This is a genomic window from Prosthecobacter vanneervenii, assembly GCF_014203095.1.
Lineage (GTDB): Bacteria > Verrucomicrobiota > Verrucomicrobiia > Verrucomicrobiales > Verrucomicrobiaceae > Prosthecobacter > Prosthecobacter vanneervenii.
Genome location: NZ_JACHIG010000001.1, coordinates 1,316,919 through 1,373,039, shown reverse-complemented (window position 1 = coordinate 1,373,039; position 56,121 = coordinate 1,316,919). Strand labels below are relative to the sequence as shown.

At 62.8% G+C, this 56,121-nt stretch carries 48 protein-coding genes (1 of these 48 cut by a window edge); 22 read left to right on the top strand and 26 right to left on the bottom strand.

Features of this window, described 5'->3' with window-relative positions:
- Positions 1-75: 75 nt before the first annotated feature.
- Genes HNQ65_RS05235 through HNQ65_RS05225 form a run of 3 tightly spaced genes read right to left on the bottom strand, consistent with a single transcriptional unit; the run spans position 76 to position 6,084 of the window.
- Positions 76-2,373, bottom strand: a complete 2,298-nt coding sequence (locus HNQ65_RS05235; RefSeq protein ID WP_184338414.1) for an Eco57I restriction-modification methylase domain-containing protein — start codon at positions 2,371-2,373, stop codon at positions 76-78.
- A 4-nt stretch (positions 2,374-2,377) separates the two neighbouring features.
- Entirely contained in the window at positions 2,378-2,920 is a 543-nt protein-coding gene (locus tag HNQ65_RS05230; protein WP_221306037.1) for a DUF6998 domain-containing protein, read from the bottom strand.
- 2 nt (positions 2,921-2,922) lie between these two features.
- Positions 2,923-6,084, bottom strand: a complete 3,162-nt coding sequence (locus tag HNQ65_RS05225) for a helicase-related protein (RefSeq protein ID WP_184338412.1) — start codon at positions 6,082-6,084, stop codon at positions 2,923-2,925.
- A gap of 339 nt (positions 6,085-6,423) precedes the next feature.
- On the opposite strand from HNQ65_RS05225, the gene HNQ65_RS05220 reads away from it, so the two are divergent.
- Together HNQ65_RS05220 and HNQ65_RS05215 are read left to right on the top strand one after the other, a co-directional pair.
- Positions 6,424-7,665 carry a hypothetical protein gene (locus HNQ65_RS05220; protein WP_184338411.1) on the top strand — a complete coding sequence of 414 codons (1,242 nt, stop codon included), beginning with the start codon at positions 6,424-6,426 and terminating at the stop codon, positions 7,663-7,665.
- Positions 7,666-7,865: 200 nt separating this feature from the next.
- Positions 7,866-8,861, top strand: coding sequence for a S1C family serine protease (locus HNQ65_RS05215; protein ID WP_184338410.1), 996 nt, complete (start codon positions 7,866-7,868; stop codon positions 8,859-8,861).
- A 376-nt stretch (positions 8,862-9,237) separates the two neighbouring features.
- On the opposite strand, the gene HNQ65_RS05210 is transcribed toward HNQ65_RS05215, so the two are convergent.
- Both HNQ65_RS05210 and HNQ65_RS05205 read right to left on the bottom strand, forming a co-directional pair.
- The gene (locus HNQ65_RS05210) at positions 9,238-9,924 is read right to left on the bottom strand and encodes a hypothetical protein (RefSeq protein ID WP_221306036.1); all 687 of its coding nucleotides are present in this window, start codon (positions 9,922-9,924) and stop codon (positions 9,238-9,240) included.
- A 678-nt stretch (positions 9,925-10,602) separates the two neighbouring features.
- Positions 10,603-11,226, bottom strand: a complete 624-nt coding sequence (locus HNQ65_RS05205) for a hypothetical protein (protein ID WP_184338408.1) — start codon at positions 11,224-11,226, stop codon at positions 10,603-10,605.
- A 135-nt stretch (positions 11,227-11,361) separates the two neighbouring features.
- Here HNQ65_RS05205 and HNQ65_RS05200 point away from each other — a divergent pair, with 135 nt between their 5' ends.
- The 3 genes from HNQ65_RS05200 to HNQ65_RS05190 all read left to right on the top strand — a co-directional run bounded on the left by HNQ65_RS05200 (position 11,362) and on the right by HNQ65_RS05190 (position 13,665).
- On the top strand, positions 11,362-11,937 hold the full coding sequence (locus HNQ65_RS05200) for a hypothetical protein (RefSeq protein WP_184338407.1): 576 nt from the start codon (positions 11,362-11,364) through the stop codon (positions 11,935-11,937).
- A 68-nt stretch (positions 11,938-12,005) separates the two neighbouring features.
- Complete coding sequence (locus tag HNQ65_RS05195; protein ID WP_184338406.1) at positions 12,006-12,203, top strand: hypothetical protein; 198 nt, start codon at positions 12,006-12,008, stop codon at positions 12,201-12,203.
- 493 nt (positions 12,204-12,696) lie between these two features.
- Positions 12,697-13,665, top strand: a complete 969-nt coding sequence (locus HNQ65_RS05190) for a leucine-rich repeat domain-containing protein (protein WP_184338405.1) — start codon at positions 12,697-12,699, stop codon at positions 13,663-13,665.
- Between the two features lie 721 nt (positions 13,666-14,386).
- On the opposite strand, the gene HNQ65_RS05185 is transcribed toward HNQ65_RS05190, so the two are convergent.
- The 3 genes from HNQ65_RS05185 to HNQ65_RS05175 all read right to left on the bottom strand — a co-directional run bounded on the left by HNQ65_RS05185 (position 14,387) and on the right by HNQ65_RS05175 (position 16,887).
- Entirely contained in the window at positions 14,387-15,031 is a 645-nt protein-coding gene (locus tag HNQ65_RS05185; protein ID WP_184338404.1) for a hypothetical protein, read from the bottom strand.
- A 437-nt stretch (positions 15,032-15,468) separates the two neighbouring features.
- A complete protein-coding gene (locus HNQ65_RS05180) occupies positions 15,469-16,119 on the bottom strand; it encodes a DUF4919 domain-containing protein (protein WP_184338403.1) in 651 nt (216 codons plus the stop codon).
- Positions 16,120-16,470: 351 nt separating this feature from the next.
- Positions 16,471-16,887, bottom strand: coding sequence for a hypothetical protein (locus tag HNQ65_RS05175; protein ID WP_184338402.1), 417 nt, complete (start codon positions 16,885-16,887; stop codon positions 16,471-16,473).
- 378 nt (positions 16,888-17,265) lie between these two features.
- On the opposite strand from HNQ65_RS05175, the gene HNQ65_RS05170 reads away from it, so the two are divergent.
- Together HNQ65_RS05170 and HNQ65_RS05165 are read left to right on the top strand one after the other, a co-directional pair.
- Positions 17,266-18,030 carry a hypothetical protein gene (locus tag HNQ65_RS05170; protein WP_184338401.1) on the top strand — a complete coding sequence of 255 codons (765 nt, stop codon included), beginning with the start codon at positions 17,266-17,268 and terminating at the stop codon, positions 18,028-18,030.
- A gap of 311 nt (positions 18,031-18,341) precedes the next feature.
- Positions 18,342-19,685, top strand: coding sequence for a hypothetical protein (locus HNQ65_RS05165; RefSeq protein WP_184338400.1), 1,344 nt, complete (start codon positions 18,342-18,344; stop codon positions 19,683-19,685).
- Between the two features lie 72 nt (positions 19,686-19,757).
- Here HNQ65_RS05165 and HNQ65_RS05160 read toward each other — a convergent pair whose 3' ends face one another.
- Positions 19,758-22,262: a toll/interleukin-1 receptor domain-containing protein gene (locus HNQ65_RS05160; RefSeq protein ID WP_184338399.1), complete on the bottom strand. Its 2,505-nt coding sequence runs from the start codon at positions 22,260-22,262 to the stop codon at positions 19,758-19,760.
- A gap of 307 nt (positions 22,263-22,569) precedes the next feature.
- On the opposite strand from HNQ65_RS05160, the gene HNQ65_RS05155 reads away from it, so the two are divergent.
- Positions 22,570-23,457 (top strand): hypothetical protein, encoded by an 888-nt coding sequence (locus HNQ65_RS05155; RefSeq protein ID WP_184338398.1) that lies wholly within the window; start codon positions 22,570-22,572, stop codon positions 23,455-23,457.
- Between the two features lie 18 nt (positions 23,458-23,475).
- Here HNQ65_RS05155 and HNQ65_RS05150 read toward each other — a convergent pair whose 3' ends face one another.
- The 8 genes from HNQ65_RS05150 to HNQ65_RS05115 form a co-directional block, all read right to left on the bottom strand.
- Positions 23,476-24,108 carry a hypothetical protein gene (locus HNQ65_RS05150; protein ID WP_184338397.1) on the bottom strand — a complete coding sequence of 211 codons (633 nt, stop codon included), beginning with the start codon at positions 24,106-24,108 and terminating at the stop codon, positions 23,476-23,478.
- 84 nt (positions 24,109-24,192) lie between these two features.
- Entirely contained in the window at positions 24,193-25,251 is a 1,059-nt protein-coding gene (locus HNQ65_RS05145) for a hypothetical protein (protein ID WP_184338396.1), read from the bottom strand.
- A gap of 83 nt (positions 25,252-25,334) precedes the next feature.
- Positions 25,335-25,787, bottom strand: coding sequence for a hypothetical protein (locus HNQ65_RS05140; protein ID WP_184338395.1), 453 nt, complete (start codon positions 25,785-25,787; stop codon positions 25,335-25,337).
- Between the two features lie 179 nt (positions 25,788-25,966).
- Positions 25,967-26,161 carry a hypothetical protein gene (locus HNQ65_RS05135; RefSeq protein ID WP_184338394.1) on the bottom strand — a complete coding sequence of 65 codons (195 nt, stop codon included), beginning with the start codon at positions 26,159-26,161 and terminating at the stop codon, positions 25,967-25,969.
- A 407-nt stretch (positions 26,162-26,568) separates the two neighbouring features.
- Entirely contained in the window at positions 26,569-26,976 is a 408-nt protein-coding gene (locus HNQ65_RS05130; RefSeq protein WP_184338393.1) for a hypothetical protein, read from the bottom strand.
- A 242-nt stretch (positions 26,977-27,218) separates the two neighbouring features.
- On the bottom strand, positions 27,219-27,476 hold the full coding sequence (locus HNQ65_RS05125) for a hypothetical protein (protein ID WP_184338392.1): 258 nt from the start codon (positions 27,474-27,476) through the stop codon (positions 27,219-27,221).
- A gap of 139 nt (positions 27,477-27,615) precedes the next feature.
- Positions 27,616-27,855, bottom strand: a complete 240-nt coding sequence (locus tag HNQ65_RS05120; protein ID WP_184338391.1) for a hypothetical protein — start codon at positions 27,853-27,855, stop codon at positions 27,616-27,618.
- A gap of 77 nt (positions 27,856-27,932) precedes the next feature.
- Complete coding sequence (locus tag HNQ65_RS05115) at positions 27,933-28,448, bottom strand: hypothetical protein (RefSeq protein WP_184338390.1); 516 nt, start codon at positions 28,446-28,448, stop codon at positions 27,933-27,935.
- A 144-nt stretch (positions 28,449-28,592) separates the two neighbouring features.
- Between HNQ65_RS05115 and HNQ65_RS05110 the strand changes: the two genes are divergently transcribed.
- The 5 genes from HNQ65_RS05110 (at position 28,593) to HNQ65_RS05090 (ending at position 31,842) form a co-directional block, all read left to right on the top strand.
- The gene (locus HNQ65_RS05110; protein ID WP_184338389.1) at positions 28,593-28,793 is read left to right on the top strand and encodes a hypothetical protein; all 201 of its coding nucleotides are present in this window, start codon (positions 28,593-28,595) and stop codon (positions 28,791-28,793) included.
- Positions 28,794-29,115: 322 nt separating this feature from the next.
- Entirely contained in the window at positions 29,116-29,397 is a 282-nt protein-coding gene (locus HNQ65_RS05105; RefSeq protein ID WP_184338388.1) for a hypothetical protein, read from the top strand.
- 214 nt (positions 29,398-29,611) lie between these two features.
- Positions 29,612-30,253 carry a type II RES/Xre toxin-antitoxin system antitoxin gene (gene parS / locus HNQ65_RS05100; RefSeq protein WP_184338387.1) on the top strand — a complete coding sequence of 214 codons (642 nt, stop codon included), beginning with the start codon at positions 29,612-29,614 and terminating at the stop codon, positions 30,251-30,253.
- Positions 30,250-30,702, top strand: coding sequence for an RES family NAD+ phosphorylase (locus HNQ65_RS05095; protein ID WP_184338386.1), 453 nt, complete (start codon positions 30,250-30,252; stop codon positions 30,700-30,702). Before parS ends, HNQ65_RS05095 begins: the two co-directional genes overlap by 4 nt.
- A gap of 237 nt (positions 30,703-30,939) precedes the next feature.
- Complete coding sequence (locus HNQ65_RS05090; protein WP_184338385.1) at positions 30,940-31,842, top strand: hypothetical protein; 903 nt, start codon at positions 30,940-30,942, stop codon at positions 31,840-31,842.
- 36 nt (positions 31,843-31,878) lie between these two features.
- Here HNQ65_RS05090 and HNQ65_RS05085 read toward each other — a convergent pair whose 3' ends face one another.
- From HNQ65_RS05085 to HNQ65_RS05075, 3 genes are read right to left on the bottom strand one after another with little or no spacing between them, the layout of a single operon-like run.
- Positions 31,879-32,238 carry a hypothetical protein gene (locus tag HNQ65_RS05085; protein ID WP_184338384.1) on the bottom strand — a complete coding sequence of 120 codons (360 nt, stop codon included), beginning with the start codon at positions 32,236-32,238 and terminating at the stop codon, positions 31,879-31,881.
- Between the two features lie 4 nt (positions 32,239-32,242).
- On the bottom strand, positions 32,243-33,301 hold the full coding sequence (locus tag HNQ65_RS05080; RefSeq protein WP_184338383.1) for a restriction endonuclease: 1,059 nt from the start codon (positions 33,299-33,301) through the stop codon (positions 32,243-32,245).
- A gap of 41 nt (positions 33,302-33,342) precedes the next feature.
- The gene (locus tag HNQ65_RS05075; protein WP_184338382.1) at positions 33,343-33,939 is read right to left on the bottom strand and encodes a hypothetical protein; all 597 of its coding nucleotides are present in this window, start codon (positions 33,937-33,939) and stop codon (positions 33,343-33,345) included.
- Between the two features lie 288 nt (positions 33,940-34,227).
- Between HNQ65_RS05075 and HNQ65_RS26505 the strand changes: the two genes are divergently transcribed.
- The 4 genes from HNQ65_RS26505 to HNQ65_RS05060 all read left to right on the top strand — a co-directional run bounded on the left by HNQ65_RS26505 (position 34,228) and on the right by HNQ65_RS05060 (position 37,616).
- Entirely contained in the window at positions 34,228-34,617 is a 390-nt protein-coding gene (locus HNQ65_RS26505; RefSeq protein WP_221306035.1) for a winged helix-turn-helix domain-containing protein, read from the top strand.
- Positions 34,618-34,731: 114 nt separating this feature from the next.
- Positions 34,732-35,166: a restriction endonuclease gene (locus HNQ65_RS26500; protein WP_221306034.1), complete on the top strand. Its 435-nt coding sequence runs from the start codon at positions 34,732-34,734 to the stop codon at positions 35,164-35,166.
- Between the two features lie 264 nt (positions 35,167-35,430).
- Positions 35,431-35,625 carry a hypothetical protein gene (locus HNQ65_RS05065; RefSeq protein ID WP_184338381.1) on the top strand — a complete coding sequence of 65 codons (195 nt, stop codon included), beginning with the start codon at positions 35,431-35,433 and terminating at the stop codon, positions 35,623-35,625.
- Positions 35,626-36,899: 1,274 nt separating this feature from the next.
- Positions 36,900-37,616 carry a hypothetical protein gene (locus HNQ65_RS05060; RefSeq protein WP_184338380.1) on the top strand — a complete coding sequence of 239 codons (717 nt, stop codon included), beginning with the start codon at positions 36,900-36,902 and terminating at the stop codon, positions 37,614-37,616.
- 70 nt (positions 37,617-37,686) lie between these two features.
- Here HNQ65_RS05060 and HNQ65_RS05055 read toward each other — a convergent pair whose 3' ends face one another.
- Complete coding sequence (locus HNQ65_RS05055) at positions 37,687-39,369, bottom strand: hypothetical protein (protein ID WP_184338379.1); 1,683 nt, start codon at positions 39,367-39,369, stop codon at positions 37,687-37,689.
- Between the two features lie 146 nt (positions 39,370-39,515).
- Positions 39,516-42,557, bottom strand: coding sequence for a hypothetical protein (locus HNQ65_RS05050; protein ID WP_184338378.1), 3,042 nt, complete (start codon positions 42,555-42,557; stop codon positions 39,516-39,518).
- Between the two features lie 337 nt (positions 42,558-42,894).
- On the opposite strand from HNQ65_RS05050, the gene HNQ65_RS05045 reads away from it, so the two are divergent.
- Both HNQ65_RS05045 and HNQ65_RS05040 read left to right on the top strand, forming a co-directional pair.
- Entirely contained in the window at positions 42,895-43,623 is a 729-nt protein-coding gene (locus HNQ65_RS05045; RefSeq protein WP_184338377.1) for a hypothetical protein, read from the top strand.
- Positions 43,624-43,719: 96 nt separating this feature from the next.
- Positions 43,720-43,857: a hypothetical protein gene (locus tag HNQ65_RS05040; RefSeq protein WP_184338376.1), complete on the top strand. Its 138-nt coding sequence runs from the start codon at positions 43,720-43,722 to the stop codon at positions 43,855-43,857.
- A 78-nt stretch (positions 43,858-43,935) separates the two neighbouring features.
- Here the strand turns inward: HNQ65_RS05040 and HNQ65_RS05035 are convergent, their stop codons facing one another.
- The 4 genes from HNQ65_RS05035 to HNQ65_RS05020 form a co-directional block, all read right to left on the bottom strand.
- Positions 43,936-45,765, bottom strand: a complete 1,830-nt coding sequence (locus tag HNQ65_RS05035; protein ID WP_184338375.1) for a hypothetical protein — start codon at positions 45,763-45,765, stop codon at positions 43,936-43,938.
- A gap of 113 nt (positions 45,766-45,878) precedes the next feature.
- Positions 45,879-46,829, bottom strand: a complete 951-nt coding sequence (locus HNQ65_RS05030) for a hypothetical protein (RefSeq protein ID WP_184338374.1) — start codon at positions 46,827-46,829, stop codon at positions 45,879-45,881.
- A 113-nt stretch (positions 46,830-46,942) separates the two neighbouring features.
- A complete protein-coding gene (locus tag HNQ65_RS05025) occupies positions 46,943-47,317 on the bottom strand; it encodes a nuclear transport factor 2 family protein (RefSeq protein WP_184338373.1) in 375 nt (124 codons plus the stop codon).
- Between the two features lie 355 nt (positions 47,318-47,672).
- The gene (locus HNQ65_RS05020; RefSeq protein ID WP_184338372.1) at positions 47,673-48,809 is read right to left on the bottom strand and encodes a PGAP-CTERM sorting domain-containing protein; all 1,137 of its coding nucleotides are present in this window, start codon (positions 48,807-48,809) and stop codon (positions 47,673-47,675) included.
- 384 nt (positions 48,810-49,193) lie between these two features.
- Between HNQ65_RS05020 and HNQ65_RS05015 the strand changes: the two genes are divergently transcribed.
- The 3 genes from HNQ65_RS05015 to HNQ65_RS05005 all read left to right on the top strand — a co-directional run.
- Positions 49,194-49,745, top strand: coding sequence for a heme NO-binding domain-containing protein (locus HNQ65_RS05015; RefSeq protein ID WP_221306033.1), 552 nt, complete (start codon positions 49,194-49,196; stop codon positions 49,743-49,745).
- Positions 49,742-54,673, top strand: a complete 4,932-nt coding sequence (locus HNQ65_RS05010) for a PAS domain-containing protein (protein WP_184338370.1) — start codon at positions 49,742-49,744, stop codon at positions 54,671-54,673. Before HNQ65_RS05015 ends, HNQ65_RS05010 begins: the two co-directional genes overlap by 4 nt.
- Before the next feature lie 203 nt (positions 54,674-54,876).
- On the top strand, positions 54,877-56,121 hold the 5' portion of the coding sequence (locus HNQ65_RS05005) for a hypothetical protein (protein WP_221306032.1). The gene runs 147 nt beyond the window's last position; only the first 1,245 of its 1,392 coding nucleotides appear in the window; the start codon lies at positions 54,877-54,879; its stop codon lies beyond the right edge, outside the window.

The following is a 56,121-nucleotide window of genomic DNA, read 5'->3' as shown; positions in this document are numbered from 1 at the left end:
AAAGATCCCAAGCCTTTTGTATGGACCGCCACTGCGGAACGCATTTTCGAAAAGATTGAAAAGTTTTGCGGTAAACTAACCTAACACAATACTAGGAAGGCTGGCGTATTCATCCAGGCCATCAAACGACTTTGGGACAAAGAAAAAGTGTGGTGATAGACAGGAAATAGCAGTCCATGTCTGTTTACACGCAGTTGTGCATTTGAGGGCGTTATGCTTTGTTTGCCTGTCGCCCCAAAGTTCGTCATGCAAGATAGGTTGATCACACCTAGTTGGTGAATTTGTTAGCAGTGAGATTCCGACACCCTGTTGAATGTCAAATACGTTTTCTTCTTTCGACCCGTCGGACGAGCATTCCAACTTTTTGCTGCTTCCATGCAAGTCGAGAATCCGAATATCGTTGAAGCTGGCTTTTAGAGATTCTCGCATACGACGATGGGTTATGCCGTCGATGAAAACGTTGTTTGTAATCATTCCCAAAATACCTGTGCCAGTCGCATCGAGTAGGTGTTGTGAGAATCGAAGAAACTTTATAAAATCGTCATCAAGATTGAGTTTTCTTTCATCAAGACCGCGCTTGTAGTCTTCAAGTAGGCCTAAGATGAACGGAATTTTATTGAGTTGGCCGAAATTAGAATAAGGCGGGTTGCCAATAACGATGGTGAAACGCTTATTTCTTTTGATTTTGTTCACCGCCGCGGATTCGTGCGCGAGGGCGTCGAATTCTGGAAGGTGGAGTTGTCTCATCCAAGGTTCCAGTGCGTTGGTGAGGTAGATGCGGGCACGTTCCTCGGTTCCAAAGCGGTAACCAGTCTCGGCAAGCTTGAGCCCAATTTTCATATGGGCGATCGCATATGGGGCCATCATCAATTCGAAGGCGTGAACACGTGGAAGCAGGTGCTTTGGCACATATTCGTTCCAGGCATCACGAACCTGCGCCTCGCTGTAGCGCAGCTTCTTCCACTTCGCTACAAGGGTACGATGGATGACGTCGATGACCTCGACTGGAAAGGTCGCGGTCCCGGTAGCAGGATCAAGAATTTGCACAAAGTATTCGCCCTCGTCAATTTCATGTTCATTATTTTTGTCGTCGAAGGTGGTGGGCAATCTTAGCTGAGGATGCTTTTGCTTCATCTCGCCCCAGGTAGTGGTGTCTGCAAGACCATCGGCAAGACCGAATTCAGTTTGCAGCAGCTCGTGTACACTGCGCACGATATATGAAACGACAGGCTGGGGAGTGTAGAAGACGCCGCGCTGGATACGGAGCTTCTTGTTGTAAGCATTGAGAAAATGCTCGTAGAAGTGGATCACTGGGTCCTCGCCTTGAGTGCGATTGCCGAAGTCATCGCGGATGGCCGGAAGGTCTGTTTTGTCGCCGCGCAGCAGTTCGACAACGTCCTGGATGCCGAGTTCGTCAAAATCGATGCCGCCCTTGCGCCCGCCAACGTTGAGGAAGGTGGCCAGCATCTCTTTGAGGAAGGGATTGGTGACGGGCACCATGTCGATGATATTGCTGGCGATGAGGGCGGTCCCGTGGCGTCCCCCGTACATGTCGGTCTTGGACAGTGCGGCAGTGAAAAGGCCGTAGGTGATGGTTTGCGCGTAGGTATCTGCAAAGCCCTCTGCAGTGAGGTCGTGAATGAGGTTGGTCTGGAAGGCGCGGTGAAGTTTTCTGAGCGGGCCGCTCTCCGTCTCGTGCTGCATGATGGTGCTGGCCGCATCGCGGATGCGTTTAGCGAGGGCTGCCATGGTCTCTGCCAGCATGTCAGAGGTCCTGATGATGTGGTCGATGCGATGCTTGAAAGCGCCCGCCCAGCGCTGCTGCCAAGCGTCGATTTTCTCTCCTTTTTCCGGCCAGCGGAGCCGTTCACGCAGGGTGGTGGCGACAGCATTGAGCTTCATGGCTGTGTCCGCCCCATCCCACCCAAGCACGCGCAGGCTCGGCAGGTCTCCAGACTCCTGGTGAAAGTGCGCGAATCCGATCTCGCGACCGTCGTCGTCCTCGGGACCAAAAGCCGAGACAAACAGGAGGTCATCGGCGTTCCAAGCCTTGCTGGCCGCCTTGTTTGCCGAGGCCCTTTTCTTGACGACGAGGTGGGACAGAATTCGGCGCAGAACGACGACGGGTAGTTTCTTCTTGTCGAACTCAATGAAGAAGATGCCCCAGGGCTGGTCCGAGGTCAGGGGGCGAAGCTGTCGGATGCTCTTGACCTTGGCTGCATCATCGTCTTTGAGGCCGAGATCGGCAGGTTCGTAATCGAAGGTCAATTCCTCCATCTCATAGCCTTCGAGAGGCCAGTGAAGCTCATCCTCCAGATAACGGATAAGGTCTTTGAAGGTGCGGACTTGGCGGAGGTTGGGGACTGAGGACATTGATTCAGTGCACTTGGTGTAATATGAGTGTCGTCGGCTGATCCTGTAAAAGCATCGCTTCGCTAGCGGCTAGCATCTTGGGTATGGAGGTTTCATAGCGACCATGCCGCTCGTTGTATTTGGCAAACTGGGTGTCCTGAATCACAGTGCCAGGACCGTTGTAAACCACTCCCCATCTAAGACTTGTGGGACACAAATAGATGACAAGCAGGATGTCAGGCACTCCTTTGACCCAGATAATCGAGTTTGCTTGCGTCCGAAGTTTGACCTCGACGCTTTTTCCAGTGACTGAGCAAACGCCATCCTGACCGCCTTTAAGGCTTTTGTGAATCGTGACCCCAAATTTGAGGGCGGCAATGAGCTCGCCCATATCGCCTACAAAGCGGCCGTCTGGTGTGAAATCCAAGTTCATCCCGAGAAGGCCCACATGATCTCGCATTTGACGGCAGATTTTGTGGACCTGCTCCAGGTGGCTGTGGAAAGGCTCGGGCAAGGAGTGCTGAGCCAATGCATTTAGTCTGTCTTGGTTCGTGGACTGTTTTGCCATAGTTAAGTCACTTCCATCCAGCACTTCAACACCGGTGAAACACCTGCCGGGGCCTGGAGCGAGCGGAGGTGTGATTTGATGAGTTCTTTCTCCACCTTCTGACGCAGTTTGGAGAGAGCAGCGTGGTCCAGTGAATGATGAACAGGGGTGTCGGGCTGAGAGCGGATGAGATCGGCGATGGTGCGCGGAGTGTCGGCAATGTTCTTCCCCTCAGGATCAGTGCAAAGCCAGACGGTCTCACCAGCGGATTCAGACCAGCGTGCGGCGCCGTCCGCAGCCTCGACGAGAGCGGGGTCGGGATGCGGAATGCGGAAGCAGAAGAACACGGCGCGAACACCTGCCGTGGGTGTTTTGCGACCACTGAACAGCTTGAGAGGCAAGTCAGGAAGCTGAGCCGCGAGGTCCGGATGAAGGCGGGTGAGTTCTTCGTACTCCAGGCGCAGGGCTTCGCTCTCGCTCTCCTGGCCTTCATACTGCTCGTTGATCTCTTTGATGGGGTCAAACTCGTCATCCGGAGTGAGTAGTTTGCGCCCCTCGATGCCAAAGGTGCGGGAGATGACGAGGGTCTTGCGATTCACCCGGTTGTAAAGGCGCAGCAGGCTGTCGAGCTCATCCGGAGGCAGGAAGTTCCAATAGATGATCCGGCCACGTGTGGAGGCGAGGTGCGGATGTGCCTCCAGCAGCGCCTGCTCCGTCTCAGGATTCACCCGGCGGTCCACACGACCGATGCGCTGCATGAGGCGCACGGGGTTCCAGTGCAGGTCATAATTGATGAGGCGGTCGGCGTCCTGGAGGTTGAGGCCTTCGGCAAGCACATCTGTGGCGATGAGCACCTGAATCTCCTGCTGCCCCTCAGCGGCCAGCTGAGCCGGACTCCGCCCATTGTAGAAAGGCGAGAAGCGGTGAATGACACTGCTGCGCACCCGCTGGCTGCAGCTGCCATCGATGCGCTCCACGCCCTCGATACCCGCCTCTTTGAGGTGCCTGTCCAGATACCAGGCGGTATCCGCAAACTCGGAGAAGATGATCACCTTCCGGCCTTTCAAGTCCTTGTCAGACTTGAGCATTTTGATCAGCGCTTTGAGCTTGTCGTCCTTGGCGGGGTCCACCTTGGCGCCCAGATTGAGGAAATCGACGATCTGGTCGAGATCCATGAAGGTGTCGTCCAGGATTTCATCCACCTTGTAAAGTTCCGGATCCAGCTTCTCGGTGGCGTCCAGATCTGCCTGGGTGATGAAATCGTTGTCGTCATCGTCCGCGCTGCCTTCCTCGGAAGGCCAGAGTTCCTGCTGATGGGCGGTGGCGTAACCGATGAGCTTGTCATTCTTCAGTTTCCAGCGCTCAAGCCGCCGTTTGTCATGATCACTGCTGGTATGCACCTCCACCCAGGCGAGCAGTTTCTTCAGCAGCCGCCAGCAGGACTGCTCAAAGGCATGGGCCGAGCTTTCGAAGCGCTTTAAAAACTGAGTGCGGACCAGCGAAACTACCTGGGCCTGGCGGCCCGTGTTGAAAGTTTGCAGCTCAGGAGCATCCGAAGGGCCTTTCCAGTAGGCGAGCGGATAGTAGATGCTGAGCGCAAAGAGAGGCTTGGTGCGGCTGAAGGCCTGCTCCACAGACTCCAGCAGGCGGCCATAGGTGACTTTGAGCTTGTACGGAGCGACCCGCGGGATTTCCCGTGCGGGGAAGACGACCGAGCCGCCTGCGGAGCCGCTCTCGCTCTTCTTGACATAGACACGCGAGCGCTGGACCACGAGCTCGTCGAAAATGGCATCTTTTTGAAGGGCCTCTTCGACGCGGAAGAATTCGCTGGCTTCGTTTTCGGTGGCGGCGGCAGGCGTCTGCAAAAGCGAGCGCTCCAACTGCACGAAGTGCGCACGCAGATTGTGGATGCCCAGATTTCGCGTGCCGGTGGCGAAATAAGCATCCTCTCCATTGGTGGCCAGCTCCAGGATGTGGCGGAAGTCGTGGACACTGTTGTTGATGGGTGTGGCGGTGAGGAAGAACATCTGCTTCTCCCGCCCGCCCTGCTGATGCAGGTACTGCTGGAGCTTGCGATAGCGTGACTGCTCAAGCGCACCCTCGCCTGCGCCGCCGGGATTGCGGAAGTGATGAGCCTCGTCAATCAGGATGACATCGGCATCGCGAAGCGTACGCGCCAGGTCTGCGGGATACTTGCCTTTGCGCTGCAGGTCGGTGTGATTGTAAGGAATGAAGGTGACAAAGCCGCTGTTCAGATCCGGCAGCAGGCGCTCCACCGCAGGTGCCCAGACGTCCTCGCGGGCGGCTTTTGGGGCAAACAACACGACCCTCTTGCCTTCATGCATGACCATTCGCTCAATGATCATGAGGCCAACGTAGGTCTTGCCTAGGCCTACGCCGTCACAGAGGAACGCGCCGCCGTAGAGACGGGCGATTTCGACGAGATTTTTGTACGCGTCCTGCTGGTAACGGGCGAGCCGGGGGAAAATGATGGAGCGCTCGCGGTCCCATTCATCGGGGGTGAGTTCGTGCCCACGCAGCAGCTCATGCAATGCTTTGAACCAGACCTCGAAAGGCGTGCGCGGATTGGTATGGCGCTCAAAGGTGCGGAGCACGTCTGCCGTGATATCTTCGGACTCCTCCCAGTGCCGTTCGTACCATTCCTGGAGCAGCTTTACGTCATTGCCACGAATCTGGACATTGAGCTCCACATTGTCCTCCAGGCCTGGTCTGGTGAAATTGGACGAGCCAACAAGGCCAAAGGAACCGATGACGGCCTGCCTGGCGTGGGTGAGGTAGCATTTGGCATGAAACTTGTCCTTGCGATAGACCCGGCACTGAATCTTGCCGGCGCGCAGCGCCTCGACCACTGCGGGCACGCCGGAGAGGAAGTCATTCGCCCTTTTCTCGCCTTCCAGACTGGCATCCAAGATGGAGGTGATCTTCTTCAAGCCCTCTTCAAAAGCCCGCTTGGTGCGCTTTGAAACTTCATCGCCCATGAGCAGGCGGATGGAGTCGACCTGCTGCCATTTGTCTTTAAGGGCGAGGAGTGCGCCGATCTCAAAATAGCCGGTCGCGATGTCGATGGTCTTCGAAAGCTCACACCAGTCGGCGAGATAATTGCGGACTTTCCATTCGCTGTCGCTGTTGTCGACGATGAAGAGCTCTGAGGCGGAGGCGGGCATTCGTGAAATTCCTATGGGTGTTCAGCAACAAAGCTGGGGATACGTACGAAGGCAAGCCCCAAGCCAAACCCCAGCAGAGCAGGGGACTTCGTTCCCCCATCCACCACCCTTTTTTGCGCCCCTCTTGCGCCTCTTTGTGGCCATCCCTCGCCCCCGCCCCCCCTTTCCCCTCTTTGCGGCCCCCCTCAGCTCTTCCCACCACCGCAAACCACCGCAAACCACCGCAAACCACCGCAAACCACCGCAAACCACCGCAAACCACCGCAAACCACCGCAAACTTCCTCCCCGCCCCCGAGTCTCCCCTTTACAAAAAACCCTCCCCTCGTTACACCTCCCGCATGCCCGTGCGCACCCTACACCTCCTCGCACTCCTCCTGCTTCTCCACCTCGGCGCATCCCCGGCCCGCGCCGCCTCCCGCTTCGCCCGCGGCTTCGTCATTTACAAGACTGCCCTCAGCGACCAGCCCGCCCACTACCAGGGCACCCTCTACCTCAGCGAAGACACCAGCGGCCCCATCTGGCTCCAGTACGACATCGGCCAGACCAAGCCCTTCTACCTCGCCCGCCAGATGTACGTCACCGACATCAAATTCGGCCTCCTCTTCGAGGCCGACTTCACCACCCCCCAGCACGTCCAGCGCTGCCGCGAGATCCAGGCCCAGCTCGCCGCCGCCGCCCGTCAGTCCCCCCTCCTCACCAGCGCCGTCACCGCCGCCACCAAAGCCATCCAGACCGAGATCGACCACTACGAAAAAGACAAACTCGTCCGCCTCAACGGCGTCTGGACCGACCGCCGCCAGTACGACGCCCTCACCGAAGCCCAGCAAAAAGCCCGTCAGCAGGAAGAAGCCCGCCGCATCCAGGAAGAGGCCGACCGCCGCGCCCAGGAAGAAAAAGACCGCGCCGCCTTCGCCGCCATGGCTCAGGACGACACCATCCGCCAGGCCCACTACACCCGCGCCTACACCTCCATCCCCGTCCAGAACCTCCTCGCCACCCTCGCCCCCCTCCTCAAGACCTCCGCCGCCATCCTTGCAGACCAGGCCAGCCTCCCCGTACCCAGCCCCAGCGCCGCCGACCTCGCAGACAGCATCACCCTCCCCACCCTCCCCGAGGCCCCCACCATCGACTCCCGCCTCCGCATCATCGCCCCGCCCCCCGCCACCGGCACCCCCCCCAGCTCCGAAACCCTTGCCGACACCAGCACAGACACCGCCCCCGCCCTCCTCACCCTCCACGACCAGTCCCACACCCACACCCTCATCGCCCAGGCCTGCCTCTACCTCGAATCCACCGGCCCCGACCAGCCCCTCCTCCCCAGCAGCCAGGCCGAATACACCGCCCTCCGCCACATCCTCGACACCTACCATCCCGACATCTGCGCCGCCCTCCCAGACGTCATCGCCGCCACCACCATCCTCCACACCCTCAAAGACGCCGTCGCCAACGACAAATCCACCCCCTACACCCGGCGCGACATCCCCGGCTACACCGTCCTCTACGACGTCTTCAGCCCCGACCCCCACCCCACCCGTCACCTCCGCCTCATCATCATCACCCTCACCCCTGTCAAACAGTAACCCCCACTCCTCCTCCTCCTCGTCCTCGTCCTCGTCCTCGACCCACCCGCGCCGCCACCTCCCGCACCCCCGCATCACACGCACGCGGCATCGGACTCTTCCTCTTCCTCACCCGCCCCCAAATCATAAATCACAAATCATAAATCATAAATCCTCCGCCTCCCCCTCGCTCCCCCAACTTTAAACTTCAAACCTCAAACTTGAAACACCTCCTCCTCGCCCTGCTGCTCACCCTCACCCACCCCGTGCTCGCAGCCGATCCCGTCCCCCATCCCCACGGCGAGTGGTACCTCCTCGGCCACACCATGGCCCGGCAGGCCGCCCCCACCTACCGGCAGTTTCATTATAAAAACAACGCCATCAGCCGCCGCCTCAGCGCCGTCCTCGCCCCCCTCGGCATCCAGGCAGACACCCTCAAAGCCAGCCAGCTCCAGTTCCTCCAGCTCGGGTGGGATCACGGCATCATCGGCCGCCCCCTCGCCATCGTCCCCCCCGAAGACCAGGCCAAAAGCATCCTCCCGCCCCAGCTCCGCGGCTACATCACCTTTAAAAACCAGCCCCCCGCCGGCGCCAATCCCGCCGACATCCCCGGCGGCACCCTCGCAGACAAAGCCGCCCTCTGGAAAAAAGCCGTCGTCAAAGTCCTCATCAAACTCCCCGACGGCAGCGCCCACGGCAGCGGCGCCTTCATCGGCCCCGGCCTCATCCTCACCAACCACCACGTCATCGAAGGCGCCACCAGCATCGAGGTCCAGCTCGAAGAAGACGCCAGCTTACACCCCGCCACCCTCATTGCCGACCAAAAGGTGCCCGACGTCGCCCTCCTGCGCGTCCAATTCACCGACCACGAAATCCTCCCCATCGGCCGCAGCTCCGAATGCCGCGAGCTCGAAGAAGTCATCATGATCGGCTACCCCATCTTTGCCGAAGCCAGCGCCACCTATGTCAAAGGCGCCATCAGCTCCACCCATCGCATCTTCAAAAAAAACGAGGTCCTCCAGCTCGACATCCGCTCCAATCACGGCAACAGCGGCGGCCCCGTCATCACCACAGACGGCCGCATCATCGGCATCCTGACCTTTGGCCTGGGCGGCCTCAATCCCGAACTCTCCCAGTTCACCTTCGCCATCAAGACCGACTTCGTCCGTCCCTTCCTCGAAGAACACGCCCGCGGCCTCTACCAATCCGCCGAGTAGCAGCGCAGGCACATAGCCGCACGCCAAGATCATGAAGAGTCAAAAGCAGAGCTGCAGTGTGACTGCGTCCATGCGCTAAGCACCGCTCGCCAAGGCTCTGCATCGCGGGCCAAAGGCCCGCAGGAGTCAGCCCAGGGCGCCAGCCCTGGGTATTTGGACCAGCAGCATGCTCCTCAAGGTCGCGCTCTGAAAGAGCGCAGGAGAGACCGTGGGATCCTCTGCCACGCCCAGTCCTCCCTGAAGCTGCCTGCGGGCATCTGCAGACCGGTTTACAGCACATGGTGGTATCAAACACCACCCCACCCAGCGCCCTCGCCCCACCCAGCCACTCCACCTCCACCCTCAGCCCCAGTTTACCATTTTCATCTTTCATCTTTCATCTTCCAACCCTCGTCCCATCCCCCCTGCGACCATGCATCTCCAGCAGCCGCAGCCGCACCGCCTCCGCGATCTCCGGCGGCGTCGCATACGGCTTTTCATCCGACTCCGCCTCAGCCCCCGACGCCCCGCGGGCCAGCCCCACATCATACAGCTTTGCCAGCTGATCCAGCGCCCGCAGCCGCACCGTCAGCATCGGCGCTGAAGGCGGCTCCGCAGCCAGCACCGGCGCCGGCGGCAGAGAAAACCGCAGCGGCAGCTCCAGCTGACCATCCGCCCCCATTCGGAGCGACTGCTCCTTGCCCGCAGGCAGAGGCACCTTCGGAAACGTGCACGCCACCGTCTCCCACAGCGCCGCGCAGATCTGCTCCCGCATCGCCGTAAAATCCGCCTCCTCCTTCGGCGCCAGCTCCGCCAGATGCGACTGCGCCCTGCGCCACAGCCCCTGCATCCCCGCCGCATCCACCCCCAGCACCCGCGCCACCTCCGCCAGCGACCTCCCCTGGCGCACATGCAGCTCCACCACCACCTCCTCAGCAGCCATCATCGCCACGGCATCCTTCTCCCGCTCTTCCTCTTCCTCCCTCAGCGCCCTCGCCACACCCGCAGCCCTCGCATCCCCAGAACCTCCCGGCCCCGCCACACCCACGATCTCCGCGCTCACCGGCGTCCCCCCATCACCCATCTGCCATCTCCCATCAGCTTCCTTCCTGCGCCTGCGCACTCTCGCCGCACCGCCGCCCGCCATCCCGGCGCTCCCAGAAAACTCCGCATCCATCATCATAGCCTGTTATGGTATTAAAACATCGAAGCTGGTAGAAAGCCGCACCCAGGCACCCGCCAGGAAAAAACACCGCACCCTTCCACCCCGCCACAGCCCCCTCATTGGGCCCAAAACGCCACAATCAAGCAGAATCGCACTGCCCCGCCCCGGCGACCCAGGAGCGCGGATCTCCGAGTCCGCAGCACCCCGCCACACGCAGCGCCCTTATCCCACCTGTAGCCCGGCCACACCCCACGCCACCGCCCCTCTCACACAATCGGCACAAGATCCTTCGTCTTGCCCCTCCTCAACGGCCCCGTCTGCCCCCGGCCGCAGCGCCCCAGAGTGGTCCGCACAGTCCCCTGTGCGGCCCGCACCACCCAGCGCCCACTCATCACCCAAAAACCCCTCAAGCACCAGCAGCACCCCATGCCGGCTGGTAGGGATGCGCTGCGCGCGTCCCTGGAATCCATCCTCCCAGCCCTGCCTGGCATCCCCGTCGCATCCCCTCATTCCAAAGCCCCCCTTTCGGCTGCGCAGGCCTTAACGGATACGAAAAAAATTAAAAAATTCCACTCCACATCACCGCCCCCTCCAGGCTCAGCCCCTCATCAGCTGCTCCACAAGGTCCAGTCTCTGGCGCCACCGCAGGGCTATATTTCCTCCCGAATCCATATCAGAAGATACCAGAGCCTGATGTTCAGCAGAAGCCAGCACCGCAGGCAGCCACTCAGGCACAGGCTCCAGGCCGGAGACCACCGCCTGCAGAGCCGCCGCCGCCTTTGCCGAGCGCATCGCCCCGCCCTCAGGCCCTGCCGCAGAGTGCCTCTCCGCCATGCTCAGCGACAGCAGCTCCCGCGCATCCAGCGGGCAGCCCGACTCCAGCCGCCGCCGCGCCCCCTCCAGAAACTCCGGATCCACCCTTGAAAGCACCACCGCGATCTGCGGCGAGACCCAGCTCCCCGCATCAAACTGCCGCCACAGCTCCCCCACCACACGGGCATCATGCGGCAGAGACAGCGCCGCCACCGCAGCCACCAGAGTCGGCCGCCAGTTAAACTCCCCCAGCAGGCCCAGCAGATCCGCGCCCGCCACATCCGCCGCCGCACACTCACGCACCAGGCGCACCTCATTCGCACAGTCCGGTGAGTTCAGGTGCAGCAGAGCCAAGTAGCCATGTGCAGACGCAAACACCGGGGCAAAAACTCCAAAATCAGCAGGCATGGCAGCGTGTGTGGCTCAAGGGATCGACGACCTCTCAATCACACACCCGTCATAGGGATGCGTCAATGCTACGCCGCATGCCAGAGCAAAATCATCGACACGTCTTCCCGCCTTCCCTAAACTCTTCACCATCCCATGTCACAGCCACCCGATCCTTCAGCGCCGGAAACACAGCCAGTCCCCCCGCAGCCAGCCACTCCTCCGCCGCAGCGGCGCAGAGGCTGTCTTCGCCGCGCCCTCTTCATCGGGTGTGGCACGCTACTCTGCTTCGGCCTGCTGGTGTTGTTGATCATCTACCAGACTTTCAAAATTGACATCGGCGTCACCGATCTCACCTCGGACAAAAGCGAACGCGCCTGGCTGGTGGGGCAAGGCTGGCCCGCCTCCCTCCACCGTGTCTTCGAAGCCCACAGGATCATCAACTTCAATGGCGACGGCGTCACCGTCAAAATCCGCAGCTTCTCCCCCGAGGACGTCCCGCACGTGCAGGCCCTCATCGGCCGTGGCCGCACCTGGCGGCCCGGCCACGGTTACGACTACTTCATATCAGACATGAGCATATTCAAAGACTGCCTCCCGGCAGACCTCTACTTCGACGAAACCGCACCCAAAGCTCACTACATCCACATCCCGGACACACCGGAAAGGCAAGTCTTCGATGTCATCGACACCCTCCGGGGCATCCATTACGAATTCATCATTCGCACCTGATCCAGCACCATGAGGTCAAAGCACCCCCGAGGCCCCCCACCCCAGCAGTAAGCCCACCACCACTCCCCGTGCCCTCTCTCCACGCTTCCTTCGACTGCCTCATCTGCGGCCCCGCGCAGGGCGTGCTGCTCGGCAGCGTGGCCGCCCCCTGGCTCGGGCTGGGCGGAGCGTCGTCTCTGCTCCTCATCCTGCTCAGCGCCCTCCTCGGCATCCCCCTCGGCTACTACCAGCTCGTCCTCTACCACCGCCTCTTCGGCAAACGCTGACTGCACCGCGCCCAGTCACGCCATCCATCCCAACACCCCCGCGCGCCCCACAGCATCCAGACCTCGTCCTCCTACTCGAACTCGAAGTTGATTCAATACGTTCACCCTACGGGCTCCCTACGGTCGTCTATCTCGCTGCGCTCGGTTGTCCTCGATCCCTCCGCCCCGCCATCATCCACGAGTCCCGCATCAGCCCCATCTTCCTCTTCCTCTTCCTCTTCCTCTTCCTCTTCCTCTTCCTCTTCCTCGCACCGAGCACCGAGCACCGAGCACCGAGCACCGAGCACCGAGCACCGAGCACCGAGCACCGAGCACCGAGCACCGAGCATCGAGCATCGAGCACCGAGCATCGAGCATCGAGCATCGAGCCCCATCCGATCTCAGCCCCCGCATTACACACATTTCTCAGCAGGCTGAGGTTAGCCCTTGCCAAACCCCGCAGCATCCGCCTAAGACAAACCGCAGCCACGCAGCCCACTCCACTCTCAGCGCCATGTCCGCCCCGCACCCCACCCCCGCAGTCCCCAGGCAGCCACCGTACCGCGCCACCCGGCGGCACCTGCTCGGAGCCGCCCTCGCGCCGCTCCTCGGCCACAGCCGCGTGCTGCAGGCCAAGCCCTCCGGCAGCCTCACCGCCTCCCTCACAGCAGACCTGCTCAAGAGAAACGGCTTCGAATACCAGGACTCAATCCATCATGCCAGTGCCAGGAAGGGCAGCCTGGCCTCCACCTGGCAGGATCTCTCCCCCGTGCGCGAGGCCCTCCAGGTCCTCAAAGTGCAAAGGATCACGCTCAGCGACTTCACCCAGCTCACGGACCTCAGCGCCCTCACCGACCTCAAATCCCTCACCGACCTCAGCCTCTCTCAGCTCGACTCCCTGCCAGATCTCTCCGCCCTCGCCGGGCTCCCCAAGCTCGAAAGTCTCCGCATCACCGCCTGTGGCAGCCTGCAGGGGGCCGCGCTCAAGACAGTTGCGCAAACGCCCACGCTCAGAACGCTCTCCCTCACGGGCTGCCCAGGGCTCCTCACCGCCGACGTCCAGAGTGCCGTCGCCGGTCTCACCAAGCTCACCCTGCTCAGCCTCCATGGCCTGCAGACCCTGCAGGACACCGACTTCCTCTACATGCTCACCGCGCTCAAAGGACTGCATCTCGATGCATGCGGCAGCCTCAGCGGCCCCAAAGCGCTCAAAGGCATCGCACACCTCAGCAAGCTCGAATTCCTCACCCTCGAATACTGCACCAGTCTCGACGACATCAGCCCCCTCTTCCAGCTTGGCAACCTCGACACCCTCTCCCTCAGAGGCTGCAGCGCCGTCAAAATGGAAGACTTTGAAAAGCTCCGCGCCTTCATCCGCAAAAAGCACGGCCCACCCCCCGCGCCTGAGATCAACAGCCGTCGCGGTGCCCCCCTACTCTCGACCATGGGCATCATCACCAAAGGAATGGTCGTCGGCCCCTGAGCCGCACCGTGGAGAGCGTCCACACATCGCCCGCCGCACCCAGCGCGCACTCCGGCCCAACGGCGCTGTGAAAGCACGAGCGCGATTTGGAGTGCGGTTGCGCAGATGCGAGGCGCAAGCCTGCATCGGAGCCACCGCTTTCGAGCGTCTCGTGGCGTACGTCGGCTCCCCGGCCTTCGAGTGCCCCATGCCCCGCGAGAGCCTCTGCCTTCGAAAACTCCCAGGCACTCGCACTCTAATCCAGCCCACGAAAAGCGGTAGCTGCGTTCATACTTCACTCCGCGACCGCACTCCAAATTTACCTGCGAAAGCACGAGCGCTATTTGGAACCGAAGCGAAGCGGAGATAGACGACTGAAAGGAGCCCGAAGGGTGAGCGCAGCGAATCAATGCGGTTGCGCAGATGCGAGGCGCAAGCCTGCATCGCAGCCACCGCCTTCGAGCGTCTCGTCGTCTGCGTGAGCTCCCAGATGGGCTCACATCTCATCCCACGCACAGCCGCAAACGGCGCTCACGAGTGAGAAAGCCAGCATCCCATGCGGCCAGCGCGCACTCCGGCGGAGAGGGATCGTCCCGATCCCTCACGCACCCCCATCTCCCAGCGCCCCCGTGCCTCCGCAAACACACGCCATGTGGGTCGGATCAAGATGATCCCTCACACACCGCCCCCGCCACCTGCACATACCAGCATCCAGCATCAAGCATCCAGCATCCAGCCACCCTCACCGCACCACCTCCAGCGTGCGCGCCGAAAAAACCGCCTGCGCCTTGTCCCCCACAGCGTTGGTCAAATGCAGCGTCATCCTCTCCCCCATCAGCGTCACGTCATCGATCTTCACCTTCATCATCTCGCTCGAATTCGTGGGGTGGACAAATTTCGCCCCCACCGCCGTCCTCAGATCCAGACACTCCTTGTAGTCCAGGAACGAAGAGGCCGCGAACACCTCCATCTCCTGCAGCTGGTCCCGGGTCTTCACCACATCCTCCAGTGCGGTCTTCCTCTGGAAAACCTCGATGCAGGCCGCCCCCTCCCACATCTCCCCCGGCAGCCCCAGCACCCGGTCCGCCAGGCACACATAAAAGCGCGACTCCATCCCAAAGCACAAAATACCAGAATGTGGCTCACGCCAGCATACAAAGGGGTACACGACCACCTGCGTGTCCGTCAGCATCCTCACTTTCACCTCCGACCGCTGCCCCTCAAAGCTCGCGCGTCCCTCCTGCGTCACCGCATTCACCATCACCGGCCTCCACGGGCCAAATGCGATCTCATACTTCGTTAGTCTGGCAGGCACGTCAGCCAGCCCCGCCGTGCCACCACACAGCACCGCCGCCAGCATCAGCCCAAGGCCCAGGAAACTCCTCATAGCACCCACCCTACCACCCCGCACACCCCCGCGCAATCCTCCCCCGCGCCACCCAGCACCGGGGTAGGGAGGCTGGTCCCCCAGCCTCCGCCGGGCGTCCCCATGCTCTCGCAGTTTTCCTCCAGCGCACCCGCAACCACCCAGCGCGGCGTGGTCCGCACTCTCCGAGTGCGGCATCCAGCGCCCCCATCTCCACGCACACCGCCCGCGCCACCCAGCGCCGGGGTAGGGAGGCTGGTCCCCCAGCCTCCGCCGAGCGTCCCCATGCTCTCGCAGTTTTCCTCCAGCACACCCGTCCCACCCAGCGCGGCGTGGTTCGCACTCTCCGAGTGCGGCATCCAGCGCCCCCATCTCCACCCACACCGCACGCGCCACCTCGATTTAATTTCCAGCTTTCAGCTTTCAGTTTTCAGTTTTCAGAATCCCGCCCACCCGCCTCACTCCTTCTTCCCCGTGCCCAGCGCATTCGCCGTCGCCGCCAGAGAGATCGACACATCAAAATAAAACTCCCGCTCCGACCCATCCGGCATCTTCGCCAGCAGCCTGTCACACGCGCCCTCCAGCGACTGCTCCAGCACCTGTGCATCCAGCTCATTCAGCAGCGCATACTCCTCCGCCACAGAGATCACCTTCCACGCCGACTCCGCCGTTTTGCCATCCCCCTTGGCCGTGATCGACCGCATCAGGCCGTAGAAGCAGTGAAAGTGGTACATGCTGCCCGCCACATCGCCCGTCTTCTTCAGGAAATGCCCGCGCAGGTAATGCATCTCCGCATCCACCGGCACCTTCACCAGCCAGGCCTTCGCCAGCTCCACCGCCATCTTATAGTCCTTCGCGCGTGCCGCCTTCATCACCGCATCGCGTTCCTCATCCATCTTCCAGAAAGGGCTGTAGCCCGGCTGTGCAGCGAAGGCCATGCGCAGCGCCGTAAACTCCTCCTCCCCCGGAAACCCCGGCACAGCAGCCACCGCAGGCGCCTTCGCCCCCGCCACAGCCGCCTTCCCCTTCCGCGCATCCTCCCCGCGCGCCATACCAGCCCATAACACAAACAAGCACACCATCACAGCCGAAACAAAAATCTTCTTCATGGCAGAAAAGCAGGTTGGATTCAAAAAAAGCCGGTCTCAAAAAAGCCAGCCCCCACACCCAAAGCCAACTCCCGCAAACCGCCAGCAAAAACCGCCTAAAAAACATGCTCGACGCGTCGCTGACACCGATCCTATGCGCCAAAATCAAACCGTCGGAAATCAGTCAGCCCCAAATGCACGAATCATCTTCGAATCCACTGCCAGCAATCGAAGATCGGAGCAGATGGAGGCCCATGTGGGAGAGGCAGAGAATGATGATCTTGAGAAAAACGAGGCCCAAGAAACGGCAGATGCGGCTGGCTGGATGGGTAGCGATACCTTTGTTTCATCTGGCCTCCTTGACGCATCGGGTCAGGCATGGCGAGGTTGCGGCCACAGCCACGCATGCAAGGGGTGGTCGCCGCGATCGCCAGGCTTCTTCATCTTCTTGCGCGGGGGCATGCTCTTCGGCTCGTCGTCAGCGGTGCTGCGGTTGCGTGGCAGCAGCAGCAGCACGATTCCCGCTGGTACGGAGACATAGATCACCATGATCAATGCGGCGATCCAGATGGCACCCACGCTCATGGGTTTTTGGGTTGCTGTGGCTCGTTGCGGTGCGCGGGCATTATCTCCCACGAGCTGCACCCGGACAAAGGCGGGCGCTGCAGCCTTGGCATGGCCAGACTGTGCGCTGGCGGCCAGATGTCCCCGCTCCTGACCGGCTGCCTGGGGCACAGCGGCAAGGCTGGCATACAAACTGACAAAGCATGTTAGAATCAGATTTTTCATGACAAGAGGAGTTGTTTTGAGGTTTCTTTTTCCTGGCTTGGACGAGTCTTTGCTGTAGCCTCAGTGCTCTGGCCTTTGCGTTGGAAGCCGCATGCAGCATGAGCCCTAAAACTGCAGGATATTCAGGGCAGCCCGGCTGTGGCTCCAACAAACCTATTGCCACCTCCCGCAGCTCTCTTTTCTCCTTCCAGGTCTTTCCGGGATATTGGCTGGCTGGCACGCTTCATTCACTTGATCGGCTGCTGCCATTCTCAGTGATGCGCCCAAGGGCATAAGCCTAAAGTTTGTTTGCAATAACGCCAATTCCGGGGATAAGAACAGTATGGGGAATTGCCAAACTTGGCAAAGTTCCGGGGTTTCCGTCACGTTTTTGACAATATGCCAGAGGTCCTACACTCATACGAAAGCGAGGCTCTTCTCAAAGAGCTGCAAAAGCGTCTGAATGTCACAGGGGATTATATCCAGACCCGCACCATTTTCGGCGATCTGATCGACTTTTGGAAAACCCAGGCCAATTCGCTGCGGACGCTGAACATCACCGGGCACGCCCCGGTCGAGTTCAATACGAAGTGGCTGATCTATGCAGACGGCACTCACACCAAGCTTGTTGGGCTGCTGACCAAGATTAACTGGCAGTTTGTCGGCGAGCTCGACCTCTGCGTGGCACGTCTTTTCAGGTTCACCATGCAAGATGAGGTGAAAGCGCAGGCGTGGGATCACCTTCGCAAATACATCACCACGGAGCATTTCAGAGGCAAGCCGCGCATCGGGCTCAGCCTGCCTGCATCCGCATTCCAGTCATTAGGCAGCACGCAGCAGCCCAGAAGCGGGCCCTACCGTGAAGACGTGGCCAAAGCCCTCACCGCGCTGCTCGAAGGGATCGTCCAGCAGGCCCTGGCCAAGGGCTCTCCACAGGCTGTCGAAGCTCTGGCAGCCGCCATGGACAAGGCGGAGGCCGCCTTTGGCCCGCGTAAACCTGCAGAGGACCATGTCTTCTGCATTTTTGATGTTTTACCTGAGACCAAGCTGGTGCTGGAGCAGGCCGCCGATAGAGGGAATGGCAAGTTCAGCGACCGCGTGACCGCGCTCATCCTGCAAAAGCTGCACATTGATGAGCTGCCAGGCATGCAAGGGGCCCGGTAAAAAGCTGGCGCATTGGATGGCCATGCGTCACCCCCCAGTCTCATCCAATCGCACGACCAGCAGTCGTTTCCCCTCTCCGCTGATGTAATGAAAAAGCCTGGACGCTCTTGCGCGCGCGCGCAGTGAATCAAGGGCAGGAGCGAAGCTGGATCATCCTTCCCAGCACACTCCCACGTGGCCATAACGCGCCTCCCACCGTGAGCGTACCTGTTACGACATTGTCACTGTTTCAGCGCAAGCGTAAAGAACATCAGGGGTTAATGCTCAATACCGCTAAGGTTTTTACTTTCAGCAATTGCCTGCATTCTGCCATGTCGCCTCCCCCCTCCCTCGATCAGACACTGCTGGCTCACATCCGCATGCGGTGGATCCTCTTCTGGGTGTTTGTGCTCCTCTACATCGTCCTGGTGGCCGCCACCATTCACAGCGTCTTCATCACCAGCACCCCCACCCCGGAGGAGCGCAGCCAGCTCTTCAAAGTCTTCATCCTGGAGATCGGCCTCGGCATCGCCGCCCTCTTTTACAACATCTTCAGCCTCAAAAACGAAAAGTCCGCGCTCACCACGGCAGAGGCCACCGCCGCTGGCGCCAGCTCCACGCACACAGCCGTCTCAGATGACGACAAGCACCGCTTTGAGCTCAGCCCCCAGCCGGAGCGCATCTTCACTCGTCTCGCCGTCATCTTTGCCTGCCTCAGCGCCGCCATCACCCTGGCGGAGATGCTCGTCGCCAGCATGCCCGCGTGGTCCTTCGTGCTGAACAACTTTCTCATCTTCTCCGTCCTCATCATCCTCACCCTCTTCTTCTTTCTGCGCTACCGCCAGGTCCTGGCCGACTACGCCACCCAGAAAAAGAACCACAAGGACTACGACGACCTCCTCAAGCGCCTCATCTCCGAGCAGTCCGGCTTTTACTACGAGGTCATGCGTGACACCCGCCAGACCATCTACACGCAGTTTGGCAGCGGCATCTACCCCTACCGCTTCAGCTACCGAAACAAAAAGCTGCGCGGCATCATGGAGCGCTCCGTGGAGAAGGTCGTCGCCATCCTCATGAAAATGATCACCAATCATTTTCAGATGCTCAAGATCGACGAAAAAATCTCTCTCTCCGTCAAAGTGCAGGTCACCGGCAAAATGGTGAAAACCCTCTGCGACATGGAGGACAAGGCCGCCGCCCTCATCGACCCCAGGGACCACTACATCATCACCCTCGCGCGCGACCACGAGACCGCCACCCTCTTCACCGAGCGCGAAGTCCGCAAGGAAGCCTACCCCCTTAAAGACAACACCGACTTCAGCCACATCCTCACCGGGGCCTCCGAGTTCCTCTGCAACGACCTCAGGAAGCTGGAAAAAGAAGGCCACTACACCAACAACAATCCCCGCTGGAAGGAGTGGTATAATGCCACCCTCGTCGTCCCCATCATGCACCGGGCCACCCCGGCCGACAAACAGAACATCTACGGCTTCCTCACCGTGGACAGCCTCAACCAGTCGCAGCGCGAGATCTTCACCCGCGATGGCGTGGAGCGCATCATGGCCTTCGGTGCCGACCTCCTCGCCCTCATCTTCCTCAACCTCGAAGTCTTCGACAAAATCCCCCTCGAAGACGAAGCCATTGAAGCCCCCGCCCTCCCACCGCCCCGGGCGTGATGCCCCGGCTCCGCGTGCCCTGAGTGCTCGTGCAGAAAACACAGCAGCGCCCAAGGGGCCTCCTCTCCGGCTTCATCCTTCTCCCTCACACTCCGCCAGCGTCTTCTTCGCATCGGCAAGGTTGGGCGAGCCGAGGCGGGTGTAGATCTCCACCGCACGGCGGGCATGGGGCAGCCCCTCAGCGCCGTGCCCCTGTCGGGCCAGGGCTAGGGCGAGGCGGTGGCAGTCTGCCGCGATCAATTCCTGCCGCCCCAACTTCTCGGCCAAGGCCAGTGCCTCGAGGGCCAGCGCCTCGGCCTGCGGCCAGTCCTCGCGGTCCAGGGCCAGCACTGCCAGATTACCCGTGAAGATAGCGATGCCTTCGTCGTCGCTCACCGCCTGGGCCACGCGCAGGGCCTCATGGTAGTCTCGCTCGGCGGCGGCGTGGTCGCCCGATAAGCGCTCGGCAAAGGCGAGAGAATTCAGAGCCATCGCCAGATCGGTGCTCTCGGCGCCCAGTTGGCGGCGCAGATACACCACTTCACGAAAGGCGGCAGTGGCTGCTGGGTAGTCCTTTTGCAATTGGTGACCAATGCCACGCAGGCGCAGGGCCATCGTTCGCTCCCGTAGGCCTGCCTGCGCGGTGCCACCGGCGGGAAAGGCCCGCTGCCAGTGCTGCGCCGCGCGCCCGGCACTGGCCAGCACGGCCTCTGCCTGCCAGCGCAGGTAGTGCACCCAGCCTGCCTGATAGGCGCGCCATCCGGCATGGCGGTGATCTCCCGCCGCCACCGCCCAGCCCTCCGCCTGCTGGCTGAGAGCCAGCCATTCATCCCAGCGGCCGGTGAAGTCGAGGAAGCTGGCAAGCGCACCACACACCTCCTGCAGCCGCTTATTGTCCCCGGCCAGAAAGAGCCGCAGCGCCGGGGCCACGACGGGCCAGGCGGCGTCCAGCTTGGGGAAGCAGTCGTGGTTACTGTAGCCGTTTTCCAGGATCAGCGCCAGGGCGCGCTTCTCCAGGCGGCTGCCGGTCTCTGCCACGACTTTGGGGCGTCTGGCCCGCAGAAAATCCGCTACCATGGGCACCAGCGCAAAGGTCTCCTCCCTCTCATCCGGCATCACCAGCGCCCGGTTGGCCAGATCTCCCAGCGCCGTCTGCGCCGCCGTTTGCGAAAGCTTGGCCACCTCGGCGATGTGCTTCACCTCGATCTTTTGCGTGAAGTAGCTCAGCGCCACGAGCACCTGCGTCTCCGCCGGCGAAAAGGTCTCCAGCAGATCGCCAAAGATGAACTCCAGCGGGTCATTGCTGTCGCCCGCCTTGCGGCACAGCTCCAGCGCTGCGGCGATGCTGCGGCAGCTCCCGCGCCCGAGCTGCCCCACCACCCAGCGCATCAGCAGGGGATTGCCCCCCGTCTCCACATACAGGCCCACCCGCTGCTCTGTGCTGGCCTTGCGCAGCAGCTCGCGGTCTGCGGCCAGCTCCTCCAGCAGTTCCAGCGCTGCGTCCTGCTCCAGCTTCTCCAGCCGGATGAGGCGTGCCTCCACATCCGTGCGGCGGCGGCTCGTCACGATGGCCTTGCAGCTGGGCGGCAGGTCCGCCACGAACTCATAGAGCAGGTTCATCTGCGCCTTGTCCAGGTTCTCCAGGTTGTCAAAAAGGAGCAGCACTTTTTCCTTTTCCAGCGCCGCCTTGATGACAGCGGCGCGCTCCGCCTCAGGCAGTTCCTTGGCATGCGCCAGCCCCAGCAGCCGCGCGGTCTCGCTCAGCAGCTCTGGATACGCGGGCACGATGGACTGGCTCAGCGCCACCGCTCCCTGCGGCGTGAGCTTCTGAGTTTTCGTCGAGACAAACAGCACCCGGTCAAACTGCGGCCGCGCCAGCTCCGCCGCACGCACTGCCAGCGAGGTCTTGCCCATGCCCCCCGGCCCGTCAATCAGCACGCCCCAGGTCCGCGTCTGTGGCAGCAAAGCCTTGGCGATGACCTCCAGCTCCTTCTGCCGCCCATAGAAATGCATGAGCCGCGGCAGGTTGTCGCGCGTGCTTTCCGCAGGCTTGGTGGCAGGCTGCGCCAGGGCAGGCGCAGGCGTCTTTTCGCCGAGGCTCTTCTTCAGGCGTGCGATGATCCTCTCATGCAGCGTGTAGGCAAACTCCGCCTGCGTCTTCGCGCTGCCAAACTGATCAAAGGCCTTCCCATGCTTGCCGCGTGCAGGCACGTGCAGGTAGATTTGAGTTTCCTGCAGCCCCTTCAGATCATGGTTTTCCAGGCTGATGCGGCACAGGCCCACCGGCAGGCAGAGCTTCTTTCCGTTCACAAAATGCGGCAGCTCATGCTCGCTGATGTAGGCATTCCCGAGAAACGCCGGACTCACCAGCAGCAGGCCAAAATCACATTCTTCGATCGCGCCCTGGATCTCCGCATGCCACTTCTCGCCCGGGAGGATGTGCGTGTCCTGCCAGCGCTTAAACTCAAACTCCGCGCAGGCGCCAAAGAGCTTGTCCAGCTCCTTGAGCAGCTTTTCAGGCAGATCGCCATCCGTGCGCGTGTAGGAAACAAAGTAGCGCACAAGACGCTTGGAAGACGGAGCCGGAGATTTTGCCATAAGAGAGATGCCACCCAGCCTACCCAAGCAAAACCCTGCGCTTTGGCGAGGAAATAATCGACTGGCCCATGCCGGCAACCGGGGCAGTCCTGCCCCGACAGGCCAGCCACACATCCCCTCAAGTCACCCCACGCACCCAGCGCGGCGTCCGTACTCTCCGAGTGCGGCTCTGCGCGGCCTGGCGCATAAAAGCGTTTTCAGAACGGGTTCTAGTCAGAAAGAAGTCAAACATTTGTCACTTGTCAAAGTGTGCCGGTCTTCATATTAAGAACGCGGTTTATAGAAACAATCCACCTTAAATAACATCATGTCACTCGGATACGGTCGTTTCATCAAAGGTCAGTTCTATGTAAGGGAAAAAACATCGCCAGATGGAGACTCCATGCGCTTCATTCCAGACGATCCCACCCTCTTTCAGACCCTGCATGGCTACCAGGAGCCCGACCTGAAAAACCAGGATCCATGGAATCTCCAGCTTCGTTTTGAAGCCATCGACACTCCGGAGCTGCATTATGGCGGTGCCAAGCAGCCACACGGAATCGAGAGCCGCAACGGCCTGCTCACGTGGCTCGGCGAAGATCCCAAGGACTGGGACTGGGAGGTCGCCCCTGCTGCGTTTGAGTGGACGAAACCCGGTGGCATCGTCTGCTCAGGCTTTGAGGCCCATGGCCGCCCCATCTCCTTTGTGCTCAATGAAGAGGGCGCGAGCAAACTCCAGGACGGTGCAGACACCAAGGTGGATGACGTGCTCAAGCTGACCTACAACTACCACGCCGCCGCCACCGGAAATGCCTACCTCGGCTTCTATGACAAAGGGGTCTCCTGGACCACCCGCAGCCTCCTCATAGGAGCGATGAAAGAGGCCCGCGAAGCCAAGAAAGGCATCTGGAAATTCGACAGCACCTCCCGCTTCAAAGTCGAGACCCTGGAAGACATCAGCGAAAGCGGCGCACTGATCTATCCCAAGCTCTTCCGGCGCTGTGTCGATGCCCTCAAATCTTTCGGCGGTCTCTTCCAGTCCGGGCAGGATCTGGATGACTGGCTCGCGGAAAAGGGAGATGAAAACGACCTCATGCTCGTCTACACCACTGATGGTGGAAAGATCAAGCAGGCTCTTCGCAGCGTGATCGCACAGATCAACAATACCATCAGGGTCAGCGTTGATCTCAATACAGTCGACTTCATCTCGAAGTAGTCCGCATAGCGCCCTCCCTCACCGATCCCAATAATCCCCCACCTCTGGCGGCACCTCGACCATCCAGCTGCCGTCGCGTTTGAGGCGGGAGGCGATGCGGCCGTCGAGCTGGTGTTCGATCTCGCGGCGGTAGAGGTTGGCGTCCATGAGGGTCCACTTGTTGCTGCGGAGCTGGAGGAGCTCGGCCACGCGGCTTCTTGTCACGGCACCCGCGCCTTTGTCCAGGGTGGCGCCGGAGCCGATGTCTTCGATGTAAATGAGATCATAGCGGGCGTAGTCGTGCGGGGCGCGGAAGTCGGTCAGGTCCACGGCGGGGATGAGGTGGGCCATCTCCGGGCTGCGCTGACCCGTTGCGGTGGGGATCTTCCACAGGCCGCGTGCGGTGGCGCTGCGCAGGCAGGAAAGGGCCTGCTTGAGGATGTGCGTCTTGCCCACACCGGAGGGGCCCAGCAGGCTCAGCCATCGGCGCGGCGGCTCGCGGCGGATCACCGCGCTGCACCAGGCCTGCACCGCCGGCAGCACCTCGCGCAGCCCGGGGTGGTAAACCTCAAACCGCCACGGCCACTCCGCCACATGCGGGTGCATCTCGGCTTCATCGGGGGAGGCAGTCAGCGCGCGATCTGTGCGCAGGAGTTGGGCGGTGGATTGCATGGGGGCGGGGGAGTTTCAGGTTTAAAGTGGGCGAAGTGCTCAGACTTCAGATTTTAGATTTTAGATTTCAGTTGGTTGCGCGCCTCACGCATACCTCCCGGGCCGGTTCGCGGTGTCGCTGCGCTGGGTGGTAGAACGTGCTGTGGCGTGGTATCCGGTGGAAGGCTGGGCATGCAGGCGCGTGGCGCGCTGCTGGTCATTCGCCTGCCATTTCTGCCACCAGGCGGAGAGCGCGTTCTGCGGGCGCTGCACCGCGTTGCCATCGCGGTCCGTCCAGCGTCCGAAGCGGCTGAGAGGCCGCGCCTCGTGCTCGTGCCACCAGATCTCCGCCTTGTCCGGCGGGCAGCCGATCATCCCGGCCCAGGCCAGCACCGTGGGCAGGTCGGGCGTGTGGCGCACCGCCTCGTCCTCATCCGGTGCAGAGCCGGCGGCATGGCCACGGCTTGCAGTCGGGGCATCACTAACGGTGTGGAAACCGCTGCCAGCCACGGCCTGCGCGCACGCTGCGGCAGCAGGGGACGCGTGCACGGCGCTGCCGCTGAGCATCGAGCCAGCGATGGCGGACTCATGCGCAGCTGCGCCTGCGTTGTTTGCGTCTTCTGGTACTGAGGTGGGTGGTGGGCGGTGAGTGGTGGGCATGTCTGCCGCAGCCTCTCCGCACCTGCCTCCGCATTGCGACCGCATCCCTGCCGCATCGGTCTCGGTCGGGTTATGCTCAGGCCATGCGTCAGGCTCAGCACCGGCACTGCCAGCCGTGTGCGGCGCGGTGGCGCTGCCGTGCCAGCGCTTGTGGGCGGCAGCACGGCGTTGTGCGCTCTTTTTGGCGATCCTCTCCCGCTGCTCCTCGCGGATGATCTCCAGCCGGGCATTGCGGCGGCGGCCATCGGGCTGCAGCGGCAGCTTGGCCAGCACGGCGGGCGTCACGCCCTTGCCGCCCAGGCGCTTCAGCGCGGGCACATCCGCAGGCAGGCCCTGCAGCAGCCACTGGTGGCACAGCAGGCGCAGGTAGGAGAGCTGCTCGGCATCGCTCATGCCCGCCACGCCCACCAGCCAGCGCTCGGGGTAGAAATCAAACGCAGGCGCATCGCGCACCGGCGGCTGGGGCAGGGAGGGTGGATTCTTCATCGGTGTGGGGGTGCTCATGGAAACTGGTATCTCAGGGTAGAAACTGGTGGCTCGTTCTCGGCTCAAAGCGCTGCCGCCATCCCAGCCCGGGGTCCGCCTTCTCAGGAGGGCCCGGATCTCTCTGACCTATCCGGCCCGGTCGTGGCCGAGGGCGACTCCCGCCAGGGCGATGCCCTGGGCAGTCCTGGCTGCGGCAGCGATGCCGGCGGCGCACATCCTGGCGGCAGCTTCTGCGGTGGCTGCTCCAGCGCGTGGCGGCGTTTGCGGCTGTTGCGCCGGTTGCGATCGCTCAGCTGGTGCAGCTTCAGCCGCAGGGCCTCGCCTTCCAGCGTTTTGCAGCTCTCGTGGTGGCTCAGCAGGCCGCGTTTCAGCAGGGAGAAGTTCAGCTTCTGCATGGCGTGGTCATGCCCGGGCACGTCGCGCCAGGTGATCCCCCGCCACGCAGGCGGATCGCCCTCCTCGGGCGGGTGTTGTGAATGAGCGCTGGCCCTGGCATCAGCGCCCGGCGCGTGCGGCGCAGGCCTGTGCGGATCATTCGAGAAACGGGGATGCATGGATGCTGGTAGGATGTGGTAGGTGGGTCAGCTCGGCTTTGTCATGTGGGGTGCGTGGGGTGTGGGGTTGAGGGGTGGGGGGGATCGTGGGGGCCCGGTGATTCAAAACAGAAAGCACCGGCGGAAGGCGCTGTGGCAGCAGGAGCCGCAGCGCTGGCGGCTGCTGTAGTCAGCCCGGCTCAGGGCTTCAGGCTGATCACAGCGGTGGGCTTTTGCGCGTGCGTGTCCCATCCGGCCGTCACGCCGGCGGTTTTCAGCACCTCCAGCGGCTGCAGCGGCTCGCGGCTGCCCAGGTGCCAGGCGCGCACCTCCGCCTCCGGCCCGAGGTGGGATTTCAGCGTGGCGAGTTCGTCGATAAGTTGGGCGATGTTCATGGCAGGATGTGGTATGGGTGTGGCAGGGGGGAAATGGGTCAGGCTTCAGTCGTCAGTGTCTCAGGTGGCCGGGATGCGGGAGATGGAGGAGTCTGCAGGAGTGGCCCAGCTGCGCCGCAACCCGGATGCGCATGCTCCCCCACGGAACCACGCATCCCTTGCCGCCGAGCCCTCTTGGTTGCGGCGCAGCTGGACCACCCCTGCCTTTCTTCCTCTCCTTTCCCAAAAAAACGCGTCTGCCCGTGCCTGCCCCGTGCGTGGCGCATCGGGGTGTGTGCGTGTGGCGGCGGCAGATCCAGGGCACCCGGCGGCAGAAAACGAACCGCCGGGCACCGAGGACCACTGCTCTACCACAAAGCAGCACAACATGGTAACAGACTGAAAATACATAAAACAATGGTGAAACATCAGGCCGCGCGCGCCGTGCGCAGGTCCGTGGCGTCCATGCGTGCCACCACGCGGCGGCGGCTCTCCGGCATGTCTGCGGAAAAGCGCTCGCGCACATACGCCTCCGCCTCCTCCCACAGGCCCGGGGCCAGGTGCTCGCTCACCGACTGGCCGCGTACAAAGATGTCGTTCAGGCTGTCCTCGCTGTGGTCCAGCTCCAGGGGGAAGTGGTCCGGCCACGGGGCCAGATCGCCGGCCACATCGCCCTTAAACTGGGGATTCCGCACCGTGTCCAGCGCGGCGTGCACCTTGTCCGTCTGCTCCTGCAGCGCGCAGGCCAGGCGGTGCAGCTCCGTGGCCAGCGGGTGGCTGCCATGGCCGTCCGGCTTCAGGGCGTGCATCAGTTTGTCGATGTCGTATGTCTTCATGGGTGTTCAGTGTGGTTCGGGTGTCGGGAAAAAAGGGGGCGGAGCGCCTGCCGGAGGCACGGCGGGCAGGCCCGGGGGCAAAGGAGACAAACAGCGGAAAAGGGGCGGAAACAGGGGCCGTCAGCGCAGCGTCCGGCGTGGCACAGCCTGCGGAGGCATCTGCGGCATCGATCTTGAAAACACGTTCACGTATCAGCATGGAATAGCACAATGTGGTATGACGCAGCACACCAGAGCGCGCGTCAGTGCGGCGGGCCCGCGCCCAGCCAGCCCAGCACGGACACCAGCATGAGCACCAGCAGCGTCAGCTCCGAGAGGCTGCGCACAAAGTCGGGGTCTACCCAGCCGCGCCGTGCCTGGCGCATGGCGATCCGCCGCCAGCCATTGCGGCGCAGGCGCTCGATGTCCTGATGGCGCATCCAGGCGCGCCAGCCCAGCACCACCAGCGCCACGCCCAACAGCACGGCAGCGGAGATAAAGAGAAGTGTGGATGTGGTCATGATGGGGAAGGGGAGGGGGAGTTTGCGGTGGTTGGCAGTTGTTTGCGATGGTTTGCAGTGGTTGGCCGTGAGTGGTTTGGGGGCTGTGCTGCGGATGAGGGCGGTAGGATTGTGCTCGATTTCAGGTCTTCCTGCGGGCTCACAGCACCGGGCTGTGGCGGGCCAGGAGATTGCGGATGCTGCGGCTGGCGGCCCTGCGCCGCTCGGGCGCGATCTCCTGCTGCTGCACCAGAAAGTCCGCCATGCTCCCGGCGGTGTGGCCTTTCTCCGCCATCGCCATAAAGAGCGGCAGCAGCGGGCGGAAGGCCGAGCGGCGCGGGTGCTGCGGCGGCAGCGCCCCGGAGGATTTTTGCATGAGCTCCAGCAGCGTCTGTTTCATGGTCGGCAGATGAGGGTTAGGTGGTTGAAGATGAGGCACAAAATGCTATTTAGTGCGATAACGTGGTATGTAGAAGCCTACGACTTCCCGATTTCGACAGCCACCACGCCAGCGTGGGCCGCGCCGTCGCCAGCCACGCCCTGCGCGCAGCGCCCGGGGCATGGGCCGATGCAGGATGGCAGGCCGCCTGCAGCGAGTGCGGCGCCGTCATTCAGCCTCGAACCACCGGGCGGCGGAGCCGCTGACACAGAGTCGCCGCCAAGCAGCCCGCTGACAGATCCTGCGGTGGGAGAAGGCGTGGTGCTGCCCTGCGCGCCAGACGGCCTGCGGCTGCCCGCAGCCTGCACGGTGGCGGAAGCCGCAGCAGCCTCTGCGGTGCACGAGCCCGCACTGCGTGCGCGACGTGCCTGCGGCTGTGGTTTCCCCTGAGCGGGGACGGCGAGAGCCGCGCACGGCGGCACCTCCAGCTGCCCGCGCAGCGCGCGGTCAAAGAGGTGGCGGCACTGCCCGGCCAGCGTGCGGTTGTTGGCAGCCGCCAGCGCCGCCAGCCGCTCATACGTTGCATCATTGATGTAGGCTCCTGCTAATTTCATTGCTGATCCTTGCTGCGGGTGATAATCACCATTGTGGCCGGGTGGTAATCACCCGTCAAATAAAAACTGTTGAATAAATCTTCCGGTGGGTGATCCTTGGTGTTAATCACCTGAGACTCAGACCTTCCCCCTTTTCACATTCTCATGCCCAACCAACGCCAAAGCGGAACCAAGCTGGCCGGAGCCTACATCAGCGCCGAAAAGGACGAGGCGCTCGCGCGGCTCGCCGCGCAGAAAGGCTACCCCAACAAGGCCGAATACATCCGCGCCCTGTTTGAAGCCGCCCTGGCCGAGGCTACGCAAAGCCCCACGAAGGCCCGCAAGGCGGCAAAGCCCAGGAAGTAGCCCCGCGCAGCGCCAGAGACGCCGCACGCACCTGCAGGTGGCCGCACCCATGCACGGGGCCGCGTGCTGGCTCAGCCCCCATCGCCACACCGGCAGATGATGCCGTGGCCGCGGCTTCATTCACAGGGGCAAAGCCACGCCTTGTCAGGCTGCCGCCCCACCCGCCTGGCATGCCCACCGGAGCCTGCCTGGAGGCGCCGAGGGCGTGCGTGCAAGGTCCTGCCATGGGGGGCATGATTTTGATGTTCATGTGAACAAAATACTATCTGAAACCTGATGACGCAATCATGTGCCTGTATTACAACGTTTGTAAATAAACCCTATGTCCGCCTCACGAACCAAAACCTTCCGCCTCAGTCATTCCCTTGCCGACGCTTTGGAGCTCAGGGCCAAAGAACTAGGCTATAAAAGCGCCACCGCCTTGGTGGAGGCCCTGGCCCGCTACGACTGCCTCTGCCGCTCCGGCCACGGCGTCACCAAGCAATGGGCCGAGCTCAGTCCCGTGGAGCAGGACGACCTCGACGACCGCCTGCTGGCCCGCGTACTCAAGAAGCAAGGTATGACCGCCAAGCAAGCCGCCACGGTGGACTGGAAGACGCTGTGAGGGGGGGAATCCACCGCTCCACGCCGTGGCGCTGCCACTCGCGCATTCGATGCAGGGCAGACTTCGAGTGCGATCTCGCTGTGCTACGCCTTTGCCTAGGTGCTCCGGCTTTCTCATGCCCGCACCATGGCAGGTGAAAAGACGCGATGAGGAATGATGCAAAGCAAAGCTCGGGCTTGACGAATGACGCAAATGATACAAGAAATAGTATCAAATGAAAAAACAACCGATACACTCCCAAGGCAAAGCCGCCGCCTCAGGCAGGTCGATCCGCCAGACGCGTGACGACCAAGGCGAGCGCGGTTTGAGGAAAAACGCCGGCCGCTACGCCGTCAGTGAGGCGCCGCAGCATGGCCCGGCAGTGGTCAGTGAAACCCAGCGGCCGTATTCCACCGCGGCGCCAGCGCGTGTCGTTTCGACAAAAGAAGCTGGCAACATCGTCCATTGCCTGGTGCATGCCGCGCCTGAAAAGGCGGTGGTGGAGCACACCCCGGCCCAGCTCATTCGCTCGCTCAAGCTCGGGCTGCCGGTGCAGGAGCTCGATGACCTGCGCAGCAGCCTGGATGTCTCCATGGAAAGGCTGGTGCCCATGCTCGGCATCTCCAAGGCCACGCTGCACCGCAGGATGGCCACTGGCAGGCTGGATCTGCCGGAGTCAGACCGCGTCGTGCGCTTTGCCCGGCTCGTGGGCCGGGCGGTCAGCGTCATGGAGTCTCTGGAGAATGCGCGGCGGTGGCTCACCTCGCCGCAGGTGGGGCTGGGCGGTGCGGTGCCTCTGGAATATGCCGAGACAGAAGTCGGTGCGCGGGAGGTGGAAAATCTCCTCGGCCGCATCGAATACGGAGTCTACGCATGAAGCTGAAGGCCTGGCGCATCGTGAAGGAAAAGCACGCGGCCACCGCCTTCAGTGGCGAGGGGGCGCGGCTTTTTGGCGGGCGGTGGAACTCCCCCGGCGTGAGCCTCGTGTACACCAGCAGCACGCAGGCGCTGGCGGTGCTGGAGTCGCTGGTGCATCTGAATCCGCCGGTGCTCTTCAAGTATGTGGTCATCCCGGTGGAGTTTGACTCCACGCTGGTGGAGACGCCCCCCGTACTCCCGCCCGACTGGGCCGAGCAGCCCGCCCCGCCCTCCACCCAGGCCCTAGGCGACCACTGGGCCCGCGAGTCCCGCTCCGCCATCCTGCAACTCCCCAGCGTCATCATCCCCGCCGAGCCCAACTACCTCCTCAATCCCACTCACCCGGATTTCAGGAAGATCGCCATCGGGAAGCCGGTGCCGTTCAGCTTTGATCCGCGGTTGGTGTGAAAAGAATTTCAGCGCTGAGAATGTGGGTTGAATCTGGCATCCTCATTACCTGGCAAGAACTCGAACCTTGGAAGAGCACAGTGGAGGCGGGGTTGAGCCTGGCTGGTCAAAGGCTTCCGGCCTTCACTGGAGTGTGACTCTTTGTCACTGGCACATCCCGTGCTTCCCGAAAAAGCGTTAGCATGATTGACAGCCGCCAGCCGTAGATGGTAAAACCAGATCCCGTCGCCACCGCCCTTGAATGACCAGCCGCCCGACCAATACGAATTCGACTTCCGCACAGGCTGTCCCACAGCCATCACCGGAGACACCCTCTCTGTGGAGCAGTGGCGCATTTGCACACGAATCAATCGTCAACGAGCGCGTGGAATCCAGGAAACTCATCGAACAACTCCATCCCGGCAATCGCTTTCGCCTGATGTTTGGCAGGCCACTGTTGCCGCAGAGTCAAAGCTCTGGGACGTCCCGCTAGTCTCGCTCGACCGTCTCGGGTTTTACTTCGACGAGCTCAGCGCACTCGCCTCCCGGCAGTTGCAGCGTCTGAATGAAGGCAAGGAAGCCAGTGCCTGGCTCGATGCCGACACCCGCTGCGTGTACAAGCTCTTCGATCTTCGTGCCAACGGCGCCCTCGGGCAGAAGCTCGAGTTTTGCCGTGATGACGACTTCCATTTCAGGCTGGAGCAGGTGGATGCCACGCTGCTCGATACCGTGCAAAAGCTCCGCCTCCTGCACGAAGCCGGTGCCTGCCCCACCGAGATCGTGGGCCTCAGCGACACCGGCGACTTTCTCATCGCCAAGCAGCCCTTCTGTCAGATGTACAAGGACTTTACTTCAGACAGCCTCACCGCCGTCAGCATGATGAAGGCCGTGCGCCCCACCTGCCCGCTGGGCATGCCTGTCTATCTCTTCTGGGGCGATGAAGAGGCCTGGCTCGTCGGAGATCTGCATCCGGGAAACATCCGTATCAACTCCCAAGGAGTTCCTGTCGTGATCGATGCCCTCATCGGCTCCGTACCACCCGCCACCCTCAAGGCCATGCCCCAGCTCACCACCGCCATCCATCAGGCCCGCGACTTCCGCATGACTGGCAAGTACAAGTCTGCCAGCTTCGGGGAAGGGGAGCGGGATAAGGATTTGTGAGGGGGCGGCTCGGAGTAAAGGTGGGAGCCATCATATCTACCCTCCAGCGGGGCTCCGTAGCCGCCGTACGCGAAACTCAGTGCCGCTGATCCTTGCCATCTCAAAGTGGTGCGGTTTGCCCGACGGCCATGGAATCGCCAGACCTTGGCTCGCTATCCACTCATAAATGTCCTCGTGCATGAACTCGGCGCACTCATTCCAGAAACCTTTGAGCAAGCTTACTTCGAGCGGTCTTGAAATGCCTTCGAGTTCCAGCCGCACATGCTGCACACCCGGAGTTACCCAGCGGTCCCGCAAAGGGCTGCCAAGCTTCAAGCCGAATCCCTTCTGCGTGACCACAGTGGCCTTGGATTTTCTATAGGCGGAGACGAGCGCGGTATCGTTGTCAGCATTCATCGTATCATTCCTCCTCCTGTGCGGCCACGGTCCAGATGCGCTTCAGAGGCAACTCGGCTTTCAAGTCGGCATCCAGCTTGTCGTAGTGGGCAAAGAGCGCGTCCAGCAGCTCCTTGCGCGTCCAGAGGCGCACTTTGAAAAAGCTCTGGGCCAGCTCCTTCTGCACGTTTTGTCTGAAGCCGCCCCAGGAGACAAAGAGCCCCTGCGGCGCGCTGAATTTGCTCATCGCCCCCAGCAGCTTGTCCACGGTGGGCCGGTCGATCGGGGAGGACTCAGATTTCACCTCCACGCAAAGCTGCGGAGAGCCAAAGCCCAGCGCGCCCATGCCAGCCAGAATGTCTGCGCCGCCATCTGCGCCCTCCGGGCTGCGGTAGGTGGTGTAGCCCTGCGCCTGCAGCAGACCTTCCACCAGCCGCGTGAGATGGTGCCCGGCAAACTTGGACTCGATGAGCATGGCGATGCGGTCCAGCCCTTCCTGCTCCAGATCGATGTCTTCGGTGTCCAGCTCCTCCTCCACCTCGGCTGCCGCTGCGGTGGTTTTCGTTTTCACTTTGATCCCTTTCTTGCCGGGATCTTCGCCCCAGCCGCTGGTCTTCATGGCTTTCAGGCGTGCCTCAGCGTTGTTGCGCTGGATGCGGCAGATGGTGAGGAAGGCGCCCAGGGAATGCAGCAGATCCTGGCCAAAGCGCTGGCGGGGGATCGCCTCGCCGATCCACTTCACGGTGCGGTAGTGGTAAAAGGGATTGGGCCCCTTGGGCTCGTAGTGGTAGTCTCCGGTGATCTCCCCCACGTAGATGCTCTGCTGCGTCTTGCTCGGCAGCACCACGAGGTCGCCCTTTTGCATGGCGTGCGCAAAGGGCCAGAGCTGCCCCGCCCAGTTGCGCAGCTTGTTGAGTTTGGCGTCCTTGTAGACTTCCGCCAGCGCCTTCAGCAGCTCCTCGCGTCCCTCCAGTTTGGAGAGGTTGAGCTGTAGATCGCCCCACGTCACGTAGACACGACCCTCCTCAAAAAATTTGGATTCAAATTCGCCGTGACGGCCTGCGCGGATGAGCCAGAGGGACATGGATGAATAGTATGAAATTCAATGCAATGATGTCAGTCATCTTATGCATACAACATTGCGATAGGTGCAATCGTGGTTGCCAGAATAAACAGCAGCTGAGCGTACAAAAACGTGTTTCTGATGCGAGGTTTTAAATGCAGCTTAGAAATGAACACGGGCTGCTTTTTTGCCCAACATTCTCCGCGATACAGGATGCGGAGAACGTAAATGAACCAGGGGTAAAAGTGAATCCAGCAGGAGCGGACGAACAGCTCAATTTTATAGATTGGCTTCGCTGTTGTGTCATCAAAGTGCACATCAAAAGTCTTGTCCATTTCGGCGCAGATGTTGTTGTAAAAGCCACCTGCCATCGAATCGTGAATGATTCTATACAGGGAAGTCGCTGCAATCAATATTGAGACACAGGCTAAAGCCCATTTGGGCATTGTCTCTAGTGCGGTGGATTTGGTTTTGAAAGTCAGGACTGCTGTGAGCAGTGCTCCCTGGGTCAGGCACGTCCATTTTAGCGTGTCCCATTGTCGTTCTCTGCGAAACTTTACTTCGGCAAAAATCCTTTCACGCACCTTTACGTACGGATCGAAATGTGACTTTTTGTTGCGGAATGGGTGAGGACGGAATGTCTTATTGAGAAAAGCCATGAAATACGTTGTTTAAGGCTGGAAATAAAATCCGGTCGTCGTGGAGAGTGGGTTTTGAATCATTCTATGGGATATGCCGGGGTGCTGCTTCGACACACAGCTGTGGTTGGCATCGAGGCGAATTGTTCGACCTAGAGGTGCAGAACCTACAAATCAGTATAAATAGCTGGCGTTTTTCATAAAAAAGAAGCGGCATGAATAATTCTGCCTGTTTCGCACTAGACGTAAATGGCCTTTGAAAAAAATGTTAGATCTTGGCGATCGCTCTGACCTCCTCCATCAGTAGCCATGCCCATCCCCACCTACCAGGAAATGATGTTGCCGCTGCTCCGCATTCTCGCGGAGGCAAACGCTGAGCTGCGGCGCAAGGAGGCCACGGAGCGCGTCGCGGATGCCATGGGGATCACACCGGAGGAGCGCGCGTCGCGCATGCCATCGGGTACGCAGACCCATCTTTTTAACCGCATAGGCTGGGCCGCGTGGAGCCTGCAGCAGGCTGGGCTGCTGGAAAAGCCGCGGCGAGGCGGCCTCCTCATCACTGATGAGGGCAAGAAACTGCTGGAGACAAAACCTGCCCTCATCGACAACAAGCTGCTTGCCGCCCGCTATCCCAGCTTCCAGAAGAAAATCTCGCAGCTGCCGAACCATGAAAACGGGGAAGGTGAACCACCCGTGTAGACCGCAAATACCGCCATCATCACAAACGAGCAAACCCCCACCGACCAGATCGAGCAGGCGGAGCTGAAGCTCAATGCGCAGCTGGCTTCTGAGCTGCTGGACATCATGGGGCGGATGGATCCCTACAAGTTTGAGCAGCTCGTCGTCGATCTCCTTTTTGCCATGGGCTACGGCGGCTCTCGGGCGGAGGCGGCGCAGGTCACTCAGAAGTCGAACGACCACGGCATCGACGGCATCATCAGCCAGGACCGCCTGGGGCTGGACGTCATCTACGTGCAGGCCAAGCGCTGGCAGAGCACTGTGGGGCGGGAGCCGATCCAGAGCTTTGTGGGGGCGCTGGCGGGAAAACACGCCAGCAAGGGCGTCTTCATCACCACGAGCGACTTCCACAAAAACGCCATCGAGTACGCGCGCGGCGTCACGCACAAGATCATCCTCATCGACGGCCCGCGCCTCGCCCAGCTCATGATTGAGCATGGGGTGGGTGTGTCCACGGTGCGGACCATCGCCATCAAGCGGGTGGACTCGGACTACTTTGAGGAGGGGTGAGGCGGTCGGCGGTTCACTGGTGGTGCTGCTGCTCTTATGCTGCTGCACTGCGGCGGTTCGCTGTGGCTAGGGCGCATCTATGACATGCTCCTGCTGCGCTGCATCGGTGTGGCGGCATTCGCCGAATCTTTAGCGATGAGGGGTCATGAATCAGTCTAGGGAAATTAAGCGAACCCTTAGTGTTATCTTCTGAGGTGGAGGGCTAGAGTTTGGGTGTTGCCAGGTCATTCCACTCCCAAAATTAACCCCCTCGCTCCTCCCCCCATGAAGCCCTCCTTTGAGCCACTTGTTTTGCCATCCCACCCCGATGTGGGCGATCTGCATCCGCTTTCGCCGTTGTACAAAGCCGTGGAGGTGCGGATCATCGACAGTGCGGACATCGAGGGCAAGGTGGTCTATGCCGGGCCGCGCAGCTGGCAGGTGGAGGAGGCCTTTGTGGTGCGGCCGGCGGCGGCGTAGTTGCCGGGATAGGGCTGACACCAGGGCGGCTGGGCTTTGCGGGGCAGAAAGGTGCGCGGCTGCGCTTGAGAGCTGGTCTTTGCGCACCCCCCGGCCCTTTGGCAGACGCGGAATACTGGGTGATCGCGGAGCGTTGAGGGATCGGGACGATCCCTCTCCGCCGGAGGCTTCGTCCACGGCAGCTTCGCCCCAGCGACGGAGGGGGATCATCTTGATCCCCACACAGGGCGTGTGTTTGCGGAATGAAGCGAGAGCGCTGAGCATTGCGGGCAGAAAGGTGGGCGGCTACGCGTGAGCGCTGGTCTTTGCGAGCACGTGTGGGATCGGGACGATCCCTCTCCGCCAGAGGCTTCGCACACGGCAGCTTCGTCCCAGCGACGGAGGGGGATCATCTTGATCCCCACACAAGGCGCGTGTTTGCGGATGGAGCGGCCGCGCTGGGCATTGCGGGGCGGAAAGGTGAGCGGCTGTGCGTGAGCGCTGGTCTATGCGACCCCGGCCCTTTGTGCAGACGCGTGAGCGCTGGTCTTTGCGTGAGCGTTGAGGGATCGGGACGATCCCACTCCGCCGGAGGCTTTGCCGCAGCGACGGAGGGGGATCATCTTGATCCCCACACCTGCGGCGTGTTCGCGGATGGAGCGAGAGCGCTGGGCATTGCGGGGCAGAAAGGTGCGTGGCTGTGAGAGAGCGCTGGGGCCTGCACTGCATACACCCCACCTGTCCCAGCCCTAGCGGCGGTGGCGGTGGGCGGGGCAAAATGCAGGAATCTTGAAAGCCCCGGCCCGTGAAGTGCTTTTTATCACCTGCCAGACCGCACCCGCCCATGAAAAAGGACCCGGACGCCCGCATGCCCGCTCTCGATTCCCTCAGCCCACCGGGGCAGGGGAGTGCGACCCCGCAGCCCCCGCCCGCACCTGCCGGCCGCGCTTGAAACGAAGATCCGCCCCCAGGCCCCGCGCCACACGCCAGCACCGCATCGCCCCGCACCCCGCCGTCTCTCTACACCCCGCCGCCTCCCTTCACCCCGCCGCCGCCGACACTGCTCCACCTCCCGCGACCTAGCCCCGCACATGCCCACAGCCGCCCGGCCCCGCGCCCGCGATGGGATCCAGCACGAGTCAGAGCAGGCAAACGAGCCCAAAAACGATCCCGCTGCCCCCCACGCCCCGCCCCCTTCCTCTAACATCCCCCGCACCCCAGCCGTTCATACACCGTCCCCGCCGCGTGCGCCCGCGCACCGCAGCACGCCTTTCACCCTCCACCCACCGCACCTCATGAGCACCAAACGGATCGGCATCTCCGCAGTCATGATCTTCGTCATCTTCGCCGCCGGCCTGGCTGCGTGGGTGCAGGAGCGGCAGCGAATGTGGGCGCTGCACACGCTGGCCAGCGCGCATGCCAGCTTTGATGCGTGGACGACCGAGGTGCAGCCCGCGCCGCCCGGCACCGCCGCCGCTGACACCGAGGCGGAGGAAGAAGCCGACGACGCCACAGAGAGCGAGATCGAGGACGACGGCAGCATCGACACCGCCGCCCCGTTGACTCCGCCCAAGGAGAGCGACTCGCAGCTGGCGCTGCGTTTTTTCAATTACCCCACCGTCCTCACCGCCGCGGCCGATGACCCCGGCGTGGCCTCCCAGGCCGAGCTCGGGCGCGCCATCCGCATCATCAGCCCGCGCGTGCTCGTGCTGCGCAGCACCGGCAGCATTGATCCCGCGCTCATGCAGCATCTCGGGCAGGTGCAGCGTCTGCGCACGCTCGATCTCAGCGGCAGCCGCAGCCTTACGGATGCGCATCTCGCCTCGCTCAAAGGCCTGCACCGCCTGCGGCAGATCCACCTGCGCGGCGCGCCCGGCATCACCCTGCGCAGCCTGCCGGTCTTCACCACGTGGCCAAATTTGAAGGTGCTCGACCTCGGCGGCACCGGCATCACCGGCGGCGACCTCCAGAAAGTCCGCCAGGCCCTCCCGCTCGTCACCGTGGTGGAGTAGCACCGGGGATGATGTTTTAATAAAAAACGTAGCCGCATGCCGTGGCGGGGTGGCGGGGAGCTGAGGGGGGCTAGTAGCTTTTATAAACACCTGGGATGCGTGATGTCGGGAATGCCAGGCTCAGACCTGCCTGAATGCTCACGCCATCTTTGATGCCGCCCGTGGTGGGGTAGAAGTCGCGGCCGATCCCCAGAAAAAGATTGCCCATCTGCATTCCCCAGTCCAGGCGGATACCCTCATAGTCCCGCCATCCGCCGTAGCTGTTGCCGCTGTAATAACGGCTGCCACCGTACAGGCTGAGCTGAAGATTGAGCTGATTGATCGGGAGAATGAGCCGGGCCGCTATCCCGTTGGCCGATGTGTCGGAGTCAAAGAGGCCGCTGTATCCCACTGTCACGGCAAACATGTCTATCTTTCGCGGCAGGTAGGCCTTGGAAAAGTCGTCCCTGAGATAGTCCCACCGCCCACCCAATACCATCATCTCGGCTTCGGTCAAAGCCCGGACCTCGGAGGCGTAGCCGGTGGCCCATCCCTGATAGCCGATGTTTAGTGCAAAGGCTGGATTGAATGCGGCATAATTTGGCAGCGGGGCGATGATGCGCTCCGGGATTTCAGAAGCCGCAACCTTCTTGATGCCATATCTGGCCTCCTTGTCTGGCAGACCGACGTAGAAGTCACGTTTAGCGGGGGCCTTCCATGTCATGTCTCCGTAGTCCTGCCAGACATCGATCAGCTCCGCCTGACCGCCAGCAACCGCAAAACGCAGCTCGAATTTGTATCTGGTGAAGGAGTTCTTTTTTGAATTGGAAAGATAGGATTCCACCACATCCCCCACGCTCTGGGTGCAGTATGCGGCCATCACCACAGGCTGGCTGGGTTCGCGGTTGAGCTGGTCGTCGCCATAGAATCTCTTTTCCCATTCATGGTGCTGCAGGAGCTGCCGTCCCACTTCTGGCAGGAGTTTCACACGCTTGAGCTTCTGCGCCAGTTCTGGCACGGTGCCAGCGTGGAGCTTTTCGCTCAGGCGCAGCACCTTGCTCAGGGCCTGATGGCATTCGGAGAGCTTCTGCAGGTGGCAGAGCATGGCGTGGCGGTTTCCTTCGTCATGGATCATGGTCGCATAGACATCCTGGGAGTTTTCATCGCGTGGTGAGATGATGTGCCCCGGGGCAAAGGAGTCCTGCAGAAAGTGGTCTGCATACGCATTCATCAGCAGCGCCGCCCATAGGTTGCCCTCTGCAGCCGTCTCCACCGCCTGCTTGTGCCAGAACCAGAAGGCGTAGAGCACACGGCCTTGGAAGTGGTCCTGGTTGTCGTGCGCAGCGCCCAGATTGCTCAGCCAGTCGCTGGTGAGTTTTTGCAAGTAGGCTATGTCTGTCTCCGCAGCATTCGCAGGCCACTGCTCGCTGGCGCTGCGCCGGTGCAGCAGGCGGTAGTTGTCCTTCATGTAGTCCACCAGCAGCACGATGTCTCCGTAGGTCACAGGAGGGAGATCCGGCAGCTCCTGCACGCCTTGCATGAACAGCTCCAGCACTCTCTTTGCCTCGGCTGTCCTGCCGCCGCCGCCTGCGGCTTTCAGCGCCTCCAGATTCGCGGCGATGGAGATGTTTCCCAGATCCTTGTGCTCATCTCCTTCAAAGGCTGGGCATGGGGAGGGGTGGAATAGCAGGCCCGTCCCCATCGTGAGGCAGACGCTGAAGATGAGGTGCAAACAAAGCGGCAGAGGCCGGCGGCGCAGGTGCTGGGCATTCATGAGACGATTGAGGATATGGGTTTGCTGTGGCAGGCGGTTACTATGTGGGTGCGGCGGCCCCAGGTGCTGCCAGGGGACGGCACGCGTCTGGCTGCAGGCAGGGCTTCTTGTCGGTGGTTCGTGCTTTCCCTCAGACGAGTTGCGGCCTACTTTCCTGACGCAGGAGCCTCCACCACGTTCACCTCCAGCTTCGCGGGATCTTCGGGCGGGACGGAGTTGTCCTTGGGATTGATCTTTTCTCCTGCGCTCACGGTGATGAAGAGCTTGTTGCTGGCGTCAAAGTTTTGCAGGGAGAGGGGGATCTGGCATTGCAGGGCCAGCGGGGTCGTCTCTGCCGGGGCGGGATTGTTGGAGGTGATGCTGTACTCCCCGTCTCCCGTCTGCTGCACCACCGGGGTGGCGGCGTTGGGGCCGGTGGCCAGCTGCACGGGGCTGAGCGTCTGTGTGGCCAGACCGGCGCCGTTCAGGCTCAGCGTGTAGTTTTTGTAGCCGGCGCTCTTGATCACCAGGCTGAAGGAATAGGTGCCTGTGCCATCGGCCTTCTTGGTGATCGTCATCGTGCTGGCCTTCAGCGAGGCGCCGGACTTGGCCGGAGTGGGCTTGTCTGCAGTGGGCGTGGTTCTCTGCAGATTGACCAGTGCGGGCTTGGTCTCGGGAACTTCCACTTGCATCACATAGCTGGCTTTTTCCGGGTCCTTGTTATACTTTTTAAGGCTTTCAAACTCCACCAGCAGGGCCGAGGTGGCGTCCAGGGAAAGAGCCTTGGTGGGCAGGAGGGTCACGGGCTCGTGCAAAAGAGGCAGGCTGTCATGCGCCTTGGAGTCGGCATCCTCTTTGGCAAAGAGTTCTTGGACAGCATTGGCCGCAGCTTGCGCGGCAGCCACGGCGTCGGCAGCTGCCTTTTCTGCGGCCGCTTTTAAGTCGGCTTCGGCTTTTTTGGCGGCAGTGGCGGCAGCCAGGGCGTCGGTTTCTTCTCTGGCGGCGGCCTCTTTGGCTGCGGGGGTGGCCTTGGGGTCAGCGGCCACTTTTTTGGAGTGCTTTGTCTTTTCCGCCGCTGTTTTTTGAGCGGTTTCGGCTGCCTTGCGGGCTTGCTGGTGTGTGTCCTCCGCAGCCTTGTGAAGCAGGGCCTTGGCATCGGCTTCAGCTTTGGCCATAGCAGCCTTCTGGATGGCGGCATTGGTGGCCTCGTCTGCTTGGGTGATGGCGTCCCTTTTGGCCTGTTCATCCGCCCCAGCGCCAGGCTTCGGGGAGGCTGGAGGCAACATGACGCCGCTGTAGGGCCTCCATTCAGTCGGGCTCACATTCAGCTGCACCTTCACCTCGGGCAGGGTGGTTGCGTCCAGGTTTTTCAGGCCTGTGTAGCGCAGGGTCAGCTTGGTGCCGTCGTCCGTGGCCAGCACGCTGCCAGGATGTTGAGCCAGCTTGGGGTGCTTGGCCACCGGGAGGTCCACAGTGTCAGTGGAGTAAAAGCTGCGGCCAAAGATCTGGGAGAGGGAGGACCACAGCATCATCACCAGATCCCGGCTCTTCTTTTCGTAGTCGCGCTCTTTGCTCAGCAGGATGGAATACCCGGCTGGATAGGCCGGGGTGGGCGCCACGGGGTAGCTCAGCGCCTGATTGGACAAGTCCGTGGACATCAGCCAGTTCATGTTGCGGGTCAGCAGGTCCACCGCCAGGTTTTGAAAGCTCACGTAATCATTCAGGCGCACATAGTTGGTCAGCTCCAGCAGGTTGTCCGCCCGGTAGAGTTCGGGCTTGAAAATCTGGGCGTCCACCAGCGGCTTCACTGCATCTGAAAACGCGGTCTGGATTTCACCCAGCCGGGGCTTGCGCAGGAGGTTGCCGGTGCTCGCCTCCCGCAGCTCCGTGATGGCCACTGCATTGCAGGTGTAGAACTGCTCCTCTGTGTCCTTTCCTGCCGTCTTGGGGTAGAGCAGCAGCAGGTGGATCGTGTGTGCCTGCGGGATGACGGCGTACTTCTTTTTGGTGGCCTGCACGCTCGCGCCAAAGCGCACGCGGAAGATGTTGTCCTGCATGCGCGCCACCGTCACCAGCGCATTGGTCTCCTCTCCCATAAATTTTTCCATCGCGTCCTTGTACTTCTGGTAGCTGCCGCTGCCGGAGATCTGCGGCACCGCTGCCGCCAGGGCCGCATTCAGCTGCATGATCTTGCGGCTGGCACGGCTGCTGGACACCGACTCCAGGTCGTCCGTGACCAGCAGCGGGACCACTCGCGGCACCAGCTTTTTTTCATTCCCGCTGTGGGTGTGGCCGTCTGAGAGCGCATCCAGAAAGGTGATGTCCGTGTACACATCATACGGCTGGTCACGGCTGTAGGGCATCAGCGTCACCTGCAGGCTCACCACGTAGGGCTCGTACTTTTTGTTCAGCGGCGCGTTTTTGATGGTGTTGTTCAGCAGCGCCACATTCTGCATCAGGGCCTGCGCCGCCCGGTATTGCATGATGGTCTCCTGTCCCAGGGTGGCGCTGCGCGGTGTCACACCGCTGATGCCTGTGGCCAGCGCTGCGCTGGGGTCTGCGGGGATCAGGGAGGTGGGCGTGGCGGGCGCGTTGTTCAGAGAAGGCGCATTGGGGGCTGCTGGCCCGGAGAGACGCACGGCGGCATTGTCCACGTCCAGCAGGCTGGAGGAGGCCGCCCCCACGACGGGCAACACCTTTGTCAGCGCCGTGGCCCCATCCAGGGTGAATTTTGTTTCCAGTTCCGATTTTATCTCTCCCCACGGGCGGATGCCCAAAAAAGCCAAGTGTACCGACGCCACATCGTCCTGGTTTTTTGGCTCTCTGAAGGTGAATAAAGTGCCGAGCCCGCTGAGCCAGTTCTTGGGGTTCAGGTTGATTCTCGAAAAGAGCTTTCCGTTCAGGTTGTCGGGTTTCTGGTTAAAGCCGGAGGTCACGTCCACTCTGGGCTGGTCGGAGGGCCTGCTTTCCGGATGGGCGGTGTTCCTGGCATGCTGGTAAAAGTGTGGCGCCACCATGTCTCCCTCTCCCATGCCGGCCTCTTCCTCCACCGCCTCCTCCTTGCCCCCGCTGCGCTGAAAGAGGCGCTTCCAGAAGCTCTGCTTGGGCGGCTGCGCCTGCGCCGCTGCGGGCGGGGATTCCCCCAGGCAGATGGTTTCTCCGGAAAAGACCAAGGCACACGACAGTAGAACAAGTGCAGAGCGCATCATAAGCGAATGAGTAATTCTGAGTCCGGGCCTGCTTTAATAGGATTATGAGAGTGGCGTCAATAAGGAAAGAGACTGGTTTGTAGGATAGATATTTATTATATTTAGAGTTAACCTTGCGAAATCTGGACCGTTTCGAAAAACACATTCAACACCCTTTGCGACACGGGCCAGCCTTCCTGTCTCCGCCATCGTCCTCCTCCCCAGCCACGACCCCGCCATCTTCACCCGCTTTCCGGAGCAGTCTCCCGGCATCGCCCGCATGTTTGGGGTTGAGGTCAGATGAGGTGGCAGCACACTCTGGCATTAAATACCATCCAGCGTCATCCGCAGACCCATCATGAAAACCAGCCTCGCAGCCTGCATGCGCCGTCTTTCGGTGCTCGTCCTTGTCATCAGCCTCGGTTGGGCGCTGCCGGCCTGCAGCAGCAGGGCTGGCCGCACTGCCAGGGCAGCTCCAGCTCAGGCGGCGGGGGACACCACCACAGCGGCTCCGGTGCCCAGGCTGGGCGTCAAGCCACCGCCCATGGTCCCCGCACCCGATGGCAGCGCACGCGTGCTCATCACCGAAACGGCCGTGAAGCTGCAGCGAGTGCTGCGAGGAGCGGAGGAAGAGCTTGTTTCCCTGATCCCGGATGAGACCGCGTGGGGCGCACTCTGGTCACCCAAAGGTACGCGCGTCTGCATCCTCACCGAGTACAAGCGCGGGTCCGGCATCCAGGTCTTCACCCCCACCACGCAGCCCGCTGCTGAGATCGAGCTCGATCTGCAGCTGCTCGAGCACTGGCAGACCGAGCGCTACTCCAAGGAGTACCGGAGCGGCCGCTTCTACTACATCACACCCGTGCGCTGGATCGATGAGGACCATCTGGAGATCGAGTTCAGCGGCAATCTGATTCCGCGTGAAGGCGATGGCGATCCGGAAACGTGGTCAGGCTTTCGCGGCCGTGCGCGTGTCGCCCTCGATGCACAGAAAGGCAGAGTGGAAGGCGCCCCCGACTGGCTGCCTCTTGAAGGCGAAAGAGACCATGCTTCCCCAACCACACCCAGGGGATTGGCACAACCATGAAGAGGCCCGGCGCTCCCGCACCCTGGCTTGATTGCGCCACGATGCGGCGTCCCGGCCCTCTTCCATTCTCGGGCTGATTCGTCAGCCCTGCGCGTAATGCGCTGCGGCGCGGCGCACTTTGGTGGCATCGCCACCCTGACCGGCACCATCACCCGCTGCGACATCGTCAGCCGTCCGCCCGCCATCATCCAGTTCAATCTCAACCTCGCCGACGCCCAGCCCGTGGTGCCGTGAGTGTGTGTGCGTCATGCGCGCCATCGGCTGAGGGGGGGAGCATCTTGATCCTCACGCGCATCACCCGACCCTGCCGGATCATCGCGTGCTGAAGACGTCCTTTGTCAGCGTGAAAACAGCCGGTTGCGCGGCCACCGCAAAGCCCGAGGCCGTGTACTCACGCAGGCGCGCCTCGTCCTGCAGATCGGGTTTTGTCGTGGCAAACACCGGCAGGATCGGCGTGCCGTCGGCGCGCTCCTCATAGCGGCCCTTCTTTTGCTGCACCAGCAGCAGCCCGCCCACGCGGCCGCCGGGGCGCTCGCCCACCACGATGTCGATGTGGGTCAGCCCGTCCATGCGCACCCAGCGGCCCGCGTAGCAGCGCCGGTTCCCCGTGCCCGGCACCGCTGGCCCGCCAAAGTCCTCGCGGATGCCTTCCGTCCTGGATTTCCCACCGTGATCCACGATGGAGTACCACGAGCCGTCCAGCACCGGCTTCCCGTTCACATACACGATCAGCGCGTCGTCAAAGAGGCCCACAAAACGGTACTCCCCTGGCGCGGGCGGGCGCACATCCGCCGCGTAGTGCACCATCCACGCGCGCGGCTGCACCTCCTTGTCCACCTTGAAAGCCTTCGGCCCCTCCGTGGCCGCCATGTAGGGGATCAGCAGGTAGGTGAAGCTCATCTTCTGGGTGGAGTGGAAGAACTGGTCCAGTCCCTTGCCGCTGAATTTTTTGCCCGCCGCCGTGTTGATCACTCTGGCAAAATCCGCCTCGCTCGCCAGGTCTGCCAGCGCCGTGGGCACGCGTGCGGGGGACTGCTTCATGTCGTAAAACACACCCGGCATGCCATCGGCGCCCAGCCTGCCAAAGAGCGTCATCCCCGCAAAGCCCTTCACCGCACCGGCTCCCAGACCGCTGCCAAAGCCCGTGCCCAGCCCGCCCGTGCCCAGGCCTGCGGAGCCCAGCTTCAGGCTGCCGCCCGGCAGCGCGTCTGCATCCGGCAGGTCCAGCGTGCCCAGCGGCAGCTCCGGCAGGCTCAGCGCCGCCGTGGTGCTGGCAGATACCAGCCTCTGGTGGGGCATGCTCTTCTGCAGGCGCTGCCGCCGCTTTTGCTGCACCTGGTGGCTCAGCGCCGTGCTGGCAGGCGCACCGCCACCTGGCAGAAAGTCCACCGCCTTGTCAGACAGTGCGTGGGTCGTCACCACCACCAGACTCGCCGCCAGCAGGATGAGCCCGTGCACCAGCAGGGAAAACGCCAGCGACCCGCCCCCCGCGCTGCGCCACAGCCGCACCAGCCGCCCCGGCCCGCGCGCCGTGTCACCCTCCAGCGCCGTCCGCCGCAGCGCCTCCAGGGCAGGGGACTCATGCTCTGACATGCCACATGCTGGTGCATCCACTCCTTTCACCGCAGGCTCGGACCTCGGAGCAGGCACGGGCGCAGGGGCTGGCCTCGGCGTGGCGCGCGCAGCATGCGCGGCCGCCCCGCCCGCCACCTGCGCCACTGGCAGCTCCTCGGCCATCACCACGGCCACAGGCACCGGTGCTGCCGTGGTGCCCGGCACCAGCGGCGGATGCAGCGGCGGCATCGGCCAGGCGGCGGGCGGCATGGCATAGCCTGGTGGCATCTGGTAGCCCATCCACGGCCCCGGCGCGGCGGCATACCCCGCAGGGTAGGCATGGCCCGGCGGCGGCATGGGCGGCATGACTGGATATCCCAGATGGTTCACATACCCCTGCGGCGGCGGCATCATCATAGGAGCGCCCGGCATGGCAGGCAGGCCCCCGGCAGCCGGTGCCGCCTCTCGCGGGGGCAGTGGCGCGGTCGGGGCCGAGGACAAAAGCTCCGCCTCCGCAGAGGCGGCAGACCAGCACGCAGCACGCGGCCGGGGTTCAGGACGGGGGAAATCAGAGGGCAGATCGCTCATGGCGCCGCGCATCATTTGCCAGCGCCGTCATTTCTTGGGGCGCAGTTGCGCTCGGTTCCTTTCCTGAATGCTTTTTGCCCACTCCTGTCCGCCCTTCGTACCAAAACCATCCGCTACTCCCCCGCCGCCTGCCGCAGCCGGGCCACCAGCTCCGCATCTGCCTTCACCGTGGCGGGGAGGTCCATAAACTGCGCCTGCAGCGCGCCGATGCCGGACTGCACCTGCTCCAGTGCATCGGGCGTCAGGCTTTCCTGGTACTGCCGTAGAAAAGCGCGCATCACACGCTGCTGCGCCATGGCCTCCAGGTAGTCGTCCATCTCGGGCGTGATCTGCAGGCCCCACGCCTCGGCATTGGACTGCAGGGTCGCCTCATACGCCGATGCCCGCAGCGCATAGGCGCTGACCACCTCGGCAGGTGTTGTGGGCCTAGCCGTCGCCTCATCATTAAAATTCGTTGTGGCATCAAGCACTGCCATATCGTGCGCCGCACTCGCGGAAAGGTGCGCTGTCTCAAACACCTCGGCATACCACGCGCTGGTCTTGGGATCGTCCAGAACTTTTACCCAGACTCGGGCATTCTTCAGCACCATCAGCTCAAAGAAGCGCTGGTTCATCACCGGATCATTCTTCAGCAGCGCCTGCCACTGGCTGGCCCCTGCGGGGTGCTGCTTCACCGGCATCTCGTCCAGCCAGTTCAGCAGCGGCGGGATCTCCCGCAGCGCGGGGTGCTCCGCCTCCAGCTGCTCCATCATCCGGCGGCGCTCCAGGTGCAGCGCTATGAGCCTGCGCAGGCAGTCGTTTTTCTGCTCCAGCACCGAGGGGGGCGAGGCGGCGGTCGTGCGCGCGCCGCCGCTGCTGTCATCGCCCTGGGCGTGCGCTTCCTGCACTCGCGCATGGGGCAGGGGAGACTGCGCACTGGCAGGCGCAGGCATGCGCGCCGTCTGCATTCCCGCCATGGTCCAGCCCAGGCCCAGAGCCAGCGCCATCCCGCCCAGAGTCAGTGCAGCCCTCCGGAGCGCCGGGCCGCTGCAAAGCCAGAGCCGCGCACGCGCATACCAGCTCATGGCATGAAGAGGATTGCATTCACATTCACGTGTGCATTCCGCCAAAAATCACCGCCCTGCGCAATCAAATTCAGCTTCATGGCCAGGGCATCGCCATGAAACACGCCCGCCCCTCAGCCCGGTGCGTAATGCGCTGCGGCGCGGCAGACCAGGCCGTGCTCATCAAACCAGAAAAACTCCGCCGCTGTGAGGTTCATCACGGACTGGTAGAGCAGGCACAGCGAGTGCGCGCCTGCCAGCACCTGTCGCAGCTCGAAGCGCAGGTCCGGGTAGCGGGTCAGTGCCTGGCTCCAGTAGGCGGCCACGTCGGTCTTTCCCACCAGCCGGTTTGGCACCGGCGTGGCGCCCTCTCCCAGCACACGGGAGATGAAGGGCGACTCAAATTCCACGCCCTCCGCGTAGTGCGAGAGGATGCGCGGCAGGTCGTGCGCATTCCAGGCGTCTATCCATTCCTGGGCAAAGGCATGCGGATCATGTGGCTGTGGCATGGCGCAGAGTGTGACGCAGCCTCTGCAAATGACAATGCGCGGGTGGGGGCATGAGAGGCGCACCTGTCAGGCCCGCCGCGTGTGATGAGCCAGACCCTGAGGGGCTGAAAATGGGTCTGAAGGTGAAGGCCCGAGCCGACGAAGGGGGGATCCTCTTGATCCCCCCTCCTTGCAGCGGCTTCGTGGTGGTGCGAGGTCGCTGGATGATGCGTTGGCCCGGCTTTGTGGAGACGTGAAAACGCTGGTCTTTGAGTGCGCGTGAGGGACCGGGACGATTCCTCACGCCAGAGTGCGGGCGGGCCGCATGGAAGGGCTGGCTTTCAACCTGGAGACCCGTTTCCAGCGGCGCGCGGCATTACGCCTCCTGGGCCTTGTTGCGGCGCTTGCCACGGGCCTGGCGCAGCGCCAGCACTCCGGCAAAGGCGGCCAGCAGCGTCACTGGAGGGGCCGGTGCACCGGGGGCGGCGCTCACGGCAGAGATCGCACTCGTTGCGGTGCCCGAGTCTGTGGGCGCGCCCGTGCTCCAGCTCGGAGTGGCCGTGGTGCCCGTGACCTCCATGTAGGCCGCCAGCGAAGACTCGGCGGTCAGCTTGGCGTCATAGGCTTCCTTCATGGCAGCCATCATGGCGTCGTAGGCTTTCTGGGCCGCATCGGCCGCCCTGGTGACCGCCAGCTTCGCGGCTTCCGCCGCCTTGACGGAGGCGATCCGGTTCGCCTCGGCTATCTGGGCGTCAGACGCCGCCTTTGTGGCTGTGGCCTTGGCGGCATCGGCTGCTTTCGCGGCAGCGCTCCTGGCCTCCTCGGCCTTCTGGGCCTCCTCTGCAGCTCTGGCGGCGGCAGTCTTGGTGGCATCGACCAGCTTTGTGTCATCCGCAGCCCTGATGGCAGCCAGCTTTGCGGCATCGGCCTTGCCGGTATTTTTCGGATCCTTATCAGCTTCGGCCTTTGCCTCTGCGGCTTTTTTGGCGTCAGCCGCGGCTGTTTCGGTCGCCTTCTTGTAGTCCTCAGCCGCTTTGCTGGCCGCTTCTTTGGCAGCCTCCGCTGTCTTGGTGGCGGTGGTCCTGGAGTCCTCCGCTTTCTTGGAGTCCTCCGCCGCCTTGGACGCCGTGCTCCTGGCTTCGTCGGCCTTTTTGGCATCCTCCACTTCTTTAGCCGCTGTCGTCCTCACATCATCCTCCGCCTTGAGGGCCGCGGCTTTGGCAGCTTCTGCCGCTTTCGTGGCCGCGATCCTGGCTTCCTCCGCCTTTTGGGCGTTTTGCTCCGCCTTCATGGCCACGCTCTTGGCGTCTTCGGCTTTTTGGGAGTCCTCTTTCTTGGAGTCTTCCGACTCCTTTGAGTCCTCCTTCTTGGACTCCTCAGACTCCTTCGAGTCCTCAGATTCCTTTGCCAGTGCAGCGCTTGCCGCAGCGGCGGTTTTGGATGAAGTGCCGTCCTCCGCAAAGGCTGGCAAAGTTGTGGTGAAAAGAATGACAGATAGGATTGTTGTTTTCATAGACATAGGATGATCGCCTGCTTTGGACCTCCGAAAACCCCCACAGATGCAGGGGGATGTGATGGCGCATTCGTGGCAGCGCTTTATGCTGGGAGCGCCGATGTCCATATCGGCTCCGGGCGGGGTGTCTCTGCGGCTTTCATTCGTCAAGATGGCTTGCTGTGAACGCGGTGCTTGCTGTGGCTGCGGAGCTAACCAGAGCCTGTTAAAAACCGGCGCTCCCAGTAAAGAATTCGCTCCCCGAAAATTCTGGGTTAACCCAACATACCGTTTCTCCACTCCGGGGCGGCACTCTATCCTTGGGTTAACCCTTCCCTTTCTTTTTCACAGGCTCATCCCTGGCCCCCACCCCCCCATTTCTTCTTTACTCAGCGCATGTACGGCATGGTCAACAAAGCGGTTCAGGATCTGCTCATCTCAAAGCACGGCATGGAGGTCTGGCTGCGCATCAAGGCCAAAGCGGGCGTGGAGGACGAGATCTTCATTTCCAATCAGGCCTACCCGGACGACGTCACGTACCGGCTGGTGGGCGCTGCCTCTGAGGTGCTGGCGCTGCCTGCCGCGCAGATCCTGCACGAGTTTGGCCGCTGGTGGGTGCTGGAGACGGCCCGGCATGGCTACGGCCATCTTCTCAAGGCAGGCGGACGAAATCTGGGCGAGTTTCTCCAAAACCTGCCCAATTTCCACACCCGCATCATGATGATCTTTCCCGCGCTGCAGCCTCCGGAGTTTCAGTGCACAGACGCCGCGCCCGGCCAGGTGCGGCTGCACTACCGCAGCCACCGCAGGGGGCTTTCCGCCTTTGTCATCGGCCTGCTGCACGGCCTGGCGGAGATGTTTGCCGTCACGGCGGAGATCTCCCAGGAGCAGAGCCTGGATGCCGGCGCGGACCACGATGTCTTCCTCATCACCTGGAAAGAAACGGAAACCGCATGAGTGCGCGCGTAAAGCCAATGCCAGGCATGCCCTGGGCGGGGGTGGAGGAGGTCTTCCCCTTTCTTTTTGCATGGGATCAGTCCGGGAGCATCATCCGCATCGGGCCCTCTCTGCGGCGCGTGGCTCCGGGGCTCACCACGGGCATGCAGGTGGAGGCGTCCTTCAGCCTGGAGCGGCCCCAGGGCGCCCTGCGCTCCGCCGGGCTGCGCGGCACCCTGCTGCTGCTGCTGCACACCGGCTCCGGCCTTCAGCTGCGCGGGCAGGTCATGCATCTGGTAGAAGCTGGTATCGAGGTCTTTCTGGGCACCCCGTGGCTGCAGACGCCGGACGAGCTGGACCGCCTGGGCATCACGCTGGCGGACTTTGCGCCGCACGACTCCGCGCAGGATCTGCTGCACGTGGCGCAGGTGCACCGCATCGCCAATGAGGAGCTGCGCGTGCTCAATGACCGCCTGCGGCACAAGCAGCACCGGCTGATCGAAAAAGAAGCCGAGTCCCGCAAGCTGGCCATGGTGGCGCAGCGCACGGACAATGCCGTCATCCTGGCGGACAAAGACGGCCTCATCGAGTGGGTGAATGAGGCCTTTGAGCGCATGACCGGCTGGCGGCTGGAGGAGGTGCGCGGGAAAAAGCCCGGCTCCTTCCTGCAGGGCCCGCGCACCGATCCACACACCGCCGAAGAGATGGGCCGCAAGGTGCGCGAGGGGGAGAGCTTCCGCTGCGAGATCCTCAATTACCGCAAAGACGCCACCGCCTACTGGGTGGACATCGAGGTGCAGCCCATCTGCGACAATGATGGGCACGTGACCCACTTCATGGCCGTGGAGGCCGATGTCTCCGGCAAAAAACGCAACGAGATGCGCCGCCAGCTGGAGGCCGCCGCCGCCGAGGTCATCACCAGCGGGGTGCGGCTGCCGGATCTCATCCCCGCCATGCTGCGTGCGCTGGGCCGCCAGCTCCAGGCCACCGTGGGCATGTGGTGGGTGCCGGACCTGCGCGGAGAGGTGCTGCACCTGGCAGAGGCCTGGCAGCTCCCAGGCACCGAGGCGGAGGTCTTCATGCAGGCCTCCCGCGAGATGAGCTTCCCCCCCGGCAAGGGCCTGCCAGGCCGTGTGTGGGCAGGGCACGCCAGCCACTGGATCACCGATGTGCGGCAGGATCAAAACTTCCCCCGCCGCCACGCGGCAGCCGAGTGCGGCATCACCGGCGCGGTGGCCTTTCCCGTGATGGTGGACGGCCACATCCGCGGCGTCATGGAGCTCTTCAGCGTGCACCTCGATGCGCCAGACCCGGATCTCCTGGAGGCGCTGCGCCGCATCGGCAGCCAGCTGGGCCTCCTGCTCAAGCGCCTGGAGGCCGAGGCCGCCCTGCGCCGCAGCGAGCGCGCCATGAATGAGGGCCAGCGTCTGGCCCACCTGGGCACCTGGGAGTGGGATCTGCATACCAATGCGCTCTCCTGGTCCGATGAAAAATTCCGCATCTACGGCTTTGAGCCCCGCAGCTTCATGCCCACGCTGGACCACGTGCGCCAGTGCGTGCTGCCGGAGGATCTGGAGCGCTTTTTGAGCGTGCTGGACTCCGTGGCCAAGACGGGCCAGAGCCAGGAGGTGTCCTACCGCGTCACCCGTCCGAACGGGGAGATCCGCCACGTCACCACCATGGCCGCCGCCGAGCTGGATGAAAAAGGCGCCCCCTGCCGCCTCGTGGGCACCATGCAGGACATGACGGACCTCATCCGCACGGAGGATGCCTACCGCCAGGCCCAGCGCATCGCCCATCTGGGAAACTGGACCATGGACCTCGCCAGCGGCCAGATCCGCTGGTCGGATGAAAAATACCGCATCTACGGCTACGAGCCCGGCGGCGTGGAGGTGAACATGGAGCTCTGCCAGCGCGCCATCCATCCGGATGACTTTGATGCTGTGATGCAGTTTGTGGACACCGTGGTGCGCACCGGCCAGCCCATGACCACCATCTACCGCATCCTCCGCCCGGACGGCGAGGAGCGCCACCTGCGCAGCAGCGCCGAGGTGGGCCGCGGGGCCGATGGAGAGCCGCGCGAGGTCATCGGCACCGTGCTCGACATCACCGAGCTCGTGCAGGCGCAGCGCACCCTCCAGCAGACGGAGGAGCGCTGGCAGTTTGCCCTGCAAAACAACGGCCTCGGCGTGTGGGACTGGAACATCATCACCGGCTACGTCCTCTACACCGACCTCATCCAGCTCATGCTCGGCTACGAGCCCGGAGAGTGGCCCCAGCACGTGGACAGCTGGGCCTCCCGCGTGCATCCAGACGACCTCCCCTCCGTGATGGAGGCCATGAACCAATGCCTCAGCGGCGCGACTCCGGACTACATCTGCGAGCACCGCCTGCGCTGCAAAGACGGCTCCTGGAAGTGGGTGCAGGACGTGGGCCGCATCGTGGCCCGCACCAAGGACGGCAAGCCCGAGCGCATGATCGGCACGCAGATGGACATCCACATGCGCAAGCAGTCCGAGGAGGCCGCGCGCCGCCGTGCAGACCTGCTCAATGGCATCCGCGCCGCGCAGGAGCACTTCATCGGTGCCGTGGATGTCGGCCCCGTCTTTGCCGAGATGCTGGATGTCGTCGTCTCCCACACGCGCAGCGGCTTCGGCTTTGTGGGCGAGGTGCTGCGGGACGAGGCCGGCGCGCCCTACCTGCGCTCCTACGGCCTCACCGACATCGCGTGGAATGAAGAGACGCGCAGCCTCATGCGCCAGATGGGGCCCATGGGCATGGAGTTTCGCAATCTCAAGACGCTCTTTGGCATCCCCATGGTCACGGGGGAGGTGCTGATCGCCAATGACGCCGCCAATGACCCGCGCCGTGGCGGCCTGCCGCCCGGCCACCCGCCCATCCGCACCTTCCTCGGCCTGCCGGTTTACAATGGCCTGGAAATGGTGGGCCTCATCGGCCTGGCCAACCGCCCCGACGGCTACGACAAGGAGGGCGTGAAGGAGCTGGACCCCTACCTGGCCGCCGTCAGCAGCATGATCGTGGCCCGCCGCGAGGAGCAGCGCCGCTGCAAGATCGAGGAGGAGCTGCGCGCCGCCCGTGACAAGGCGGAGGCCGCCAGCCGTGCCAAGAGCGAATTCCTGGCCATGATCTCCCACGAGATCCGCACGCCTATGAACGGCATCCTCGGCATGGCCGGACTGCTGCGCGCCGGGCACCTGGACGCCCAGCAGTCGGAGATGGTGGAGGCCGTGCAGCACAGCGGCGGCGCGCTGATGAAGATCATCGACGACATCCTCAACTTTGCCAAAATCGAAGCCGGGCAGATCGAGCTGCAGGTGCAGCCCGTGGCGCTGGATGATCTGGTGGAAGGCGTGGCCGACCTGCTCCACCACGAGGCCGCCTCCAAGGGGCTGGAGCTCACCACCGTCATCTCCCCCGAGCTGCCGGACGTCATCCTGGGAGACGCCGGGCGTCTGCGCCAGGTGCTGCTCAATCTCGCCGGAAACGCCGTCAAATTCACCGACAAAGGCCACGTCACCATCCGCGTGGAGCCCGCCGGAGCAGGGCAGGTGGCCTTCCGGGTGGAGGACAGCGGCATCGGCCTCCCCGAAGGCGCGCAGGAGCGGCTCTTCAAGCCCTTCAGCCAGGTGGACGGCTCCCAGTCCCGCCGCTTTGGCGGCACCGGCCTGGGCCTGGCCATCAGCAAAAAGCTGGTGGAGGCCATGCGCGGCCGCATCGGCGTGGAGAGCCGCCCCGGCCCGGGTGCCACCTTCTGGTATGAAGTGCCACTGCAGCCCGCGCCGCCGCACGCCGCCGCACCGGAGGCCTGCGCCTCCACGCCGCGGGTGGTGTACATCGCGCATGCCTCACCGCGCCTGGCTGAGAGCATCCGCGCCGCGCTCAGCGGCCCCGGGGTGGAGTTTCACACCCTCGGCCGCCGGCAGTTGCGCGCCCACCTTTCCACCCTGCGCCATCCGCACGAGGTGCTGCTGGTGGACGCCGCGTGGGTCAGGCCCGCCATGCTCAGCGCCCACCGGGACTCGCCCGCGCCGCAGCACCTCATCCTCATCGGCCGCACCAGTGCCGACTGCGCCCTGCCTGCCGTGGCGCTGCCGCTGCGGCGTGCCGCCCTGCGCCGCGCCGTGTGGCAGCTCTCCGCCCCCGCCTGCACGCCGGAGACCACCCCGCAGCGCCGCCGCCTGGGCCTGCGCGTGCTCGTGGCCGAGGACAACCGCGTCAACGCCCGCCTGGCCTGCCTGCTTCTGGAATCCTTTGGCTGCACCTACACCGTGGCCGCCAACGGCCGCGAAGCCGTGGCCGCCTTCCGCAGGCAGCCCTATGACGCCATCCTCATGGACTGCCAGATGCCCATCATGGACGGCCACGCCGCCACGCGCAAAATCCGCCAGATGGAGCAGCTGGACGGCACCCGCTGCAAGATCATCGCCATGACCGCCAGCGCCCTGCCGGAGGAGCGGGAGCGCTGCCTTGCCTCCGGCATGGACGACTACCTGACCAAGCCCTTTGACACCGAAACGCTGGAGGCCCTGCTGGCAGACCTCGTGCGCCCGGCACATGATGCCGCAGCGCCCGCCGCAGCCGTGCCGCCGCCTGCGCCGGAAAACGCCACCGCCGCCGCGCTGCAGCGCCTGTCCACGCAGCTCGGTGCCCAGGAGGCGCGGCACATCGCCGCGCTCTGGCTGGAGGAGGCCCCCGGCAGGCTCTCGCGCCTGCAGAAAGCACTCGATAAGTCCGACTGGACCGCCGCAGGCCGCGAGGCCCATGCCCTGCGCGGAGCCAGCGCCCTCTTTGGCATGACCGCCGTGGCGGAGAACTGCACCGCCCTGGAGACCGCCGTCCGCAGCCACCGCCCCATCCCAGCCGACTGCGCGCAGAAACTCCAGGCCGCCACCCAGCAAGCCATCACCGACCTCCGCCAGGTCTTGTGAAACCACGCCCCGCCTCCGCGCTGCCAACAGGCTTTGTGTCTCGCACCGCCCAGCGCCCCATTTCACCACCCCACCGTCGGATCCTGCCTAGGCAGCAGGGCCGGCACTTTTGCGCATGACAGGAATACGCGCGCGCCGCTGAGGCGTGATTTTTTTGATGACCGTGAGGTCATACAACTCCACCTGCGGAGGCACAGAGCCATATGGTGATACGCCTCCTGCTCCTCCCTCTCTCGATCTTCTGCATGGCTGCCGCAGCGGCAGCCCTCACACCGCAGGAGGCGGAGGCACGGCTGCGCATGGCCCGGCAGCTGGCGCGGGAGCGCAATGACGCCCGGCTGGTGGAGTCTGTGGAGAAACTGGCGCGTGATTTCAAGGCCGGGCTCCCGGCTGATGCGGAGGAGCAGCTCCGCAAGGCGGAGACGGCCACCGGACTGGACCCCGGTGGCTGGTCCATGGCTGGGCAGCCGCTCTACCATCCCACTCCGGAGATGGAGGCAGCTCTGAAAGCCACCGCGCCCCGGCTCACCACCGCCATGGCTGCGGAGGACGCGCAGGCGGTGCGCCGTGTGACTGCGGAGATGGCGGCCATCCTCGGAGATCAGGCTGGGCTGCCAGACGGGCGCCGCATGGGGTACAAGCCCACCGGGCGCAGCCTCTCCCGCGCCGAGGCGGTGCAGCTCTTTCTCAGCGCCCTGCAGACCCAAGGCCGCACCGTGCGCGCACTCATGGCGGGTGAGATGCTGCCGCACCAGATGCTCCGGATCTATGCCAGCGTGCTGGAAGCCTGCGTGACGATGCATCCGCATGTGGCCACCTGCGCCCCTGAGAAACTGCCGGAGCTCGAAAAGCTGCTGCGTGGTACTGCCAGCGTGCTGCTCAAGCTGCAGCAGCCGCAGGGGCACTTTCCCTTTCCAGACTTGCGCGGCATCAACATCCGCTTTGGGGACATGACGGAAAAGCAGCTGCAAAAGAATGCGATCGAGATCAAAGACGGCTGGATCTTGACGCCAGATCCCGATGGTGGATCCCAGTTTGACACGGGGGTCTGCGGTGTGGCGCTGCTGCGTGCGGGCAGGCTGCTGGCAGATGAGGCCTGCCTGGCCGCCGGCCAGCGCGCCGCGCAGTGGGCTGCCGCTCAAAAGTGCTGCCCCAATTTTAACTACAACGCCTTTTCCGTCTCCCTGCTGGCATGCGCAGGCATGAAGGAGGAGGCCTTGAAAAAATTCCGCATCGGCGTGGCGCCGGGTCAGGCAGCCAACGGCCGGTGGATCGATTCCCACAACGCACGCACGGTCTATCATCTCATCATCCTGCGAGCCCTGGCAGACCTCGGCCCCTCCGAGGAAGTCGATGCCGTGGCCCAGCCTGCCATACGTGCCCTGCTGGATGAATTCGACACCCTGGGCTTCACCGTTGAGGCACTTCCGGAGCTGCAGGCGCTGGCT

Coding starts and splice junctions, on each gene's coding strand:
- HNQ65_RS05040 (WP_184338376.1), top strand. CDS start 43,720: ATGCGCTGCGGCGCGGCGCACTTTGGTGGCATCGCCACCCTGACCGGC.
- HNQ65_RS05205 (WP_184338408.1), bottom strand. CDS start 11,226: ATGCCTGCTGATTTTGGAGTTTTTGCCCCGGTGTTTGCGTCTGCACAT.
- HNQ65_RS05025 (WP_184338373.1), bottom strand. CDS start 47,317: ATGCCACAGCCACATGATCCGCATGCCTTTGCCCAGGAATGGATAGAC.
- HNQ65_RS05150 (WP_184338397.1), bottom strand. CDS start 24,108: ATGCAATCCACCGCCCAACTCCTGCGCACAGATCGCGCGCTGACTGCC.
- HNQ65_RS05065 (WP_184338381.1), top strand. CDS start 35,431: ATGAAGCCCTCCTTTGAGCCACTTGTTTTGCCATCCCACCCCGATGTG.
- HNQ65_RS05160 (WP_184338399.1), bottom strand. CDS start 22,262: ATGGCAAAATCTCCGGCTCCGTCTTCCAAGCGTCTTGTGCGCTACTTT.
- HNQ65_RS05210 (WP_221306036.1), bottom strand. CDS start 9,924: ATGGGTGATGGGGGGACGCCGGTGAGCGCGGAGATCGTGGGTGTGGCG.
- HNQ65_RS05010 (WP_184338370.1), top strand. CDS start 49,742: ATGAGTGCGCGCGTAAAGCCAATGCCAGGCATGCCCTGGGCGGGGGTG.
- HNQ65_RS05170 (WP_184338401.1), top strand. CDS start 17,266: ATGCCAGAGGTCCTACACTCATACGAAAGCGAGGCTCTTCTCAAAGAG.
- HNQ65_RS05020 (WP_184338372.1), bottom strand. CDS start 48,809: ATGAAAACAACAATCCTATCTGTCATTCTTTTCACCACAACTTTGCCA.
- HNQ65_RS05075 (WP_184338382.1), bottom strand. CDS start 33,939: ATGGCTTTTCTCAATAAGACATTCCGTCCTCACCCATTCCGCAACAAA.
- HNQ65_RS05180 (WP_184338403.1), bottom strand. CDS start 16,119: ATGAAGAAGATTTTTGTTTCGGCTGTGATGGTGTGCTTGTTTGTGTTA.
- HNQ65_RS05095 (WP_184338386.1), top strand. CDS start 30,250: ATGAAGCTGAAGGCCTGGCGCATCGTGAAGGAAAAGCACGCGGCCACC.
- HNQ65_RS05045 (WP_184338377.1), top strand. CDS start 42,895: ATGAAAACCAGCCTCGCAGCCTGCATGCGCCGTCTTTCGGTGCTCGTC.
- HNQ65_RS26500 (WP_221306034.1), top strand. CDS start 34,732: ATGGATCCCTACAAGTTTGAGCAGCTCGTCGTCGATCTCCTTTTTGCC.
- HNQ65_RS05110 (WP_184338389.1), top strand. CDS start 28,593: ATGCCCAACCAACGCCAAAGCGGAACCAAGCTGGCCGGAGCCTACATC.
- HNQ65_RS05120 (WP_184338391.1), bottom strand. CDS start 27,855: ATGAAACAGACGCTGCTGGAGCTCATGCAAAAATCCTCCGGGGCGCTG.
- parS (WP_184338387.1), top strand. CDS start 29,612: ATGAAAAAACAACCGATACACTCCCAAGGCAAAGCCGCCGCCTCAGGC.
- HNQ65_RS05185 (WP_184338404.1), bottom strand. CDS start 15,031: ATGAGGAGTTTCCTGGGCCTTGGGCTGATGCTGGCGGCGGTGCTGTGT.
- HNQ65_RS05225 (WP_184338412.1), bottom strand. CDS start 6,084: ATGCCCGCCTCCGCCTCAGAGCTCTTCATCGTCGACAACAGCGACAGC.
- HNQ65_RS05235 (WP_184338414.1), bottom strand. CDS start 2,373: ATGTCCTCAGTCCCCAACCTCCGCCAAGTCCGCACCTTCAAAGACCTT.
- HNQ65_RS05060 (WP_184338380.1), top strand. CDS start 36,900: ATGAGCACCAAACGGATCGGCATCTCCGCAGTCATGATCTTCGTCATC.
- HNQ65_RS05220 (WP_184338411.1), top strand. CDS start 6,424: ATGCCCGTGCGCACCCTACACCTCCTCGCACTCCTCCTGCTTCTCCAC.
- HNQ65_RS05200 (WP_184338407.1), top strand. CDS start 11,362: ATGTCACAGCCACCCGATCCTTCAGCGCCGGAAACACAGCCAGTCCCC.
- HNQ65_RS05130 (WP_184338393.1), bottom strand. CDS start 26,976: ATGAAGACATACGACATCGACAAACTGATGCACGCCCTGAAGCCGGAC.
- HNQ65_RS05015 (WP_221306033.1), top strand. CDS start 49,194: ATGGTCAACAAAGCGGTTCAGGATCTGCTCATCTCAAAGCACGGCATG.
- HNQ65_RS05030 (WP_184338374.1), bottom strand. CDS start 46,829: ATGAGCTGGTATGCGCGTGCGCGGCTCTGGCTTTGCAGCGGCCCGGCG.
- HNQ65_RS05050 (WP_184338378.1), bottom strand. CDS start 42,557: ATGATGCGCTCTGCACTTGTTCTACTGTCGTGTGCCTTGGTCTTTTCC.
- HNQ65_RS05135 (WP_184338394.1), bottom strand. CDS start 26,161: ATGAACATCGCCCAACTTATCGACGAACTCGCCACGCTGAAATCCCAC.
- HNQ65_RS05190 (WP_184338405.1), top strand. CDS start 12,697: ATGTCCGCCCCGCACCCCACCCCCGCAGTCCCCAGGCAGCCACCGTAC.
- HNQ65_RS05055 (WP_184338379.1), bottom strand. CDS start 39,369: ATGAATGCCCAGCACCTGCGCCGCCGGCCTCTGCCGCTTTGTTTGCAC.
- HNQ65_RS05140 (WP_184338395.1), bottom strand. CDS start 25,787: ATGCATCCCCGTTTCTCGAATGATCCGCACAGGCCTGCGCCGCACGCG.
- HNQ65_RS05145 (WP_184338396.1), bottom strand. CDS start 25,251: ATGAGCACCCCCACACCGATGAAGAATCCACCCTCCCTGCCCCAGCCG.
- HNQ65_RS05125 (WP_184338392.1), bottom strand. CDS start 27,476: ATGACCACATCCACACTTCTCTTTATCTCCGCTGCCGTGCTGTTGGGC.
- HNQ65_RS05115 (WP_184338390.1), bottom strand. CDS start 28,448: ATGAAATTAGCAGGAGCCTACATCAATGATGCAACGTATGAGCGGCTG.
- HNQ65_RS05085 (WP_184338384.1), bottom strand. CDS start 32,238: ATGAATGCTGACAACGATACCGCGCTCGTCTCCGCCTATAGAAAATCC.
- HNQ65_RS05155 (WP_184338398.1), top strand. CDS start 22,570: ATGTCACTCGGATACGGTCGTTTCATCAAAGGTCAGTTCTATGTAAGG.
- HNQ65_RS05165 (WP_184338400.1), top strand. CDS start 18,342: ATGTCGCCTCCCCCCTCCCTCGATCAGACACTGCTGGCTCACATCCGC.
- HNQ65_RS05035 (WP_184338375.1), bottom strand. CDS start 45,765: ATGAGCGATCTGCCCTCTGATTTCCCCCGTCCTGAACCCCGGCCGCGT.
- HNQ65_RS05080 (WP_184338383.1), bottom strand. CDS start 33,301: ATGTCCCTCTGGCTCATCCGCGCAGGCCGTCACGGCGAATTTGAATCC.
- HNQ65_RS05105 (WP_184338388.1), top strand. CDS start 29,116: ATGTCCGCCTCACGAACCAAAACCTTCCGCCTCAGTCATTCCCTTGCC.
- HNQ65_RS05175 (WP_184338402.1), bottom strand. CDS start 16,887: ATGAAAAATCTGATTCTAACATGCTTTGTCAGTTTGTATGCCAGCCTT.
- HNQ65_RS26505 (WP_221306035.1), top strand. CDS start 34,228: ATGCCCATCCCCACCTACCAGGAAATGATGTTGCCGCTGCTCCGCATT.
- HNQ65_RS05230 (WP_221306037.1), bottom strand. CDS start 2,920: ATGGCAAAACAGTCCACGAACCAAGACAGACTAAATGCATTGGCTCAG.